Genomic DNA, 54,865 nt, shown 5'->3' on the forward strand with positions numbered 1-54,865 from the left:
AAGACGGCGGCGACACCGACTGCGACTGCCGCTCGCGCCAGTACCGGCACGAACTCGCGCTCGCCCCCCGAACTTGCGCCGCGTCCTCCGGGCTGCTGCACCGAATGCGTGGCGTCGAAGACGACCGGCGCGCCGGTGCGGGCCATGATCGGCAGCGCACGCATGTCCGAGACGAGGGTGTTGTAGCCGAAAGAGACGCCCCGCTCCGTCAGGAGGACCTGCCGGTTGCCGGCGCCCGTGAGTTTCGTGACGACATTGGTCATGTCCCAGGGCGCGAGAAACTGGCCCTTTTTCACATTGACGACCCGCCCGGTCTCGGCGGCCGCGACCAGCAGATCGGTCTGGCGGCAGAGAAAGGCAGGGATCTGCAGCACGTCGACGACCTCGGCCACCGGCGCGCATTGGCTGGCCTCGTGCACATCGGTGAGCACGGGCAGCCCGACGTGGCTGCGGATCTCGTCGAAGATCGCCAGAGCGTCCTTGAGGCCGATGCCGCGTGCCGCCGTGGCGCTCGTGCGGTTCGCCTTGTCGAAGGACGACTTATAGATGAGCCCGATGCCGAGCCGCGCGGCGATTTCCTTCAGCGCCTGCGCAGTCTCCAGCGCATGCGCCCGGCTCTCCATCTGGCAGGGGCCGGCGATGACGGCGAGCGGCAGGGCGTTACCGATTGCGACGGAGCCGACGGTAACGACGGAAAGAGGAGCTTCGGTCATGACGGGACGACTCGGAAAAGGGGTGGCTCGCACGGCAAGCCGACCGCGCACTTGTAGGCAAGCCGGGCGCCGTGATCAATCGTCGCCACTTCCGCCCAATTCTTTATCCCCGCGGAGCCGCCCTCAGCGCGCCTTTTCCGCGAGCTTCTTCTCCCAATTGAGCGCCTGGGACACGATGAGATCGAGCGATTGGAACTGCGGTGTCCAGTCGAGATTGGCCTTGATGCGCTCGACCTCGGCGACGATCGCCGCCGGATCCCCGGGCCTTCGTCCGCTGAGAGTGACCGGGATATCGCGGGCGCTGACGCGCTTCACGGCTTCGATCACCTCGAGCACCGAATAGCCGCGACCATAGCCGCAATTGAGCGTCAGGCTCTCGCCGCCGCTGCGCAGATGCGCAAGCGCCGCCGTATGGGCGGCGGCGAGGTCCGTGACCTGGATATAGTCGCGCAAGCAAGAGCCGTCGGGCGTGTCGTAATCCGTCCCGTAGACCTCGAGATTTGGCCGCAGGCCGAGGGCCGCCTGGCAGGCGACCTTGATGAGATGGGTGGCCTCGGGCGTGGACTGGCCCGAGCGCCCGCCCGGATCGGCGCCGGCGACGTTGAAGTAGCGCAGGATGACGTATTTGAGGCCGTGCGCGGCCGCCGCATCCTGCAGCATCCATTCGCTCATGAGCTTGGAGCGGCCATAGGGCGAGACCGGGTTGAGCGGCACATCCTCGGGGACCGGCATGACCGGCGGATCGCCGTAGACCGCCGCCGTCGAGGAGAAGATGAAATGCTGCACGCCGTTGCGCACGGCCGAACCGATCAGGCTGCGCGTCTTCACCGTATTGGCGAGGTAATAGCCGAGCGGATCGGCGACCGACTCCGGCACGACGATCCTGGCGGCGAAATGCGCGATGCCGGTGACGCCATGGGTCGTGAGGACCTCGTCCATCAAGGCCTCGTCGGCGACATCGCCCACGACGAGCGGCACGCCTTCCGGCACGGCCCAGCGGAAACCCTTGGAAAGATTGTCGAGCACGACGACGTCCTCGCCCTGATCGAGAAGGGCGAGCACCATATGGCTGCCGATATAGCCGGCTCCGCCGGTGACCAGAACGCTCATGCAACTCTCCTTATGCTCGCGTGAATTCAGCAGGGTGCGCTGCACAATGCAAGACCCTCCTGCCGCTGCCACGTCGCCTCCATATCTCATGCAGATACCGATGCTTCGCGCGATCAGGTCGGCTTAATGGATTGTCAAGGGCGCCCTGCGCTCTACAATCTCTTGCGAGCCGTCATCCGGAATGGGCCTTGCTCGGCTATTCCCTCAAGGAGTGAAGCGCCGGGGACCCGTCGCGGATGAAGAGTGTTCGTCAGTGGAGTTCGATAACGCCCCATGACCGATTTTACGAATGCCAAGAACCCGGACGTCGGATCGCGTCCGATCCGCAAGGCGGTCTTTCCGGTCGCCGGTCTCGGCACCCGTTTCTTGCCGGCCACCAAAGCCATGCCGAAGGAGATGCTCACCGTCGTCGACCGCCCGGTCATTCAGCACGTCGTGGACGAGGCACGGGCGGCCGGGATCGAGCATTTCGTCTTCGTCACCGGCCGTAACAAGGGCGTCATCGAAGATCACTTCGACAGTCAGTTCGAACTCGAGCACACGCTGAAGAACCGCGGCAAGATGAAGGAGCTCGACGCGCTCCTCGCCGATCTGCCGGGTCCCGGCCAGACGAGCTTCACGCGCCAGCAGGCACCGCTCGGCCTCGGCCACGCCGTCTGGTGCGCCCGCGAGATCGTCGGCGATGAGCCTTTCGCGCTCCTTCTGCCCGACATGCTCCACCACGGCCCGACGCCCTGCCTCGCCGACATGATCGAGGCCCACCGCGCCCACGGCGGCAACCATATCGCCGTGGCCCCCGTACCCGATGACCAGACACATCAATACGGCATCGTCGGCGTGGAGGACGTGAAGGCCAAGGTCTCGCGCATCACCAGCATGGTCGAGAAGCCGCCGAAGGGCACAGCTCCCTCCAATCTGCACATCACCGGCCGCTATATCCTGGAGCCCGGCATCTTCGCCCTGCTCGAAAAACAGGAGCGCGGCGCGGGCGGCGAGATCCAGCTCACCGACGCGATGCTGGAACTCGCCAAATCGCGACCGTTCTTCGCGACGCGCTTCGACGGCGCCATCTACGACTGCGGCTCCAAGACGGGCTTTCTGGCGGCGAATGTGGCCTATGCCATGGACCGGCCAGATATCGCGCCGATCCTGCGCGAGGACATTCAAAAGATCCTCGCAAGCTGATCCACCACCTGCGCATAGGCGCCACCAGCCGGGCCCGTCGTCACGCGACCGGTCCGGCCACCGCGCGAGCGCCCCTGTCGAAATCTGCTCCGACCGCCTCCACACAGCTGCTGCGCTGGCGAGCGCCCTTTCCCCTCGTCCCATCCGCATTTTTTCTGATCACCCGCGATCCCACCGAAAGATCCGGTCGATCTTTGCTAGACGCCGAGAATCTAAGCGTCTAAGCTTGAACGGGGCCGTTGGTCAGGAGATCTTGAAAGCTTATACTTAAAACATTTACGCCCACCTATTGAATAGACTCCAGCCCGCGGTTCCCGTGACAGATTGAGGTCGGGGGAAGACCGATGGATATTTTCGATCTTTTAAGCGATAATGATGGTATTACACCTGAGTTCTATTCTTCTAACGAATTGATCGCGAAACAAGAATCACCGATCAATGCAAAGCCGCCGCTGACCACAGCAGCTTTGATCGGTGGCGGCTTCGTCTGGACGAGCCGCTGGGTGAGAACCTCCCGGGGCAAGCTCGGCTTGCAAGAGCCTCTCCCGAAGGCGCCCGGTGTCTACGCTTTCGTGCGCGACGGCATTGCGCTCTACGTCGGCATTGCGGCCTCCGGCCTGGCGGCACGCTTTTCGGCCTATATCAGCCCGGCATCGCAATATCGGACCGCGCAACGCCTGCACGCACGGCTGCTGCTGGCGCTGGGAACAGCTCCCTATCTCGACATCCTGACCGCTGCTCCGCCGAATAGCTGCTGGAACGGCTGGCCGGTGAATGCGAGCGCGGGCCTCGAAGTGGGCCTCATCGAGAACTTCGACTTGCCCTGGAATTTTCGCGGAGCGGGCAAACGGCGCAGCCGCCGCCACCGCGGGAACGGCCATGAGACGGCACGGTTCATGCCGACGCGGGCCCCATGAGGTCTCCGCGCCGGCGAGAGCGCAGTGCCAAGTCGCTTTGAGCTAAGGGGCGACGCGGCGGCGACGCTGCTCGGCGCCAGCTCTAGCCCCGCTGGATTCTCGAAATTCCTGCGTCTGCGCGCGCTGAGCGAAGCTCACGTTTCAACACGAGGGAGCGGCTTCCTTTGCCTGGCCACGCTCGCGTTTTCTTGCTTTTTCAAGAACTTGGCATGACCTCCAGGTTTCTGAGGAGGTCATGGAACCGCGCGCGCCCGCATCCGTTCCCCAAGCAAGGAATCCACGTCGGGAGCGAACGAGATGAGCGCGACAGGCTTGGAGGTCTTCGACAAATCCATACAGACCACAAATATCTGGCTGAACGAGATCTCGGAGGAGATCGGGCCGGATCGGAAGCTCGCTTGGCGCGCGCTGGGTGTCGTTCTGCGGACCTTGCGCGACAGGCTGCCCGCCGATGAGGCAGCCCATCTTGCGGCGCAACTGCCGCTGGTGGTCCGCGGTGCCTATTACGACCAGTATCGCCCGGCTCTTCAGCCCGTTCCGCTCAGGTCGCGCGAGGAATTTGTGGAATGCGTCGCAGGCGGACTGGAGGGCGAGCGCCCCGTGGACCCCGACGCCGTCACACGCACCGTATTGACGGTTGTGGGGCGCCACATCGACGCCGGCGAAGTCGAGCAATTGCGCCAGAGCCTGCCCAAGGCCATCCGGACGCTGTGGCCGGACGGACAAGCACGCGAGCAGTAAGGAGAAAACAATGAAGGTGTCCGAAGTCATGACCCGCGACGTATGTCTCGCCCGCCCGGACGAGACATTGCAGGATATTGCCAAGCGCATGGCGACCGAAGACATCGGCTTCATGCCGGTTGGCGACGATGAGCGGCTCGTCGGCACGATCACCGATCGGGACATCGTAATGCGCGCCGTCGCCCAAGGCCTCGACGGCAGCACCTTGGTACGCGACGCCATGACCCGCGACGTGAAATATTGCTTCGACGACGAAGAGATGGATCACGTCATCCAGAATATGGGCAATATCCAGGTGCGGCGCCTGCCTGTCGTCGATCGCGACAAGCGGCTGGTCGGCGTCGTTTCCCTCGCCGACGGCGCGCTCAAGGACGATCCCGAAGCGGTCGGCATCGCCATGACCGGTATCACCGAGCCCGGCGGATCACATCGGTCGGCCAGCCACTGAGCCTCGAGAGCCTTCACATCAGGGCCTTCGCCTTCCGGGGCGAGGGCCCTGATGCATTTGGCGGGCCGGAGACGCGGACGACTGCGGCCATTGGCGGTGCCGGCAACGGCTGCAGAAGCTGCTGCGTCTTCCCAGCAAAGCGGACAGGCTCGCAAACGCCAGAAAACTCAGACGGTCTCTTTTCGCGGCTCGAAATTCAGCGCGACGCCGTTGATGCAATAGCGCAGATAGGTGGGCGGCGGCCCGTCGTCGAAGACGTGACCGAGATGGCTGCCGCAGCGCGCGCAATGCACTTCGGTGCGGATCATCCCGTGGCTGCGGTCGACAGTCGTGCCGATGCTGCCGGGAATGGGATCGTTGAAGGAAGGCCAACCCGTCCCGCTTTCGAACTTGAGGTCGGCTTCGAACAGCGGCTGGTCGCAACCGGCGCAGGAGAAGCGGCCCGCGCGCTTTTCGTGCAGCAGCGCACAGCTGCCGGGCGGCTCGGTGCCGTGCCCGCGCATCACCCGATACTGCTCCGGGGTCAAGAGCGCTCGCCACTCCGCGTCCGTCCGCGTGACAGGAAACTCGCCTACTTGCGCCATCACCGCCTCCTTGCTGCTGCGCCTCGATTTAGGATCGCCGGGCGCACATGACAATGGAGGATACGAGATCCGCACCGATGGGCCGGAGAAATCAACGCGCCGCCCCCCGCATCTCCAGGACGAAAAGGCAGACGCATCGGAAGTAAGACAACTGATGAGTCAATGCGCCCTAATGTAATGACGTTTGTCGGATAGCTATATTCCACCCCAACAGAAATTATCTTCCTATTCCCTCCGCGAGCCTTGTCTTTGTCTGTAACAGTTTGTGACCTTCTGCAACGCGATATCTGGAACAGGACCGGTTTACCGACGTTCATTGTTCATCAACAGCGCAAGGAGATGTGACGATGCGCAAGACAATTTTTGCGATTGCTACGGCCGCTACGCTGATCGGCGCCCCGGTCGCGGCCTATGCCCAGACCGCCGCCGAGAACAATGCAGCGGGTGGCGCAGTGACGGGCGGCCTGACGGGCGCCGGCGTGGGCTTCCTCGTGGGCGGGCCCATCGGTGCCGCCGTGGGCGCGGGCATCGGGACGACGGCTGGCGCGACCATGGGCGCAACTGCTACCCCGGAACGCAGGGTTTACGTCCAGCAACAGCCGACGACCTATGTGGAGCGCCGCGTCTACCAGCAGCCGCAGCAGCAGTGCTATCAGGACGAATATGGCCAGGTTTTCTGCGAGTAAGAACTAGCGCATAAATCAGTCCCCCGTCGGCTCGGCCGGCGGGGGACTTTGTCGAGACGAGCTGTTTAGTCAGAAGGGCATGCCGACCCCGGCGCCGCCGCGCCGGAGCATCGGCTTGATCTGGAAGGCGTCGTTCCGGCCGGATCCGTCCTGCATCAACTCGTCGTGACTGGGCGGCCGGAACTGCCCCTGCCCGGTCAGCATGTCATCCGATGGCGCCGCTTTCGGCTGCCGGCGAACTTGTGGCTTGGCCTTCTTCGGCGTCTCGACCCGGGTCGATGATGGGGGCTGGCCGTCGCTGCGGCCCTGAGCCAAAGCAGGGCTGAAGGCGAGCACAGAAGCGGTGAGGGCAACGGCGATCGAGCTCCGGACTTTTCTGCTCATGGTTCCTCTAACGCACTTAGGGACACCACCGCCCAGCCCGGAAGGGCTGAGCAGCGTCTGGACCGTTCGAAGCCGGCAATCCGCCTATTCCTCAAGCAGTCCGGCCTCCCGCGCGGCCTCGACGAAGGCCTCGCGGGCCGTCTCAATGTCGCCCTTTCCCTTCAAGGCCGCAAGGCAAGCCTTTTTCGCTTCCGTATGTTTATCGCTGGCTTGAAACTCGTCCGGCCATTCCTCGACGAGCATGCGCGCGGCTTCCCCGACGCTCGACACCTGCCGGCAGGTCGAGGCGGACATCCATATCGGAACGGGATCGAACCAAAGCCGTGTCATGGCTACGAACGCCCATCTCGCTATGGAATCAGGACCGCCGGCGCGAGAGCGTCAGATCGGTCGTCGTACGAACCGGGCCGCTGGCGCCGATCCTGTCCGTCACGACAATGCGCATCTGATCAGGCGTCGGGCTCACAATGCGCATGTCGGCGCGGGTGTCGCCGTAAAGCGGCTTCGGCCAGGTTATCGCAACGTCGATGGCATTCCCGCGCATGCGCCCGGACAGACGGGCCGTTCCGACCCGCGCACCCGTATAGCTGCCCGTGACCCTGTTGCCGTTGGGCGCGAGCACCAGGCTGGCGGTGATCGTGCGGGAGATGATGAGATAGGCGCGGCAGGTGCCGCGCAGCAGGATGGCGCGACTGCCTTGGCGCGTCGCCGAAAAATTGCAGGTCACGCGATGAGATGTCGCCTTCGGGCCCTCCACGACCATGCCCGTCGCCGAGAAGGAGCCCGTGAACCGGTCGAGCGGCGCGGCCTCGGCTCCCTCAGAACTACCCGCCATGCCCAAGACAAGGCCCGCCACTGCAATCCGACCTCGCGCAATCATCGCCAACCCCTTCACCCAACGAGCGTATCGGCAACCGAGGACAGGGGGAATAGTTCCTCCGCGCTCGAACGGTCACGGTGGCATGGCAGACATGCCGGTCACGCGGGAAGACGAGACGGGCGGGAGCATTCATCGGACCTGGAACTTCCACCCAAATTTGAGTGAGGAACTTCCAAAGGACCAAAGGCATGTCACGGTTGCTGTCGGATTGCTCCGTGCAAAGCGAGCCCCGAAACCACTCACGCGAAATGCCCTTACGAAGGCCGATGCTGCTGCCGAGCGCGGCAACGTGAACGCATCAGGCAGCATACCGCGCTCGACGCCCGCCAAAGTGATTGGCGCGGCAACGGGGAAGCCCAGCCGGGCGCGCGCCGAGTTAAGCGGGCAGGCGGTCGCGCCACCCTCAGAACCTGACGTTGAGCACGCCCTTGAGCTGCTGGTCCTGGGCGTCCTGGGCGAACTGGGCGGAATAGGCGACGCCGAGGGTCACCGCCGGGCCGATGGCGAGATCGGCGCCGGCCTTGACGACGAGCGCATCCGCGGCGATCGGCACGCCCGCCACCGTGAAGGGCAGGCTGCCGCCGGAAAAGAGGAAGGACGCGGTCGGGGTCGTATCGCCAAAGGCATGCTGCCAGCCGAGCGTGCCGCGCAGCGTCAGCGCCGTCGTGGCGCCGAGCGCGAAGCGCTGGGCGGCGCGCAGGCCCAGCGTCGTGAAGGTCACGGCCTCGCTGCCGCTGAAGCCGGTGAGCCCGGCCGCCCCGCCCGCTTCCGTGAAGGCATCCGTCTCGAGGTTGACATAAGCCAGGCCCGCGAAGGGCTCGAACGCCACGCCGCCGAGTGCCAGGCGATAGCCGATCTCGCCGAAGGCCTGGGTGGTATTGGCATCCTGGCTCCCTTTCAGCGTCTCGCCAAAGCCGGGGAAGATGACGGCGCGCGTCGCATCGAGATCGTGCCAGCTATAGGCCGCGCCGAGCCTGATCCCGAGCGGGCCCCACTGGCCGCCGCCATAGAGCGCCGCATAATAGGTGTCGAGATCGGCCGAGGAGCCCGCGTTGCCGAGCGTCCCCACAAGGATTTCTGATAGGGACAAAGAGAAAGCCGGACTGGCAACGCGTTACTGCGCGGCCCGGTGCAAATCAGAAGACCGCGAGATGCGGCATTTCGTGCCCTTCAGCTGTCCCCTGCCGAATCTTGCCGCGGGCCTGCTCGCCGGGGTCTTTGCGGTCGATCGAGGGTCCGCCCCCGTGCTTCAAGAGCCGGCCGATGCCGGGATCGAAATTGCGGCGGCCATCGGCGTTACCTCGCGCGATGGAGGAGGCGCATGCGCCGCCGCGCCGTTCCGCGCCGCCGGAGTGGTCACGGTCATGGCGATGATCCAACGAAAAGGGGTGCCTAACCCGGACGCCCCAGTTGCTGCGATTAAGCTCTGCTGTTAGGTTGCCGCCGTTTTGTGGGGGGCTTATTTACATGCGTATAATCAGCGTGCTCGCACTCGCGAGCATCCTTGGCGGCTGCGCGTCCGGCTCGTCGGACATTCGGGCGGCTTATGTTTCACCTATCCCGTATCAGTCCTACAGCTGCCGCCAGCTTGGAGAAGAAGCCGAGCGGGTGTCGGCGCGCGCGGCAGAAGTGGCCGGGATTCAGGACAGGAAGCGCACCGACGATGCCGTCGCCACGACCGTCGGCGTGATCGTATTCTGGCCGGTGCTGTTCGCCATCAAAGGCGATGGACAGACAGCCGCAGAACTCAGCCGGCTCAGGGGCGAGATGGAAGCGATCGAGAAGGTTTCGGTTCAGAAAAACTGCGGGATATCCTTCCAAAAGGCGCCCGCCAAAACTTCCTAGCGGCAGTAAGAAAGGCATCCCTAACCGGGCCTGCCCTTCACTACTTCTGATTGGACGATTGAGCAGCCCAGGCAGATACTCTTCGCCGGGGGGCGCTCTGCTATCCCGGATCTGCCGTCTCCGTATCCTGTGAGAACCGCCGATCCGGGATAGCAGAGCGCGCCCCGGCGAGGTCGCTATTACTACGCTGTCTTCATAAAATGCCGCCCCACGGGCGAATGAGCGGGCGTAACGCCCGTCGTTAGACGCTAGTATGAGAAGGTCGCGGCGAGACGGGTTGGCCGCCGCGCGCCTAGGGAGAGTGTCGATGCGGCCGTACTACTACATGGGCAACGGCTGGGGGCTGACGCAGCTGTCCACCGGTCAACCCTTTTTCGTGAACACCAACGACCGGGGAATCACCACATGGATCGTTTTGGGCGGCGTGTGGGAAACGTTTGTCGATGACGTAATATGTTCGTATGTTTCGACCGGCATGACGGTGTTGGATATCGGCGCGAACCTCGGTTATTACACCGTCAAATTGGGATCATTGATAGGTGAAACGGGCCGCCTGCATGCATTCGAGCCCAACCCCGAATTAAACAAGTTCACTGCCGAAAATATATCGATAAATGGGTTTTATCGACACTGTACCTTGCATACTGTTGCCCTCGGCGACAAGGAGGGCACTGCCGAGCTGGGGTTCGATTACGCGAACATGGGTGGGGGCTCGCTGGCAGCTGGTTCGGGAGTGCGCGGCCGAACGGTTGACGTGCAAGTGCGGCGGCTGGACGACGTTCTGCCGAACTTGCCGTCTGTTGATTTTATGAAGATTGATGCGGAGGGTTACGAACCCCTCATTCTGAAGGGCGGGAGGGCGCTCATCCAGCGCTCACCAAATTGCGCCTATCTGCTGGAAGTCTTTCTCGATGCTTGGAGTGGGCACGGTTCGGTCCCCGAGCAGCTGGCGCCGCTCACATCCGGAAAGCGGCTGTTCGCGGTAAATCACTCTACTCAGCTCATCGAAATGCGCCCAGACGACGTTCCGCGCTACCTCAGGGATGTAGCGGGAGGCATGTCGTATTTTTTCATATGCCCCTCCGACAGATCGGAGCGAGTTCAGCGGTTCATTGCGTGACCCGCCCAACGTTGATGCTGCATCGTCCGATCACCGGGGCGAAGCCACCGAGAGCTGTCGCACATCCTATGACTTTTCGATGATCAGCCCGATCGAGGTTGTGACATAGCGCGAGATTTGGAGACGCAGGTGGCGGTCCGACGAGTAGGGTGGCACGTCAACGTGTTTATCCAGTGGATCGCCAGCATCTGACAGGGTGACCGATACCTGGTAGCCTTTCGCGACGATACGGTCCAAGAACCCCAATATATCGGAGCGGCGGTAGAGCACCGTATCGCCAGACGTAATTGTCTCGTCGTCGGACGAACAGTTAAACTCCGTCGTGTGAACCGCGATGCCCCCCGGCTTCAGCGCCTCTAGCGAGGCCTCGATGAATTGAAAACCGGCTTCAATGGACCCGAGGTGCTCCAGACAGCAAGATGACCATGTGAAATCAAATCCTCGCAGGTCCTGCGGGATGGAATTCATATTGACGGGCTGGAACGTGACCAGCCGCGCGAAAGCTCCCCCGGGGCAAATCCCCCGATTATTCAGATCGGTCAACGAAGCAGAGTGCTGGCTTGTGGACACCCAACCGGCGTTGCGCGCCTCCTCGATTGGCAAATCGGTGGCGCATACCTCCGCCCCATAGAGCGCCATGACCGCGGGCAACGGCTCCTGACCAACCCCGAACCCAAGGCCAGAACGGCTCGGGTTCAACATGCCGCGCATGGACAGGGCATGCAGGATGTAGACGAATTCCCACTGTTTTCTGTGCCGCCTTGGCGGTTCTCGGATCCGGTCGCACCAAAAGTCATACACAGGCGATTCGAACTGGGCCTGCGTACAAAGCTGTGAGATCGGCCGCTCCATGGTCGGCAGATCGCCGCGCAAATGGGGCCGAACGCCGACGGTCGAATGAGCGGGCACCCCTCTCTTTAAAACCTTGCTAGCTAGATCGAACATGAAACCCTCGGTTGCTCAATCGGCCTTCTCTAGCACAATAGCGCGACACATTTGGAGCCAGATTGCGCAAAGTGACTGGCTATCCGCGCAAGCATCCGGCATTTAGCGCCGATCTTCCGTTAAGGGTTGGCCATCCCAAAAACATTCGCTAGTGGTTATCATCCGAGTATTTGGAGGAGAACATAGAATTGCACGGTATAATAAGAACCACTCCCCAAATTTGGTCTATATATTGAGCATTTCATTCTTATTACGGCTTCTGCCGTGATAAGACGAATCAATCACCGATAAGGAGGACAACCGCAGAGGCGTCTGTTGAGTTGTTGGACTCAATCGTCAGCGCTGCCGTTGCGTCAACCGGTCAGGTAAGCCGTCCCTAAATTCCGCTTTTTCGCGCGTGCCAGGGAGGGGCGACGCCTCATTAATGTGGAGACATTTGCTGCCATGAATTGCAGGGTGCTCATTGATCTGTCGCTGGCAGCCGGTGGATTCACCGGCATTGCTCAAGACACCAGACTTATTTTCTCGATGCTCGCCCACGATGCGGACATCAGCGTGGGTGGCTTGATGTATCCCACCGGCCGCTACCCTATGCCAAACCTGCACGCCAAGGTAGCGAATGACAGCCGGGTAGCCACCGTACTCAGGGCGGTCAGCGCAGGGTCTATCGGCGAACCATCTGGCTCCCTGCCCCGTCGAATCTACGGCAGGTTCCGCCAGCTTGCCGCCGCGGCGACGGCAAACCATAGCGCAGCCAACGTGCCGACTTGGCTCAAGACGGACATGATATGGCGTACAGCGTTCCAGAAGACGCTGCCTGCCCAGCAACGGGCAAGGATTCTTGAATCGGAGTTTTTAGTAGCCGACCTGACAATTCAGCAGCTGGTCGATAGAACGTTGTTCTTGCCCCTCCTGCGTGAAAAGCAGCTGCTCCCCGGAAACTGGGACGCCGTTTTGCTTCCGATGCCGCGCCCACTCAGGGTGCCTGCGCACATCCACAAGGTTGTCCGCTACCACGACGCAATTCCAATGACGCATTCTGATACTGTCGGGCATCCGCTCGATATTGCTTTCCATCATGGGTTTACCAACAGCTGCGCTAAAGATAGCTTGTTTGTATGCAATTCCCCAATGAGCGTAGACGATCTAGATAACGTCGCGCCCGGCGCCGGTGAAAATGCGATCGTCATACCATGCGCCATCCAGTCGGTAGCTCCGCCGAAATACCGAACGCCTGTTCACGACATCATCGCTCAAAGAATGTCGTTTCGTGCTTTGAATATAGAAAACAGTTCTTCGGCTGGCGTAAGTTTGCGTAGGTCAATTGACCGATCTTTACGCCAAGAAAGTAAGATCAGGTTTATCATCAGTGTCTCCTCTCTTGAGCCTCGAAAGAATTTCAATTCAGCGATAGCAGCTTGGGAACGCCTACGCATTGCGACTGGAAAGGACATCAAATTCGTCCTGGTGGGAAATGACGGATGGAATATGGATTCCATTCTAGAATTCATGCGACCGCACGTTCTCAACGGCAACCTGCTGCACATTCAGAAGGTGCCATTCCAGGAACTGCAAGTCCTCTATGAGGCGGCTGAGCTTTGCCTTTTTCCCTCCTACGCTGAAGGCTTCGGATACGCACCGCTAGAAGCACTCCAAATGCGAACGCCGGTCGTTGTGTCCGACTCGCCCGTGTTCCGATGGAGCCTCGAGGACGCCGCGCTGTTCGCGGACCCTTACAGCCCGAGTGAAATCACCGAATGCGCGATTCGCCTGTTGGACGAGCCGGAGAACCACGAGAGGAGGTTAGACCTAGTCGAGAATGGCGCAAGAGTTCTAAAGCGCTTTTCAACGCTCGCAGTCGCGGACAAGTGGCATGACTTCTTCACCGGCCAGATGCAAGCGATGGGTGGAAAGATGAAGAAATGATAGCTGGTTGAACCACTACCCGCGGAACTGCGGCGTGGCCTTAAAGCAGCGCCGTCCCCGGGGAAATCGTTCACCTGCTCTGATGTGTAGCCTGCTTGCTGCCTGGTTGACTGCTCCGTCAGAGGGCGTGAACGAGGTGTCGCCCGCTCGCGTGGCCGCGATCAGAAATTCATTCGACTCCTGCGTCTCGATACAAGCCGCTGCCTTGCGGCATGGCATCGCGCGTATTGGCCGCAAGGTTGAGAGGGCGCTCCCAAGCTGGTTAGCGCCTGTTATCACTCACCGATTCACGCACCGGCCTCATAGCTCAAGATGAGATCACCGACCGCGCCAACTCGACCATCGCCACGGAGGAAAGATGATATACCGATGACTGCGGAGCCATCCGGATAATTGAGCGTATCGATGCGATTTGCCGTCAACTCGATGCTGACGATACCGATCTCATCGAGGGCGCGCAGCTCCCCTGTGTCAGCGTGCCCATCCTGATTTTTATCCTGCCAGATCCTGAACTCGGTCCACCGACTGTCGCGGCTGTCAAAAGTACTGTCGCCGTTGCTATCGAAGGCTAGGCGTAGACCTTCAAGATCCGTCCCGGCGCTTTCGGCCCATTCTACGAAGGCCAGTTCACGCGGCAGGTTAATCACTCCGTCAGGCCCCGCACGGCCGTCGGCCCCGAGATCGATCGCGAGGATGCCGTCCTGCGGGCCGACCCAGGCCGTACGGCGCCGGGTGCCATCGCCCGCCCAGTTGAACTCGGCGTCAGACTGATCGAGCAGCTTGATGTCGAGCCCGTTGCCATCGAGGTCCAGCGCTACAGGCGTTCTCGAGGAGATGATCCGACCGCTGTCCAGCACCGTCAATCCTGTTGACCGCCCCATGGCGTTCTGCCGTTGGTCGATGTAAGACCACGGATGGCTATTGTCCGTGTCCCATTGCTCTATTCTATGATGACCGTTGTCGAAATTTGTTCTCTTCCATGTTTCTCGGCCGACGCCGTCGTAGTGAACCTCGTAATCCTGCCATGGGTTGGCGTTGCCGACGTCCCAGACATTCGTCTTACGCGTGCCGTCGTCATAATAGACGGTCTCGTCGGTCTTGCGCCCGGCTGCATCCGAGTTATGCCCGATTGAGGACCAGCTTTCCAGGCCGGCCGCATCGAACACATGTACAGTGCGCCTGCCGTCGTCGTGGTAGACGGTCTCATCTGTCTTGCGTCCTGCCACATCAAAATTCTGACCGATAACCGACCAGCTTTCCAGGCCGGCCGCATCGAACACATGTACAGTGCGCCTGCCATCATCGTGGTAGACGGTCTCATCTGTCTTGCGTCCGGCCGCATCAAAGGTCTGGCCGATCGTCGACCAAGCTTCGGCGCCGGCTACGTCGTACATATGCACGGTGCGCCTGCCATCATCGTGATAGACGGTCTCGTCGGTCTTACGCCCGGCAATATCGAAGTTCTGGCCGATCACCGACCAGCTTTCCACGCCGGCTGCATCATAGACATGGGTCGTTCGCCGACCGTCGTCATGAAATACGCTTTCAGCGGTTCGACGACCGGCAGCATCATATTCGACGAAGATGTGCGACCATCCATGCTCACCCGCAGCGTCCCACTGCCGCTCGGCCTTCGTGCCGTTGTCGTTCACGTTCACTTGCTTGACGAGGCGCGCGGCGCCGTCATAGTCCTGCGAATAACTTGCCCAGTTCGTCGTATTGTTGACGTCCCAAGCTTGGGCGACGCGTGACCCGTCCTTGTGAAAGCTCGTTTGGCTGATTTGCCTTCCCATTGCATCGAAATGCTTGACGTAGATTTCCCACGTCTTCTCGTCATCGACCTGCCAGCCCAGAACAGTCCGGGTGCCATCGCTACCGTCGATCGTCCAGGCGATGTTGCGATCCTCGGCAATGAAATAGTCCAGATCCGCCGCCGCGACTTCCCTGTCGGAGAACCGGAATATCTCGATGTCCGCCAGGTCGGTTCCATCCGGCGCTTTGGCTCGCTTATCGACAATCGTGTAGCGTCCGACCGCCTTTTGCAGGGTGATGTCATAGTCGACCCGACGTCCGGAGAGGACCGCAGTGTCTCGCCCGGCACCGCCGTCGAGAACGTCATTGCCTGCGCCGCCGACCAGCTCGTCGTCGCCGTCCCCGCCCATGAGCACATCGTGGCCAGCGCCACCGTCGAGGGTGTCATTCCCCTCGCCGCCCATCAGCTGGTCGTTACCCGCGCCCCCGTCGAGACGATCGTCGCCCGCCTCGCCATCGAGGACGTCGTCCCCGGCTCCTCCGCTGATCTGGTCGTTGCCAGCGCCTCCCCAGAGCCTGTCGAAACCCGCGGCTCCCTCAAGGCTATCATCGCCTTCATCACCGTATAACTCGTCGTCCCCATCGCCGCCGTCGAGACTGTCGTCACCGGCCCCGCCGCTCAGTCGGTCGTTGCCGTGGCCACCCATGAGAACGTCATCGCCCTCCTCGGCGCGGAGAGCGTCGTCGCCGGCGCCGCCGTCGAGCCTATCGCGGCCCCGGCCGCCCACGAGCGCGTCGTTATCCGCACCGCCATCGAGCTGATCGTCACCGTCGCCGCCGATCAGAGTGTCCTCGCCGGTTCCGCCCCACAAGCTATCGTTGCCGCCCTCCCCCTCGATCTGGTCATTGCCATCGTCACCGAGGAGTTCGTCGTCACCACCACCGCCATGGAGAATGTCGTTGCCGCCGCGTCCCTCGAAATGGTCGCATTCGTCGCCGCCGCGCAGCCTATCGGGCTGTTCATTGCCGATGAGCCTGACGGCGCTCAGCGCCCCGGCGCCGTCGAAATCATATCGCGCGAAACGGCCGTCCGACCGAGCCTCGAAACTGCGGATGCGGCCACTGCCGTCGTGGTGGTAGAGCGCGGTCAGCGCGCCGGTCGGCGCATAGAAGGCCGTGAGACGTGTGCCATCATCCTGAGCAATGGTTGCGGCGCGGTAGCCCTGCTGCCCCAGAGTCTCGGCCAGCGGCCGTCCCCCGCTGCCGTAATACCATTTGAGCTCCGTGCCGTCGCCGAGCCGCGCCGTTACGCCATTCTCCGCGACCAGCAGGCCGGCGTTGTCGCGGCCGATCGCAAAGACCGCGTCGGCAACGGTCACCCGCGACCCGTCGGCGCGCATGGCTTCCGTCGTGCCCCAGATCTTGGAGCCGTCGGCGAACTGGCGGCCCTGCCCGTTATGCGTGAGAGGAATCCGGGTGATGCCGAGCTCGGCGAGGGTCTTGAGCTCGCCCGGATCGGTGACGGCATCGCCGTCCTGATCGACCCAAACCCGGAACAGAGAGAAGGTGTGGTCTGCCGGCGACAGCACGCCATCGCGGTTGGTGTCGAACCGTGCCCGCAGCGCCGCCATGTCGCTCACCGGACCCTGCGCCCAGAGACTGAAGACGAATTCCCTGGCCTGGTCGATGACCCCGTCGCCGAAGCGCCCGCCGCTGTGGTCGAGATCGATGACCAGAATGCCGTCGCCTTCCCCCACCCAGGCGGTGCGGCCGATGATGCCGTCGCCGTTATAATCGAAGAAGGTCAGGGATTCATCGAGCGGGATGATCTCGATGCCGTCCCCGTCGAGATCGAAGAGGATGGGGCAGCAGGCGTAACCGCCGTCATCGCCGCCGAGGCCGCCCCAACCTCCACCGCCGAGGCTGTGACCGCCGCCGGCGTCACTGGCGGCCGAGCCCACCGAACCGGAGGTGCTCTCAGCCCCTCCTCGGGACGACGAAGCAGCGTTGGCAGAGGTATCGCCCGACGGCGGCGACCCGCTGGAGGCGCCACCACCACGCCCTGACGAACCCCCACCTCGGCCGGAGCCTCCTCCATGGCCAGAGCCTCCGCTGGAAGCTCCGCCATGGCCGGACCCCGTGCCCCGGCCGGCCCCCGTGCCGCCTCCGCTATCCGCACCGGTGCTCGCCCCATGACCAGGGCCCGTGCTCGCCGATTGGCCCGCGCCGGTGGTGTCGCCAACACCGGGGCCCGTCGTTCCCCCGCCTTCGCTGCCGGGAGCGGCGTGAGCATAATCATATGGCGTTGCCTTCTGAGGACTTATCGGCCCGGAAATCGTGCCCGGAGGCGCAATCGTCGGCACCACCTTCTCCGGCAGGTTCGAACCGGATTGTGCCGTGTCCTGCGCAATGTCACGGTCAACCATCGGGGATGCTCGCTTTTGCATCCAATTCTTGACAAGATTTTCGACCTGGTTGCTCGCAGCATATGCGGCCGCACCGGCGAGCACCGTGGCTCCCACAACTCCGAGCAGCGGAGTGAAGAACGCACCTGCTATCCCCATGGCGATTGTGCCACCGACAACGCCTGCCGCTGCGGCCACAGCGCCTTTTGGACCGTCCGCTGCGGCGCCGAGCCCAACGGATGCAACAGCGCCAAAAATGCCCGTCGCCTTGGCCATGCTCTTCAACACTGCGCCGAAATGGGCGTCGCCAGCCGCGTCCAGTGCAGCACCCAATGCCTTTTTGTGAGTCGAGATTATTGCCGAATGCGCATCCAAGGCGTCCTTGACACCTGAAGCAACGTTCTTCCCATCGGTGGGCTTTTCTGCGGTTGCTGGTATCACGCGGCTTCCCTCGAGCTCAGAAAAACTTTCGCCATCAATAATCCGTAAGCTACAGAAAGTATAAGCAGCTCAGAAAAAAAGCCAACATACCCTATAGAGGCGCTCCAGTAGCCCCATAAATTTATATAGATTTCGTCAAATATTGGCCTTATTCTATCACGATTATAAGTAAAATTTATAATTCCGTTTCCATATAAAACTGAATACAGCATAGCAATACTAAGCGTGAAGCATAATGGGGCCGCTAGCACCCCCCGCCGCAAAGCCTTTCCGCCCACCGCCCTTCTTTTTAAGGACTCTGCCGAGGCGAGCGGCAGCAACAACAGCACCAAGACAGCCGCTCCGAGTGATGCAACGAGAAAGGCCGCGGCCACGTCGGCATGTAGGCTGGCAATGCAGGGCGACGACAGCCGGCGCAGCGTTTCAACCTCCCGCCAGGCGGCGGGATAAAGGCTTTGCAGCAACTCGACCGTCGTCTCTGCGCTCCAGGGTAGGCGGATCCCGCATTGCGACGCCGCCAGTGCGCGCTGTACGGTAACGACCACCCAGGCCGTGACGGCAGCATTGGCCGCCAGAGGCAAAGCAAGTGGCGTAAGAAAACGCAGGCCTATCCAGTCTATTTTCATGCCACGCTCCGGAATTGAGCACGTCCCAAGCCGGCGACGGGTGGGGTAACGCGCAGTACTCAGCTATCGTGTTGGCCTTTTAATGCCGCGCTCACTTTCGCGTCGCCAACCGCATCCAGCGCTTCGCTCAACACCTCCTTCTGAGCCCAGATTATTGCCGTATGCGCCCCAATGATGTCTTCGGCTTCCGAGGCAACACCCTGCCCGTCCTTCGCATTCTCTGGCTGTCGTCGTCATGCATCTCCCCTTGACCGGATCAAGTAGCTCAACATTGTTATTCCCGAGGTAATGCAAATCAAAAATACGATGAATAAACTAAATCCAAGTAGTGATGCCAAATAATATCTCCACATATCTGTATATATTCCGTCGAAGTTCGGAATAGCTTCATTCTTGTCGGTTATGAAATTAATCAGTCTCATGGTACGAACGACATAAACTGCGGTAACTATACATATAGCCCCGGCAAACGGGGCAGCAATTACTCCTCTCCACAGAGATTTTCTGTCGAAGCGCCAGGCGGCGGGATAAAGTCTTTGCAGCAACTCGACGATCGTCTGCGTACTCCAGGGCAAAGGTATGCCGCATTGCGATGCTGCCAGTGCGCGCTGTGCGGCAACGACCACCCCGGCCGTGACGGCGGCATTGGCCGCAAGAGGCAAAGCGAAGACCGCAGAGTTGCGCAGCCCGAACCAGTCGATCTTCATGCGAATGCCCTAGAATGACCGCAGACTGCAGCATTGATCGCTGGCAAGCTTCCAACGACTTTAACGTGCTGATTTTCAAATCGCACAATACATCTTCGCGACTCCTCATGTTTCAGCATGATTGGCAGTGCATATCACGGAATGGATCTCTCAGAAAACATTCTCTGAAATATATCAACGAGATACACTTTATCCGACAACAACCATCTATACTATGGAGGGATTTTCGCGCGTCTATTTAACAATGAGGGATCAATGTCCGTATTTTTGCGCGAATTATCACGGTTTTAACCTAATGCTATTGCAGCAGAGATCTGGCGCGACTACCATCAGTCTAGCAACCCGCACTGCTAAAGATGACCTTGCGCGGCGCCTACACAAGAATAGCGATGGCGGGGACGCGCCTCCGGCATGGGCGCGCGGCGGCGGTTAACGCGGATCCGTCGGCGTGGTAAGCACGGGGTTTCAATAAGGGAAACGCCCAATGACCACGCCGCTATCGACTTCCCGCCTGAACCTCGCCCCGGCCTCGGCCGCGGTGCGGGATCTGCTCGCGCCCAGCGGCGTGCTGCGGGTTGGCGTCAACATGTCCAATTTCCTGCTGGTCACGGGCCGGACACCGGATGGTGATCCCGTCGGCGTCTCGCCCGATATGGCGGCTGCATTCGCTGAGCATCTCGGCGTCGGGGTGAAGCTCCTGCCCTACGCCTCGCCTGGCCCTGTCGCGGACGCGGCGCCGAAGGACGAATGGGACATCGCGTTGATCGGCGCCGAGCCGCAGCGCGCCGAGGTGATCGCCTTCACCCCCGCCTATTGCGAGATCGAGGCCACCTACCTCGTGCCGGCCAGTGTGTCGCTGAAGACGATTGCCGACGTTGATGCGCCCGGCGTGCGCATCGCAGTGGCGCCGCGCACGGCCTATGGGCTGTGGCTGGAGCGCAACATCAAGAACGCCACGCTCGTCCACTCTGAGTCGCCGGAAGAGGCGTTCGCCAACTTCGTCGAGAACAAGCTCGACGCGCTGGCCGGGCTGCGGCCGGGGCTCATCGGCGAGGTCGGTAAGGTGCCGGGCTCCCGCCTGGTGCCGGGCAGCTACACCGCCGTGCAGCAGGCCATCGGCACGCCGAAGGCGAAGGCGGCGGCGCTCGCGGAGATGGTCCGCTTCGTCGAGGCCGCCAAGGCGTCCGGCTTCGTCGCCGAGCTCATAGCAAAGTATGGTGTCGAGGGACGGCTGAGCGTAGCGCCGGTGGCTTGAGTGCCTGCTTAGCCCGCGCCCCACCGAAAGATCCGGGCGCAGCGAGCCTCGAAGGATGATGGGCGAAAGCGGCGTCATATCCTGCTTAACATTGGCCAGGGGGAGTTCTCCCTTCCTGAGGTAGTAGACAGCAGGACATGTCCTTGTCAGCTCTTCTCGGCCGTCACCAATACGCGCGGTAGCGGGCCCAGAACGACAGCGGAGCTGGTACGTGCAGAAGCACTTCGTCGCCGACTGCGAGGAACGACCAGGCGCGGCTTGGCTCGACCGCTTTAATGCCGGCCGTCAGGCGACGGAGAGCTGGTACCGTGGCGAGGGGCTCGCGGATCCGCCAAGTGCGGTCGAGTGCCGGGTCGCGCTGAAGCGCCACATGCCGGAGTTGGTGCCCCACTATGATCATGTCTGTGCTCTGGTCGGGGAGGACGACATGGCGCATCGCATTCTGAGCCATTACCGGCCTCCCCCGATCCCCCATGGCTGCAGTCAAGCGGTCTGGCTCGGCGAAGGAGGTCCGGCATTGGTTCGCAATTACGATTACCCGCTGGAAATCGTATCCGACCGCTTCGAAATGACATGCTGGTTTGGACGCCGTGTGATCGCGAAAGCCCAAAGGCCTTGGGGCGGCTGTCTCGACGGTATGAATGAGAGTGGCTTGGTTGCCAGTCTGACTTTCGGCGGCAGTCGCAGGCAGGGGCGTGGGTTTTCCATCATCTTGATGCTGCGCTATGTGCTGGAAACCTGTCGTAACGTGACCGAAGCCATTGCAACCCTATCCCGACTTCCGGTCGCCCTCTCGCAGAACGTCACTTTGCTTGATCGGACTGGTGCCTACGCCACGCTGTTTCTCGGACCTGGCCGTACGCCAGCGGTGACGCTGCTTCGAGCGTGCACGAACCATCAGGAAACTCCCTCGGGGCCGGATTCAGCCCTGCGGCAAGAGGTGTTGCTTGATCTCTTGAGCGTACCGACGATGACCCTGCAAACGTTGATCGCGCGTTTTCTTGATGCACCGCTGTATTCTCGCCGAGCAAATTTCACGACGGCCTACACCGCCGTTTACCGGCCTGCCGAGGGGCGTGTGGAGTACCTCTGGCCTGGAAAGGTTTGGCATCACAGCTTCGATCACTTCAACACTGGGGGCTACACACATGACTACGGAGACCTCATGCCGTAGTTGGCCTTTCCAATCCCCGAGAAGGTCGACCGCAGCTACCGCGCCATCAGAACACAAATGCCAGCTTCGGCTTACCGCTTCTACAACCCTGACGGTCCGCTTTCGGTCAACCGATGCCCGATCGTGCCATTGCCGGATCGCAGTCGATGCGATCGCGTCATTGCCGCAAGATCTTCTCCATCGACTTGCCCTTGGCGAGTTCGTCGATCAGCTTATCGAGGTAACGGATTTCCTTCATCAGCGGGTCTTCGATGTCTTCCACCCGGACACCGCAGATCACCCCCGTGATCAAACTCCGCGAAGGATTCAGTTGAGGCGCCTGACCAAAAAAATCCTCCAGGCTGGTTTTCGTCCCCAGCTGGGCGTCAAGCCGCTTCTGGGTGTAGCCCGTTAGCCAGCGGATGATCTCATCAACCTCGGCTTTGGTGCGTCCTTTCTTTTCCGCCTTGGCGATATAGTGCGGATAGACGCTGGCAAAGCTCACGGAATAGATTCGATGCTTGGTCATGCCACCCCCTCATGCGTCGGGATCGGGGCCAAGAAGCGGCATCACGTCTACGGCGTCACAGGGGAAGATCGTGAAGTGCGGATGGCCTTCGAACATCTTCGCCGCGGCTTCGTGCGATGACGCGCGCACGACGACGAAAACGGTCAGCTCGTTCACAACGTCCGCCACGCCATCCGGAGAGGTGCGCTTGGTTGGGCCGAGCGGCCCGCCCTCGTAGACGATGGCATCCTTGTGCTCCTCGTCCCAGGCTTTCAGGGCGGCGAGCCCTTCCTCGTCCTTCCCGCGCCGTTCCTCGTCGGACATCGCATACCAGGCCTGCCAGCGTGGGCTGGTCTTGTTGCTGGTGAAGACCGCGACATAGGTGTCGTTCGTGCTCATGTGTGCGCCCTCTAAGCGCTCTTGCGGGCTGGACCAGAGGTTTGAAACAGCGCCGCAGATATTCGAGGCTGTGCGCGTCAATTCTACCCGGGTTCGTCGCCTCGGCAATGCTGTCTGTCTGGATGGCATTGGCCGACACCGTGCCGTCGGCGACGAGATCGCTGTGCAGCGACACCCGTTGCGCGCCGTTGCGGAAGGCGATCGAGAAGAAATATTCGGGCTGGGCACCAACGGCGCCGGTGACCCATCGCGGGTAGCTGTTGCTTCAGAGTACCGTCAGGGCGGGCTATGGATCTTGGCGTCATACGTCTGGACGGGCACTGCCGCATCTTGCGACCTCGCCGACATAAGCTGTTTGAGAGCAGGAAACGGATAGCCGCGCCTTCAGCACAACCTATGATCACCCATGGCAGAGCGCTCAGGAGGACATGTCATGGAACTGAAAAACAGGTCGATCATCGTGACGGGGGCAAGCAGCGGGATCGGCGCCGCTGCGGCTTTGCTCTTTGCTGCCGAGGGGGCCCATGTCGTCCTTGGGGCACGCCGACCGGCTGAGTTGGAAAGCATTGCTGGGCAAATCAATCGGAGTAACGGCCGAGCCGTATATCTTTCCGGCGATGTAAAGGATGAGGGTTATGCCGATGCTCTCGTCGATCTGGCTATGAGAGAGTTCGATGGACTGGACGGCGCTTTCAATAACGCCGGCATGGTTGGGGAGATGGCGCCGGTCGCCGATATGGGGATCAGCAATTGGAACGATGTCATTGCGGTCAACCTGACAAGCGCTTTCCTGGCCGCAAAGGCCCAGATACCGGCCTTGAAAAAACAAGGGAAGGGCTCAATCGTCTTCACGTCGTCCTTCGTTGGCTTCAGCAATGGCGGAATGCCAGGAATGGGAGCCTATGCGGCGTCCAAGGCTGGATTGATCGGACTGGCGCAGTCGCTGGCCTCCGACCACGCGGCCGACGGCATCCGCGTTAATGCCTTATTGCCGGGCGGCACGATCACGCCAAGCGGAGGAGAAGGGGATCCTGCCGCTTTAGATTTCGTCGCAAAGTTGCATCCTATGAAACGGATGGCCAATGCGAAGGAAATTGCGCAAGCAGCCCTTTTTCTCCTTTCCGACCGGTCGAGCTTCATGACGGGAAGCCCGATGATCGTGGATGGCGGGATGTCCGTCCGGCTTACATGAGAGCCGTCAGGGTGAGTCTATCAGAACGCGACTGCGGTCCTCGCAGGTGTAGCGTCCCGGGAGGATCGCCCCATTCTTCGCTCTCAAGAACGCGCCCGCGGTCGAACGGGAGTACCGCTCATCCATGCCGGAGATCGCTGCAATCACCAGTCATAGTCTGAAGGATATGGAGGCCATTCTGGACGCCCATGACCTGGGCGGACGGGTCGAGCTCGCCGAGGCGGCGGTCATGGAACTGAATGCTGTGTCGGCGTGGTGGACGGAACGGCGAGGAAAGAAAAATTCCCAACCATCTCCCGACCGCGTCTTCGGTAGTCCACCAGAAACCAGCTAAGGCACTGATTTGAATGGTGGGTGCACAAGGGCTCGAACCTTGGACCCGCTGATTAGGAGTCATGTGTCAGGTCGGATTTCGCCGCAAAATCAACGGCTTCGTTTTCCAAAGCAGCGTCGAAACACCCCATGAAAACACCGGAACATATGGTGAATTGGAAAACTCCCTGAAGCCCGAACGCGTGGGCTTGCTGCGCATGATAAAGGGCAGCCAAGGCACGTCCTGAAAGTCGATGGCGAACCCTCACCGCGCGACTCGACTCCCGCCCGATCTTGTGTTTCGTTCTCCGTCCGTTCTCACAGAATAGGAGACCGCACGAGGCGCCCCATGGCAGTCGAGACATTGGGAGAGGCATGGTCGCTCGGGTGGCGGATCCATGTGAATGCGCCAGCGGCAAGGGCGAAGGAATGAAAAAGCGCCGTGAATGTGTTTTCTCGCAGAACTCGACCTCGACACTCTTCTCATGGCCAAGGGGCCGTCCTTCCCGCTTGTACGCCTAGGGACGCGGTTGTTCTGCCCTCACTGTCACCAGACGCATATGCGGGTCTTCTTCACGCCCAGCGCCGATACGGACCGGCGCAATGTGATTGCATCAGTGTGAGCATGTCACGACGCAAGGGCGAGCTCTCACCAGCGAGGTTGACCGGCGCTGGCCGCATCAGGTGGCCCTGTCAGGCGAGGTCACCTGCGACTTCTACGGCTTCCTCACGACCGAGCCGAACGCGGACGTTGAGCCCATCCATGACAAGGCGATGCCCGTCATCCTGACGACCGAGGAAGAGCGCGAGGTCTGGATGCGGGCGCCGTGGGACGAGGCGCAGGCCTTGCAGCGGCCATTGCCAGATGGTGCCCTTCAAACGTCGTCAGGGGCGTGAAGCAGGACGGCGGCGAGCCGGCGCAGCGCCAACAGTCGTTGAGCTTACTTTAGGCCTGCGATCGATCACCGTAGGCCAGCATGTTCATCTCCATGGCGCCCCTTACGCCATCAGTGAACAAAATGACCAACAAAAGAGTCCGGCCCTACCGCACAGAGGTGGCTCTCCCTCCGTCGCGGGAACCATCGAAGATTACAGAGTCATAGAGCGAATAAACGCGCTCGTAAGCGCCTACCGTTGGAAGCTCGTCTAAAACCTCACGTTGAGCACGCCCTTGAGCTGCTGGTCCTGGGCGTCTTGGGCGAACTGGGCGGAATAGGCGACGCCGAGGGTCACCGCCGGGCCGATGGCGAGATCGGCGCCGGCCTTGACGACCAACGCATCTTCGGCGATCGGCACGCCCGCCACCGTGAAGGGCAGGCTCGCGCCGGTGAAGGCGAGCGCCGCGGTCGGGGTCGTATCGCCGAAGGCGTGCTGCCAGCCGAGCGTGCCACGCAGCGTCAGTGCCGTCGTGGCGCCGAGCGCAAAGCGCTGCGCCGCGCGGACGCCGAGGCTCGTGAAGGTCACGGCCTCGCTGCCGCTGAAGCCGGTGAGCCCGGCCGCCCCGCCCGCTTCCGTGAAGGCATCCGTCTCGAGGTTCACGTAAGCCAGGCCCGCGAAGGGCTCGAGCGCCACGCCGCCGAGTGCCAGGCGATAGCCGATCTCGCCGAAGGCCTGCGTCGTATTGGCATCCTGGCTCCCTTTCAGCGTCTCGCCGAAGCCGGGGAAGACGACGGCGCGCGTCGCATCGAGATCATGCCAGCTGTAGGCCGCCCCGAGCCTGATCCCGAGCGGGCCCCACTGGCCGCCGCCATAGAGCGCCGCATAATAGGTGTCGAGATCGGCCGAGGAGCCGGCGTTGCCGTCGATGGAGGTGCGGCTGTAGCCGCCGGCGACGCCCACCCGGAATTGGTCGCCGACCGGCGCATCGGCGCCGAGCACGAAGCCGCCGACGGAGGTGTCGAGGCCGGCTGCATTGCCGTCGCTGCCGCGCCGCCCCCAGGCGCCAAAGCCCTCGCCCCAGAGCGCATAGGCCGGGGCGAGCACCGCCGGCACCTGCGCCTCGTCCTTGCCGAGCGGGCCCTTGATGACTGGCGCGGGCGCATAGGCGAGCGCCGGCCCGGTCGGGGCGAGCGCAGCGAGTGCGCCCGCCTCCGGCGTCAATCCCTGACGCAGGCGGTCGCCGACCGCCTCGCGGATATAGCGGCTGTCGTCGAGCATCACGCCCTGGGCGCTCGCATAGATCTCGCCGGACAAGGCGTTGAAGGCCTGGCGGGCGCCGGCCACTGTGGGCTGGCCGACCACCGCGTCATAGACGGGATTGCCCGTCCCGAGCGCCTCGACGGCCGCCGCCGTGGCGATCTCGTTGCGGGTGACGCCGACCGCCGGGAAGGGCACGGTGTTGCGGACGATGTCGAGATAGACGTCACTCGGGTCGTAGCCGAGCGCCAGATCGACGAAGGGCATATCCTGCGTCAGGCCGGCGAAGGCGCCGCTCACCCCGCCATTGGCAGTGAGGATGGTGTAGCGCGTGCCCGGCGCATAAAGGCCGGGCGCCTTCGTCAGCCCGACCGTGCCGCCATTGAGCGTCGCCGTGCCGGTGACGGCCAAAAGATCGCTCTGGCCGGCCGGATTGATCTCGACCCGATAGGTCGAGCCCGGGGCGAAGCTGGCATTGCCATTGACGGTGAGCGTGCCAATAGAATTGCCGGGCGCCACGATGCCGCCGGAACCCACACTGAGCCCGCCGACCGTGCCGATGCCGCCGAGCGTGCCGCCGCTGTTCACCGTGACGGCGCTGACGAGCGAGGCGCCGGCATGGGCATCATCGCCAACCACCAGCATGCCGCCCGCTACCGTCGTCGGGCCGGTGTAGCTGTTGGTGCCCTGCACGGTTGTGATGCCGGCCTGCGTCGTCAGGCTGGCGCTGCCGCCGAGGCCCGCCACCGTGCCGCCGGTCGAGGTGACCGCCCCGGCGAGCGCGCCGTTCTGGAGGGTGCCGCCGGCGAGCGACACACTGTCGATCGCCTGCGCGAAGCCGCCGAGATCGAGCGTCGCGCCGCTCTCGATGGTGGTGGCGCTCGCTTGGCTGAAACTATTGGCCGCGCCGCCCTTCAGCGTGCCCGCATCGATCGTCGTGGCGCCGGTATAGCTGTTGATGCCACTCAGCACCGTCGTACCCGACCCGATCTGGTTCACCGCACCGGAGCCGGAGATCGCGCCATCGAAGGTGAACAGGTCCGACCGATCGAAGGCGAGCGTGCCGTTGTTCACGACATCACCGGTGATCGTGCCCGACGTGCCGCCGTCGCCGAGCTGCAAGACACCGCCGTTGATCGTCGTGCCGCCCGTGTAGGTGTTGGTGCCCAGCACCGTCGTGAGGCCCGACAGCGTGGTCAGGCTCGCGCTGCCGCCGAGGTCCGCCACCGTGCCGCCAGTCGAGGTGACCGCTCCGGCCAGGGCCCCGTTCTGGAGGGTGCCGCCGGCCAGCGACACCGTGTCGATCGCCTGGACGAAGCCGCCGAGATCGAGCGTGCCGCCGCCCTCCACCGTGGTGCCGCTCGCCTGGCTGAAGGCATTCGCAGCACCTGCCTGCAAGGTCCCGGCTGCAACAGTCGTGGGTCCGGTATAGGTATTGGCGCCGCTCAGCACCGTCGTGCCGGAACCGGTTTTGACGAGCGAACCGCCCACGCCGGCAATCACGCCGGAAAAGGTCGTGTTGGCATCGTTGCCGCCGATAGTCAGGACTTGAGCGCCGAGATCCACATGTCCTGCCCCGGCCAGCGAGCCGATCGTTTCGTCATCACTTTCCTCGCCTGCAAAAGGAGGAAATGGCTGGACGAGCGACAGCGTGGCACCCGCGGCAACCGTCACGGCCGAGGTGTCCGGAATGGAATTGATGCCTGCGCCGACCGCATAGAGCGTGCCGCCCAGGATCTGGGTTGCACCTTGATAGCTGTTGTTGCCGGACAGAACTTGCTCGAAGGCGCCTTGCTTCACCAACCCGCCAGTGCCGGTGATGCTGCCCGGATAGGATGACGTGACATTGGCGAAAGTCGATGCAAGCGTCAGGTCTGCCCCGTCGAGGTCCACCGTGCCGCCGCCTCCGGCCAACGTGGCGACAGTCTCGTCGTCAGCCACGCGGAAGGTGCCACCATCGAACACGAACACCGAAGACAAATCGCCGATCGCATTGCCGGCTTGAGCGACCAGCGTGCCACCGCGAACCTGCGTTCCGCCCGAATAGCTGTTGTTGCCGATGAGGATGGTCGTACCGGCGCCGATCTGTTTCACGGTTCCCGAGCCGGAAATCACGTCGCCGAAGGTGTAGCTGTTCGACCGATCGAACGCGAGCGTGTCGTTGTTCGTCACATTGCCGATGATGGCCCCGGAGGTGCCGCCGTTGCCGAGCTGCAAGGTGCCGGCAGCGATCGTCGTCCCGCCGGTGTAGGTGTTGTTGCCCGTCAGGATGCTCGTGCCGGGGCCGCCCTGTGTGAAGGCTCCGGCGCCAACAATGCCGCCGGAATAGGTCACTGTCCCGCTCTGCGTCAGAACCGAAAGCACGGATCCGGCGGTGTCGATGATCAGTGGCTTCGTGCTGGCACCGAGTGATGCCGCCGGGTCGGTCAACGTGACGGGTGCGATCAGCGTAATCGTCGAGGACGGATCGCCATCGTTGTTCGCCTGAGCGACCCTGGCCTGGAACTCGGCCTCGTTTGCGGCTGTGTAGTTTGCCGCAAAGGCGCCGCGCGCCGCCACGGAGGCCATCAGCGCAACGGAAAAAGTACTGACAATCAGCGTTCTCTTGAACTGCCTCCGAAGCGTATTGGCTGTATCACTCATCGTGAACCGTTCCCCCGAACCACAAAGCAGTGCACATTGAACCTCTGTCCGCGCAATCCAGCAGACTCGGATTCTTATCAGTCCCACGAAGCTTTGGCAGGGCAATAGAATACTGTGTGTGGAGTTGCAGATATGATCCAGCGTGACAAATTGAGCACTGCGGGCCCAATCCAGCGCTTGCCGCCGTTCGCCGGATCCGCTGTGATATCGCGCGGAGGCGAGTTGTTCAAAGGCGTTGCGGGACATTCCCGATCGTAAACGCATCGGGCCGCATGCCGCGCTCGACATCCCGCCATGTGACCGGCGCAGCGACGGGAAAGCCCGGCCGGGCGCGGGGTGAAAAGGCGCCGACGGCGGTCGCGCCGCGGCCGTTCCGGAGCCAGTCGATGAACAGACGGCCGCGTCTGGCGCTGAGATTGGCGGAGGTCGTGTAGCGATCAGGTGCGGTGCGCGCCATGCGTTCAGCGAGCCGGCGGCAATAGGCATGCGCCCCGTCCCAATCCATCCGGCGATCGAACGGCACCATCAGGTGCACGCCTTTGCCACCGGAGAGCTTCGCCAGCTCGGCAGGCCTTCCTCATGCTCCAGCATGTCGCGCAGCTCGAGCGCCGTCTCGACGAGAAAATCCCAATCGATCCCTCGCCCGGATCGAGGTCGAAGACGAGCATATCGGGCCGCTCGATGTCGTCCACCCTGGCGCCCCATGGGTGGATCTCGACGATCCGGCGTTTGGAGACAATGCCCTTCAGACCGAGGCCGCAGGCGTGGTGATAGACATCCGGGCCCTCACCCTCGATCGCCTCCGAGAAGAGCATGGCGCCGGGCTTAGCGAGGTCGATCATCTCGCCCAGCGCCTCGCGCCGTTCCTCGAGCGGCAGCTCGCGTAGATCGCGGCCATTGAGATAGGCCAAATCGATGGCGCAGAGCACGGCGGTCGGCGCGGCACCGCGCGCCAGCTCCGCCTGGAGTGCCCCGAAGCTGGCGATGCCCTTCTCGTCGAGCACGCAGGCTTCGCCGTCGACGATGGCCGTCTCGATGCCGAGCTCGCGAGCAGCAGCGACGATCCGCGGAAAGCGGCCGGTCCAGTCAAAGCCGCCGCGTGTCATCACGGCGACGGTCTGGCCTTGGACATGGACGGCAATGCGATAACCGTCCCATTTCACCTCGTGCAGCCACTCATCGCCGCGCGGCGCCTTCGGCACGAGCGTCGGCAGACAGGGCGCCACCCGCTCCGGCATCCGCGCCGGGGCCGCGAACAGCTCTTCCTGCCCCGGCGGCGGCCTCTTTCGGACGACCGCGCGACTTCGGACCTGCTCGTCGACCACATCGGTCGAGCGCTGGGACACAGGCGGGCGGCGGCCGCGCGGCATTGTCGGGACTCCAAGTGACGCGACTCAAGTATCTATGGCGTCATTGGTTCCAAGGTTCGGATCGAGCTATGCCCGCGACCTTCGCCTTCCTCGTCGACCTCAACAGGTGCGTCAGCGACCTCGAGTCAACCGGCATGCGGTGAAGACAGATATGAAGCGCGTCCGAAGGACATTATCAATATTTGCAATCATCTATTTCGCTTTGGCGGCGGGATTTTTGATTAGCGACCCACCATGTGAGCCAGTCTTCACCACAGAATGCGCGAGATCAGCTACAACCGCTATACGGAACCTGGTGTTATTCCAATGGGTGAAGGACTGGGGGGCATTTCTTTCTGGGCCGTTAACGATTATCGCTGCGCTAATTGGCGGCTTTTATATATCGCGGCAAATTCGCCAAGCATACGTTATAGAAGCGAGAAGACGCCGTCGGCAACTTCGTGCCACTCGGGCAGCGCTCCCATTGACCCTCAGCGAAGTAGCGCGCTACGCAGATCTCTGCGCACATCACCTTAGGGGGACGCTGGACGTACTCCTCAATGGCGGACAACCTGCGGCCTACCCGGCAATAGAATTGCCCGGGATTGCGCCTGACGCAGTTCAACTTCTGAAGGACCTCATCGAGCTAGACGACGGCGTTTCAGGTCGATATGCCGCCGATCTCCTTGCTGAGATACAGGTTCAACGGTCTAGGCTGGCGGCCACCGCTAATGAAACGCCAATAACCTCCAACGTCCAGACTTACATCATAGACGCCGCGGTCGTATACGCGCTTTCGGTAGCCTTGCTACAGTACGCTCGCCGGGATCTGTCTTCGCCTTCAGAAGTAAACGGAGAGGCTGTTCACTCAGCCCTGCGAAATATGGGGTTTTGGTCCAGCGAGTATCAGAATTTGCGTGATGCCGCCTTACGCCGTCGAGTGAGAGGGATGCCCCATCCTCCTCACTCGGAGGATTCGTGACCAATCGACATATCGACGGCAGCCGGAAATCGCGAATCGCGCGATTGTTCTCCAAGATGAACTCCGCCCTGGCGCTTGCCCTGAACCCCCGGGACCGCAGCCGCAGCCCGGTCCGCTGGATTTTCGGCAATGATCCCGTCGGGGCATTCCAACGCCTCGACCACAGCCGAGCCGACCATCGGATCGGAACCGAACGGCTGCGTTCCGGCTTCTCAATGTGCAAGCCAGGAGGAGCGAGCCATGGATGATTCACGAGACAAGTGCGGCGCCGACAATCGCAGCAAGGTCGCAGGCGACCAGGATTACAAGGTCAGCTACTTCGCCAAACAGCACGGCATCATGACGCAGGAGGCGAAGAGCCTGATCGAGAAATTCGGGAATGATCGAGCGAAGCTGGACGCGACGGCCGCCGAGATGAAACGAGGTCGGAGCTGAGGCGTTGAGAACGCTGGTCGCGGCCGCATTTACCTGCACGCATACGCTGACGTCAGCCCCCCAAACGCGTGCCACACACTCGGGAATAGACGTCCCTAAGGTCCAATGGAAACCCCACCGTGGACTCAGCCCTGTGAAGGCAGTAGTGCCTGAGAGGAGAGCATGGGGGCACCAATGACGACGGAATACGATCGGCGTAAAGGGTTGAGTTTCAGGCAAGCTGAAGGCATCGATGAACTGCCGCAACAGATGCGGTCTGACGAGCTTCCACTCTCGACCCGCAATGCCTTGTGGGCGGTCATTTACGCGTCCGCAAAAGACAAAAGCGGCTATGAAGTTGTAAATCGAGAATGGCAAACGCTTCTCACAGTTATGTATGTCAGCTTTTTCAATTTGCCGCTCGATGAGTTCTCTGTATCGGACGCGCTTGATAAGGTTAAGTCGGCGCTACTTGATGGAGCGTACTACGACTGTTATGAGCTGATTCAGTGGATTGCCCGTTACGAACCGGCTCCCCACCAAACTGTTGATTCATTTCAGACCGTATTGGAAAAAAGTCGTGCCGGTTTCAGATTTATCAATCGCGATACCCTCGTACCGATGACATCGGAGCAAGAGCGCCGCACCCTAGAGGCTGCTTTCGAAGACCTCTCTGGCGCTAAAATGACTGGCGCTCTTTCCCACCTTCGGACATCTGCCTCTCATCTGACGCACGGTCGCTACGCCGATTCCGTTAGAGAGAGCATTCATGTCGTGGAATCGGTCGCCCGGGCCATTGTCGGTAATGAGACCTCCCTTGATCGAGCACTTATGAACCTGGAAAAGAGGAAGTCCATCCATCCAGCAATGAAGAGAGGCTTTAGTGCGCTCTACGGTTACACGAATGATCATCAGGGAATAAGACACCCCCTAGTTGATGATCCGGTTGCAAACGTTGATGAAGCAGATGCAGTTTTTATGATTGGGGCTTGCGCCGCCTTCGCGAGCTACCTGATTCAAAAATCCATCACCTAGGACGCCCTGCTAAAGGGTCTGAGGCGGCGAGACTAGCGCGGCGGTCATCTTGACCGGCTCCGCGCGCCTCGAATGCGATGAGGAAAGCATCGTTGCAGATCCGGTGCCAGAGTTGAGACATGCCCGTCTCGGGGTCGGCCGCCTCACCCTCCCACCAGGCGAGTCCATGGCGCTCGGCCGCATCGAAAGGCCGGCTCCAGGCATTCCCTTCTCCCAGTTGCGCTCGCCATATTTCTCGGCCCCATAGGCCAGCACGGAGGCCAAGGCGATGATTGCCTCAGGAGGGATCAGATCCAAGCGCAGCGCCGCCCGCTCGGCAGGATCCGCAGGGAGCGCGCGGGCGAGTTGTTCGAGGAAGGCGCGCGGCAGCCGGTGAAGCGGCGCCTTGTCCTGATCATCCTTGCGTCCCTCCATCACGCCCTCCCCATCTCGGCCGGGATGCGCACGCGCGGGAGCGGCGGGATGGCCGGCTCCTCGAGTTGGATCTCGACGCGCTCGCGCAGCTTCCATCGCTCGTGCAAGAGAAAGAGCCACTGCATCGGCGGCTCGAGGCTGGCGCGCAGGCCATTGCCATATTCGGTATAGCCGGGCACCGAGCCGTTGCTCAGCACGTTCCCCGGATTGGCCGAGGTGTGATAGTGCCCATGCAGGATGAGGTCCGGCCGGCGCCCTGCCCTCGCCTGTTGCGCTTCCACCTTCTTCGTGCCGCGCACGATCGGCGCTAGCGGGCCGATGAAGCCCTGCCCGCCGCCCGTCCCCATGCCGTCGCCGTGGTTGACGAAGACGGTATGGCCGAGCACCGGCACGACGGCGTCGCGCGAAGCGCCGATCTGGAATGTGACGCGCTTGTCGCCCTCGAATCGGTCGGCGATCATGGAAGCCGCCAGCGTGTCATATGAGGCGCGCGCATAGAGCTTCGCCGTCGGCTTCAGCGTCACCCGGCCATGGTTGCCCGGCACCGAGACGACATGCACCCGGCCGAAGGTTTCGCGCAGATGCCGGATGCCGGCCGTGACCTCCTCGACCACGAAGCGCACCTGTTCATGGGCCGTGAGGCCATTGGTGATGCGCAGCTCCTCGTGGATGTCGCCGGAGACGAGATCCCCGCCGAGGGTGAGCAACACGCCCTGATTGTCGCAATCGACGGTCCATCGCGGGCCAATCTCGCAGGCCGCGGCAAAAAGGAGCCGCAGCCGCCTGCGGCAGATCTCGACGTCGAAGGCATTGAGGCCCAGGATTTCATCGGAGCTCACCACCTCCCCTGCATGCACGTCGGACAGGAGAAGCCCGATCACCGAACGGCTGCGCTTGCCCGACGATGCCGCGAGCAACCACGCAGGCGGCTGCACCGACTGGCCGCGCATGCCCGCCAACTGTTCGGCGAGCAGCTCCACCTTGGCGAGCTCGCGCGCCAGGCTGAGCGAGCGCCGCCGATAGAAAGCCGCATCGTGCTGCTCGCGGCGCTGCGCCTCCGGCGGCTTCTCGGCCGCCTGCGCCAGCATGGCATTTCTGATGCGCCGAGCGGAGCGCTCGCCGATGCCCATCGCGCGGGCCGCCGGCGGCGGCGTCGAAGACATATTCGCCCTTATGGACGACGCCGGCCGGCTGATACTTGCCGCCTGGCCCGGTATAGCCGCCGGTCGCGTAAAGGCCGCCCGAGCCTCCGGCAATCGTGGCGCCGCCGCCGCTCGACCCGCCGAAGAGGCCGCCCAGCGCCCCGATGAGGCCGCCCGTCTTGCCGGCGCCGGCCGAGGTGCCGAACAGCCCGGCGAGCGGCCCCTGGCCGAGCAGCGCCGCTTGTAGGGCCGCATCCCCGAGCGCCGAGACGACACGCTTCAACGCATCCTCGACCGTCGCCGAGCCCGTAACGATATCGGAGAAAAAGCCTGAGAGGTTGTCGCCGATGAATTGCTGCAGTTCTTGAAACTGCTGCTGCTTGTCCCGCGCATCATCGAGCGCCTGCGCCGCACGCCCATAGGCGGAGGTCAGCTCATCGATCCTCTGGCGCGCCTGCGCATCGACGGGCACGCCTTCCTTGTCGACGGCGAGCCCCGCCCGCTTGGCATCGGCATAGAGCCGCACCGTCTCGGCCGCCTTCTCGCGGGCCTCGGTCGTCTGGTCCAGACCGAGGCGCTCGGCATTGAGCGCGGCGATCTGCTCACGCGTGCTGTCCAATGAGCGCTGAAACTGATCGTCCGGCGAACGCCGCGATGATCCGCCCCCTCCGCCGGCACCGGATTTCGGCGCGGCCGGAAAGTCCTTGATGGACACCTTTTTCGGCGGCGGCGCCGCCGGCAATACCGGCCCGTAGACCTCCCCGGGGGCGAGCTTGCGGGTGTCGCCGTTGATCAGGGCGCCGAGCTCGGCCCCGAGCGCCCCCTGTGTCCTGTTATCGTTCGCGATCTTCTGAAGATCAGAGATGACGGGAAGCTGCGATCCAAGCAGACGAAGCCGCTCGGCAAAGTCCGCCACCGATCCCGATGCATCGGCGATCGCCTGGGGAATCTTGCTGATCGCGGTGGCGATGCCGTCGATCGCATGGGCCGTGACGCCCGAGGCCTTCGTCACATCGTCGAATTGGCCGACGACCTTCACCACCTCGGTCTGGAGGTTCTGCCATGCCTGGCCGACGCTGCCGGTCGTTCGGCTTGCCTGATCGGCGAGCGTCTGGACGCCTCGCGGCAAGCGCGGCATGTGATTTCGATGAGGTACTGCCATGCCAAGGCAAAAAAGCGCTGGCGCGAGCACTTCGGGTGAGTGGATCGATCCCGATGACGCGCCGGAGTTGACGGAGGAGCACTTCGCACGCGCCGACCTGTATGAGGGCGAGACGCTCGTGCGCCGCGGCCGGCCGAAGAGCGAGGCGCCCAAGCAGCAGGTCACGCTGCGCTTGTCCCAGGACGTGCCTGGCGCATTTCCGCGCCACGGGCGCCGGCTGGCATCGCCGCATCGATGCGGAGCTGCTCAAGGCCGTGCGGCGGGCGCGCAAGGGCGATGATCGGAAGAAGGCGGGCTGAGGCATCAAGCTGGCTGCACCGAAAGCCAGGTTGGCGCGATCGTCAATATGAGCGAGCAGATGGTACGGCACTATTGCCGCGACGTGCGCTGGCGCGTGACGGCATGAAGCTACTCGAAAACCGCTGGGCCGAGCTGCGGCCGAAGTCGCTGCCGAGAACGGGAACAGAACGGGAATTGGAAAACGGCAGCTGAATTTGGAAAACCGCCCTCGCTGAGGCGGCCACCACCAAACCAGAAAAGCTATCGTTTTCAAGTGGTTCGATGGTGGGTGCACAAGGGCTCGAACCTTGGACCCGCTGATTAAGAGTCAGCTGCTCTACCAACTGAGCTATGCACCCGCCGCGGCGCTGCGAGCGCCGGCATGGGCGGGTGTTAGCAAAGACGCCGGGCGCTGTCCAGCGTCGCAGCACATTTTGCCGGCATTTGGCTGCCGCAAACGCATTTCAAGGACGAGGCCGCCTCGCCCGGAGCGAAGCGGCCGTCTCGTGCGGCTGGGAACGTGTTCGGGCGCGTGGCTGCCCGGCGCTCAGAAAACGCGATAATGCGAGGATCTGGGACTTTTTCGCGATTCAGAAGACCGCGAAAAAGCCAGTCAGACAAGGGCGCCGTCAGGCGGCGGCGTGGGCGTGCAGCCGTTCGCCACGCGCCATGAGCTTGTTGAGCGCCGAGAGATAGGCGCGCGCCGAGGCGACGAGCGTGTCGGGATCCGAGCCCCTGCCCGTCACGGAGCTGCCGCCGCCCCCCAGCCTGACGGAAACCTCGGCCTGCGCGTCCGTGCCTTCAGTGACCGCGTGCACCTGGTAGAGCTCGAGCACGGCCTCGTGCGGCACGAGCGCCTTGATGGCGTTGAAGGTGGCATCCACTGGCCCGTTGCCCTCCGCCTCCTCCGTGCGCACGTCGCCGCCGACATCTAGCTTCATGGTGGCGCGCTGCGGGCCGCGCGTGCCGGCGATGATCGAGAGCGAAATCAGCTTCACCCGATCATGCGCGGTCAGGATGCCCTGATCGACGATCGCCTCGATATCCTCGTCGAAGACGTCCTTCTTGCGGTCCGCCAGATCCTTGAAGCGCCGGAAGGCATCTTCCAGCGCATTGTCGCCGAGGTCGTAGCCGAGCGCCTTCAGCTTTTCGCGGAAGGCATGGCGGCCGGAATGCTTGCCCATGACGAGCGAGGTCTTGGACACGCCGACCGACTCCGGCGTCATGATCTCGTAGGTGGAGGCCTCCTTCAGCATTCCGTCCTGGTGGATGCCGCTCTCGTGCGCGAAGGCGTTCCGCCCGACGATGGCCTTGTTGTACTGCACCGGGAAGGAGGTCACCGCCGAGACGAGCTTGGAGGCGCGCGTCAGCATGGTGGCGTCGACGCCCGTAGCGTAAGGCAGGATGTCGCTGCGCGTCCGGATGGCCATCACCACCTCTTCGAGCGCCGCATTGCCGGCGCGCTCACCGAGACCATTGATGGTGCATTCCACCTGCCGGGCACCGCCCTCGACGCCCGCCAGCGAATTGGCGACCGCGAGCCCCAGGTCGTCGTGGCAGTGCACGGAGAACACCACCTTGTCGGCATCCGGCACGCGCTCGCGCACGCTGCGGAACATGGCGCGGTATTCGTCCGGCGTCGCATAGCCCACCGTGTCCGGCAGGTTAATGGTGGTGGCGCCGGCCTTGATGGCGGCATCAACGCAGCGCACGAGATAGTCGACGGGCGTGCGCGTCGCATCCATGCCCGACCACTCGACATCCTCGACCAGGTTGCGCGCCTGGGTCACCGTCGCGGTGATGATCTCCAGTACGTCCTCCTGGCTCTTGCGCATCTGATGCGCGAGATGGATGGGCGAAGTGGAGACGAAGGTGTGGATGCGCGGCCGCTTGGCGTGGCGAACCGCCTCCCCGGCCCGCGCGATATCGGCGGGAATGGCGCGCGCCAGCCCGGCGATGACGGCACGCTTGGCGCGCTTGGCGATTTCGGAGACCGCCTCGAAGTCACCGATCGAGGCGATCGGGAAACCGGCTTCGATAATGTCGACGCCCATGGTGTCGAGGAGCTCGGCAACCTCGAGCTTCTCCTCGAAGGTCATGGAAGCGCCGGGGCATTGCTCGCCGTCGCGCAGGGTCGTGTCGAAAATGACGACGCGGTCCTTTTCGGCCGCGGATACGGGGCTGGTCATGAATATCGTCCTTGAGCATGGGAGAGCGCCTCACGGGAGCGCTCGGATCTCGGTGCCGCACAATCCCCTGAAGGCCCAGGCGCCAAGCCCGGCCGGCCCTCAGGGGCGGCTAAGGAGAAGAAGGCCCGCGAGGCCGATATCCAGGGAGAGCTCGAGACGCGCATACGCGACGCCGGCGGCGGAAGCCGCGGTCGTCCGTGCGATCTCTCGAGCCGTCATGTCCACTGGACTACGATCCTCTCCCGATGCCGACGCGAGCCTGAGCCGCAGCGACGATGATAGTCTTGTACCCGAGACGAAGGGTCGCTGACAAGCGCGACAATCACCCGGTTGACCGGGAGGCAGCAAAGACGAAAGCTGAAGCGTGAGGGAATCACGCCCGGGGACACCGATGCTGCGTCGTTTGAGCTTTGTCTTGCCGATCCTCGCCGGCCTTGCGGCCTGCAATACCACAGCCTCGGCGCCGCCCACGCCTGCGGCGAGCAACGGGGTGGAACTCGCGGCGCCGCTCGATACGGCGAGCCTTGCCGGCAAGAGCTGCGGCGAGCCCTTGCTGAAGTTCCGCAGCCTGGTGGACAACGACATCCAGGTCGGGCTCCTGAGCCCCTCCGTCTATAAGGTGATCACGCCCGATCTCGCCCGCGTGGCGGCAACCTGCGCGCGCGGCAACGAAGGCCAGGCGCTGGCGGAGCTGCATGCGATCAAGTCGCGCCACGGCTATCCGTGAAACTTGGCGGTCATCCCAGGGCCGGACGCAGTGCGGCGCCTGGGGTCCAGAACCGATGCCGTCGGTCGTGAGCGGTAGCCTCGACCGCCCGAGCGCGCTCGATCTCACGCGCGTTTTCGGGCGCGTCCCACCGTGCATCTGACTCCGTTTCCAGGTCCCAGGCAGCGGCCCGCCGCTTCCGGGATGACGGCGTCCTAGGCCAGCACGTGCCGTAGATAATGCTGCAGAAAGAGCGGCATGGTGGCGGTATCGATATCCGCTGCACGGCGCACCAGCTTGAGGCCGGCGAGTTCCGGCTGCTCTTCGCTCGCCAGGAAGCGCTCGATCCGGCCGACGAGCTCTGCCGCCGATAAAGGCGAGCGCACGATACGCATCAGTGCGACGCGCGCGCCCTCGAACACCGCGGTCCAGCCCTCCTCGATCGTGACGTCGTCAGGCGTGATGCCGGTCTCCTCGGCAAGTTCACGCGTCACGCTGCCGAGGAGATCGAGGCGCCCATCGGGCAGCACATCGCTCATGTCGGGGGTGCCGGCTGGGAAATACACGCGACCGGCATTGGCCGTGTGGCTCCCCATCACGCCGAGCACATAGGCGCCATCGGCGGAGCGCAGGGCGGCCATGGCGAAGCAATTGCCGGTGCCGGGATCGGGCGCGCCGAAGTCGCGCATGGCGAGGAAGCTCGCGTAATCGACGGCGATCACCTGCCCGGTCATCACTTCGCCGTCGATCTCTCGCTGGCGCATCACGAGCACGCGGCCGTTGAACAGCGCGGGGTTGGCGGCTGTCAGCGCCGCCCAATGTGCCTCGATGGCAGCGCGATTGGCCTCGGCCCAGGGCCAGACGCCGTCCACGAGGCGCAGATCGACCTCCCGCAGGGTGAGAAGTCTCGGCTCGGTCGTGGAATGCATGAGCGGCCTCGGAAGAGGGGTTCGGCGTGCGACGGGGACCTAGAGCAGCAGCCTTCCCTCGCTGACGAGAACGACTTCCCCGCCGATCGTCGCGCGCTCCAGCGCGCCGCCGGACGCCGTGATCGTCAGCGTGATATCGGACGGCCGCCCCATGGCATAGCCTTGTTCGATGACGACGCTGTGCTCGCCATCCGCGAAGCGGTCGCAGTCCATGATGAGCCCGGCGAAAGCCGCGACCGCGCTGCCGGTCGCCGGATCCTCGCCGATGCCGAGCCCCGGCGCGAACATGCGCGCGTAGTAATGGTGGCCGGAATCGAGCGGCTCGCGACAATAAATGAAGGCATTGGCCCTGAGCCCCTCGCCGAAGGCTGCCGACCAGCTCTGCGAATTGGCCCGCACCCGGTCCACCGCCGTGCGACTCGCCAGCGGCACGAAGGAAAAAGGCGTGCCCGCGGAATAACGCGCCGGCTTATGCCCGGACAAGCCGATATCCCCGGCTGCAAGCCCAAGGGCGGCGGCGATTGTTTCCGCCTCGGGCAGATCACCGAGGCGCTCGGGCAGCCGCGGCAGCGCGAAGGTCGCGCGGCCCGTCCGCTTACCCGTCACCATGACGCTACAGGGCACGATCCCGACCTGTTCCTCGAGCCCGAAATCGGCCGAAGCGCCTCCCGCGAGCGCGAGCAGCACGGCCGTGCCGACCGTCGGATGGCCGGCGAAGGGCAGTTCCTGCTTGGGCGTGAAGATCCTGAGGCGCGCCCGATGGGCGGGGTCGTCCGGCGGCAGCACGAAGACCGTTTCCGACAGGTTGAACTCGCCCGCGATCGCCTGCATGGCGTCGTCCGTCAGCCCTTCGGCGTCCAGAACGACGGCGAGCGGATTGCCGGCATGCACGCGCCCGGTAAAGACGTCGAGCGTCAGGAACCGCCGACCGGTTTTGGTGGCACTCTCGGACATCACAGCTTCTCCACGGCAAAGCGCTGGCTGGGGCTGACGAATTCCTCCTGCGCGGCAACCAGCAGGATCTCGCGCGAGCCTGCCTCGGCCGTGCGCCGGAGAAGCCCGTGGATGGAGGCAGCCGCCTCGGCGAGTGCTTCGGCCGCGCGGCGGGTCTTGAGGTAATGCACGAAGAACAGGGCGGCGATGGCATCGCCCGCGCCATTGACGCTGATGCCGAGCTTCGGCGTGCGCACCCGCCACGTGCCATCGCCGTCGGACGCCAGGAGGTCGACGGCATCGGCCGGCGTCTCCGCCGTGTCGAGCGACGTGACGAGCACGACCTTCGGTCCGAGCTCATGGACCGCGGCGACCGCCGCCTTGGCGTCGGCAAGCGTCGCAATCTCGCGGCCGGCGAGAAAACCGAGCTCGAACTGGTTGGGCGTGACGACGTCGGCGGCGGGCACAGCCTGGTCGCGCATGAATTCCGGGATGCCCGGCCGCACGAAGACGCCGCGTCCGACATCGCCGATCACCGGATCGCAGCAATAGAGCGCTTGCGCATTGGCCTGCTTGACGCGGACGACCGCCCCGAGGATCGCCGTGCCGATATCGGCCGAGCCCATATAGCCGGAAAGCACGCCATCGCAGGTGCGGAGCACGCCGCGATCGGCGATGCCCTCGAGCACCTCCTCGATCGCCGGGCCGTCGAAGACACGGCCCTTCCAGGCGCCGTAGCCGGTGTGGTTGGAGAATTGCACGGTGTGGATGGGCCACACCTCCACGCCGAGCCGTTGCAAGGGGAAAACCGCCGCGGCATTGCCGACATGGCCAAAGGCGACATGCGACTGGATGGAGAGGATATTCATGGCGCATCAACTCTCGATGATGCGCATGTCTAGCCCGAGCCTGCGGCCGCGAACAAATGAAAAGGCGAAAAGCGATTCGTCAGCCGGCGTGATGAGTGGCGGGCGCGCCGCGATCCTTGCGGATCACCAGCCGTCGTCGAACCAGTAGCGGCACCCGTAAGGCGCGACGTGGACGTGATGTTCGGCGATGATCGGCCTCTGGTCGATCGCATTGCTCTGGATCCACGCCCTTCGCTCAGCCGCCTCGTCTGCCTCGCGCCGCAGGGAAAGCCTCATCATGCAATCGGCGAAATCCTTCGACCTGGGCTTGAAGCCGAAGGATGCGCATTTGTCCCTGTCGATCGCGCGAAGCTCTTCCGGACTGAGCGGCGGCTGCCCGGTGCCGACGCAACCGGACAGACCCAGGGCTCCCATGAGGACCACCAAACGAACAGCGAGCATCGGCCAATCCTACGCGGCACGAGCCGGTGTCGTCCGACTCGGGACGGCAAGCTAATGCAGGCCTCACGCAGGTTCTTGGCGTCTAGAGCTTTCGCTCGTGCAGTGGCAGGCGTGGCGGGCGAATGGCCGGCGAGGCCGGCCGTCGCCCGTCGCCGATCACTGCGTCGCCGCCGCCTTCACGAATTTGTCGGTGAAGGTCTTGGCCAGATCGATATTGGCGCTGGCGAGTTCGGGATCGAACTGCTTCAGCATGTCATTGGCGCTCTTCATGCCCTCCGGCGGAATGATGCCGGTCACCGAATAGGTGTCCTTCGACGCCTTGACGGCGCGCATATAGAGGTCCTTGTTGCCCAGCCAATATTCCTGCGGGACGGTCGCGGCGATATCATCCGGCGAGGCCGTCGCGAGCCACTTCAGGGCCTTGTAGAAGGCATTGACCACGTGTTGGACGGTGGCCGGGTTTTTCTCGATGAAGTCGCCCTTGATATAGACCACCGCCGCCGGGTTTGAGCCGCCGAAGATCTCGCGCGTTCCCTGCTCCGTCCGGGAATCCGCCAGAATGGTGATCTCGCCGTCCGTCTCCAGCTTGGAGATGACCGGATCGAGATTGGAGATCGCGTCGATTTCGCCCTTCTCCATGGCGGCAACGGCGCTCATGCCGCCGCCGACGCCGATATAGGCGGCATCCTTCGGATTTCCGCCGGCCTTGGCGATGAGATAATTGACGAAGAAATTCGTCGACGAGCCGGGCGCCGTCACGCCGATCTTCTTGCCTTTCAGGTCTGCGATCGTCTTGATCTCGCCGGCCTTGTCCTTCTTCACGCCGAGCACGATGCCGGGAAAGCGGCCGAGCTCGATGACGGCGCGGATGTCCTGGTTCTTCGCCTGCATGCGGATGGTGTGCTCATAGGCGCCGGCGACCACGTCGACCGATCCGCCGATGAGCGCCTGCAGCGACTTCGCGCCACCGCCGAAGTCGTTGATGGTGACGTTGAGCCCCTCTTCCTTGAAATAGCCCTTCCGCTCGGCGATCGTCAGCGGCAGGTAATAGAGCAGCGGCTTGCCGCCGACGCCGAGCACGAGATCGGGCTTTTCCGGCGCCTGCGCCTGCGCGCCGGTCGCGGCGAGCACCGCCAAAGCTGCAGCCGCAATGGTTTTCATGAACATCGACTTTCCCTCCCTGAGCAATTTGGTTGAGGCTTTTCGAGACGAAGGTCAGGTCGTCGCGACGACGGGCGGCCGCCACACGAGCAGCCGCCGTTCGATGGCGGTGACCAGGAGATCGATCAGAATGACGAAGATCGACAAGACCAGCATTCCGGAGAATACGCCGGTGGTGTCGAACACGCTCTCCGCCTCGTGAATTTTGTAGCCGAGCCCCGCCGCCGAGCCGAGATATTCCCCGACGACCGAGCCGACGAGGGCAAAACCGACCGAGGTGTGGAGCGAGGAGAACATCCACGTCAGCGCCGACGGCCAATAGACATGGCGCAGGAGCTGGCGCTCGTTCATGCCGAGCATGCGCGCGTTGGACAGCACCACCGGGCTCACCTCGCGCACGCCCTGGTAGACGTTGAAGAAGACGATGAAGAAGACGAGCGTGAAGCCCAGTGCGACCTTCGACCAGATGCCCAAGCCGAACCAGAGCGCGAAAATCGGCGCGAGCACCACGCGCGGCAGGGAATTGGCGGCCTTGATATAGGGCTCGAAGACCGAGGCCAGGATCTCCCGGCGCGCGAAGGTAAAGCCGGTGAGGATGCCGCCGATGGCGCCGAACAGGAAGGCGAGCACCGTCTCCAGAAGCGTGATGCCGATATGCCGCCAGATTTCGGTTCCGGTGAGATCCCGCCAGGTGCGCAAGAGGACATCGCCGGGGGTCGAGAAGAAGAAGGGATCGAACAGGGGCTTGCCCGTGCCGATCTTCATGGTCAGCAGGTGCCAGATGAGCAGGAAGCCCACGCCGACCCCGATCTGGGTGGCAAGGAGACTTGCTCGCTTCATGCCGACCTCCCCTCGCCCTGCGCATAGGCCTTCTGCACCTCGAGCTTGAGCGTCGCCCAGATCGCCCGGTGCAGATCCATGAAGGCCGGCTCCGCGCGGATCTCGCCGATGTCGCGCGGCCGCGAGAGCGGCACGGAATAGTCGCCGACGATGGTCGCGGCCGGCCCCGCCGACATGATGACGACACGGTCGGCGAGCGCGATCGCCTCGTCGAGATCATGCGTCACGAACATCACCGCCTTGCGGTTCGCCGCCCACAGGTCAAGCAGGAGATTGCCCATGATCTGCCGCGTCTGCGCATCAAGCGGCCCGAAGGGCTCGTCCATCAGGAGAATTTCCGGATCGCGGATCAGCATCTGGGCGAGCGCCACGCGCTTGCGCTGGCCACCGGAGAGCATATGCGGATAACGGTCGGCGAAAGCGCCGAGCCCGACGCGGCCGAGCCATTGCCGGGAGCGCTGCAGCGCCTCGGCGCGCGGCACGCCCTGCGGTTCGAGCGCGACGGCGACATTGTCGATGGCCGTCTTCCACGGCATCAGGGCATCCTGCTGAAACAAATAGCCGGCGCGGCGATTGAGCCCGGTGATCGGACGGCCGAAGATGCGCACGGAACCGGCCGAAACCTTCAGGAGGCCGGCCGCCGCATTGAGCAGGGTGGACTTGCCGCAGCCGGTCGGGCCGACGATCGCCACGAATTCGCCCGGCTGAACGGCCAGATCGATCTCGTCCACAGCGCGATAGCCTGCACCGCCCTGGAGGTTAAAAGAGATTGCGACCTGCGCCAGCTCGACGGCCGATTCGTGTGGCGCAGCTTCCGGTTGATGCGAAACGGCCTCGCGGGCGGCAAATGGCTTTGGCATGTTCAAACTATGGGCATTGGGCGCACCACACTACTCGAAGCGCCCCACCGTGCAACCCGGTCGATATGACAATGACCGTTTCACAGCGACCGGGGGAAAGTGGCCGCCTGCCCGACCCGACATTCTGCCTCGACCAGGCCGACTTCCATGACGCTTGATCAGTTCGTCGATACCGTCGTGACATGGACGCGCGATCATCAGGCCTGGGCGCCGGCGCTCGCCTTTGGCTTCGCCTTCGGCGAATCCCTCGTCGTCCTGTCGCTCGTCGTGCCCGGCTCGCTCGTGCTCGCCGCCGTCGGCGCCTTGATCGGCGCCGGCGGGGTGGAGCTATGGCCGGTCTGGCTCGGGGCCGCCTCTGGAAGCGTGATCGGCGGCTGGATCTCCTACCGGATCGGCGACCATTACGAGGAGCGCGTTGTCAACGTCTGGCCCTTCAACCGGTACCCCGAGAAAATGGCGGCCGCGCATCGCTTCTTCGAGCGATGGGGCAGTTGGAGCGTCTTTTTCACGCGGTTTCTGGGACCCCTGCACGGTGTGGGTCCACTCGTCGCCGGCGCCTTCGGCACGCCGCGGCTGTTGTTTCACGTCTCGAACATCGCCTCGGCGATGCTCTGGGCCTTCCTTGTGCTCGCGCCCGCGGCGACGGCCGTGCGCAACCTCATGCCGGTGTAGGCTCGGTCTCCCCCTGCCGCGAATGGCCGTTGCGCTGCATGGCGATGGCCGCCGCCGCATAGCCGCCGCCGGCCCCGTCGATGAAATGCACGTGGTCGCTGCGCAGGGCCGAAGGCACGAAGCAGGTCATGAGCGCCGCATCCTGGCGGTGCGCGCCGGAGAGGGAGATGCCTGCGGCATCGGCCTCGGCAAGCCGCGCCTCGATGCGGTCGGCCTCCTCCGCCGTGCAATCGACGGTCATTCTGAGCCCGTCGTCATATTTGCGGAAATCGGAATTTTCAATGGTCTGCTTGATATAAGCGGCCGTGTCGAACTGGCCGATCCGCGGGATCGTCTTGAGAAAAGCGAAGCTGAAGAAGCCCTTGGCCCGCGCAAGAAGCCGCCTGAGCGCAAGCGGCCCGCTGCTGCGGCGCATGACATGCGCCTCGATCTCGGCGCCGGCCGGCGACCAGCCGGCGGCGACGGAGGGAACCGGCCTCTCGGCATGGGTGGCAAGTTCCAGAATGTCGTGGACAAGCCGGCGGTAATCCTCGCTCACAACAGCGCCGGCGGGCACGACGATAAGCGAGAGGATGACGCCGCGGCGCGCGGGAATCGGCTGCCAACGGCACGAAAGGCCGTTCAGATCCGGGCTGGCGCCGGCCGTGGGCGGAACGGCGAAGCGCCCCGCCTTCATCGCGGCGCTCGCCCAGGCGAGCCCGCCGCCGGCGAACATCGCATAACAGACATTCGGCGAGGGGGCGAAGCGTGCGACCCGGACATCGGAGCCCGCTTCGCGAATGGTCGCCACCGGCATCAAAGCGGCCCTGAGCGTGAGCCCCAGTTCCTCCCGCGCCCAGCCGGCGCTGGCGGCAAGCACGCCACGCGCCGCCTCGGCCGCTTCCGGCGGGATGGCGAAGCTCGCCCCGTCACCGCCGAAGACGAAAGGAAATTCCTCTTGGCCCAAGGCGTTGGACAATCCCGCGATGACGGCGACGCCCGCCACGTTCACCGCCTTGTAGCGCCCTTCGGCAATGGCCTGTCGCGACGACACGACATCCGTCATGCCGACCACCCAATCCTCCGGCAGGGGCCGATAGTAGCTCCCATCGAGCAGGTCGGGGAAGCGCGTGAAGATGGGCACTTCGGAATAGAAGCCAGATCCGGCCACTGACGTTCTCCGGACGGTTGCAGTCCATAAACTTATAGAATCAAGCCGCCCGGCGGAAGCGCGTCTTGACGCCCCAGCCCGGACGTGCAAGCTCCCGCCCCTTTTTGGAGGGAGCGCAGCCATGTCGGACGGGTGGGAGGAATCGGCTGCGGCCTGGATCGCCGATATGTGCGACGGAGGCGACTTCACGCGGCAGTGGGTGACGGACGCGCCGGTGCTCGCCCGCATCGAAGGCCGGGGCTATAAGACAGCGCTCGACGTCGGCTGCGGCGAGGGCCGGTTCTGCCGCATGCTGCGCGCCCGCGGCATCGCAACGACCGGCATCGACCCGACCGCCGCCTTGCTCAATGCCGCGCACCGGCGCGATCCCGATGGCGACTACCGGCTCGGCCGCGCCGAGGCCCTTCCTTTTGCGGATGCGAGCTTCGATCTCGTCGTGAGCTATCTCACGCTGATCGACATCGACGGTGTTGAGGCGGCGATCGCCGAGATGGCGCGCGTGCTCAGACCGGGCGGCGATCTCCTGATCGTCAATCTGAACAGCTTCGCCACGGCCGGGGCCTGGGATAAGAGCGACCCGACAAAGCTGCGCTTCGTCATGGACCGCTATCTCGACGAGCGGGCCGAATGGCTGAGCTGGCGCGGCATCCGCATCCGCAACTGGCACCGGCCGCTCAGCACCTATATGGCGCTGCTGCTCGCCCAGGGACTGACGCTCACCTTTTTCGCCGAGCCGGCACCGATGGGCGGCGATCCCGCCCGCCAAGAGCACTACCGCCGCCTACCCTATTGCCACATCATGGAATGGCGGAAGCTCGGCTGATTTTCACGCCCATGGCATTGGGCTTGTCCCGGCTACCTGGAACGGTTCGGTCATTCCGGGGCGCCGCGCAGCGGCGAGCCCGGAATCCAGAATCGATGGAGATAACGAAGAAGCGGAACCGATCAGCATCGCATTGCATGACATCGGTTCTAGATCCCGGACACCTCGCTGCGTTCGGTTCCGGGATGACCCGCGACGTTCAGCCAAGAAGGCGGCCGAAGCCGCCCATCTGAAACGCCTCAGTTCTTGGACTTGTCGACGAGCGCCTTCGCTTTGATCCCAAAGGGCCCGCGCCAGCGGGCCAGTCCGGCAGATGCCGTGGATCGGCTCAATTCTTGGACTTGTCGACGAGCGCCTTCGCTTTGATCCCAAAGGGCCCGCGTCAGCGGGCCCGTCACTGGGAGGCCGTGGATCGGCTCAATTCTTGGACTTGTCGACGAGCGCTTTCGCCTTGATCCCAAAGGGCCCGCGCCAGCGGGCCCGTCCGGCAGATGCCGTGGATCGGCTCAATTCTTGGACTTGTCGACGAGCGCCTTCGCCTTGATCCACGGCATCATGGCGCGCAGCTTCTCGCCGACATCTTCGATCTGGTGGGCGTTGACGCGGGCGCGGGTCGCCTTGAACGAGGTCTGGTTGACCTTGTTCTCGAGCATCCAGTCGCGCGTGAATTTGCCGGACTGGATGTCGGTGAGGACACGCTTCATCTCGGCCTTCGTGTCCGAGGTGATGATCCGCGGGCCGGTGACATATTCGCCGAACTCGGCCGTGTTCGAGATGGAGTAGTTCATATTGGCGATGCCGCCCTCATAAATGAGGTCGACGATCAGCTTCACCTCGTGGAGGCACTCGAAATAGGCCATCTCGGGCGCATAGCCCGCCTCGACCAGCGTCTCGAAGCCGGCCCGGATGAGCTCGACGAGACCGCCGCAGAGCACGACCTGCTCGCCGAAGAGATCGGTCTCGCATTCTTCCTTGAAGGTCGTCTCGATGACGCCGGCGCGTCCGCCGCCGATCGCCGAGGCGTAGGAGAGGCCGAGGTCATGGGCATTGCCCGAGGCATCCTGATGGATGGCAATGAGGGTCGGCACGCCGCCGCCGCGCTGATATTCGGAGCGCACGGTATGGCCGGGACCCTTCGGCGCAACCATCAGCACATCGAGGTCCTTGCGCGGCTCGATGAGGTTGAAATGCACGTTGAGGCCGTGGGCGAAGAGGAGCGCCGCGCCCTGCTTCATGTTCTCGGCGAGGCTCTCACGGTAGATGTCGGCCTGCAATTCGTCGGGCGTCAACATCATCACGACGTCGGCCCATTTGGCCGCGTCGGCGACTTCCATGACCTTGAGCCCTTCGGCTTCCGCCTTCTTGACGCTGCCGGAATCCTTGCGCAAGCCGACCGCGATCTCCTTCAAGCCGGAATCGCGCAGGTTCAGCGTATGGGCATGGCCCTGGCTGCCGTAGCCGATGATGGCGACTTTCTTGCCCTTGATGAGGTTGATATCGGCGTCGCGGTCGTAATAAACGCGCATCAGATGCCCTTTCCTTGGCAGACTTGGTTACGCTGTAGGCTTGTTCCGGCTCTTGTCACGGGCCGACCGCAGCGGCTGGCGGCGGTAAAGCCCGAGCGGCGCTTGCGGTCAAGTGTCAACTTGAGGTCAAGTGGCAAAACGCAAGGCAGCCGCGCTTGCCGGAAATGCCGAGAACGCTCGACACAGGCTGCGTTACCGGCTCGGTGCGACATCGATGCAGAACGTAGGAGGTTTTCACCATGACGCCGACGCCCGATGACGTGATCGCCTTCTGGCAGGAAGCGGGGCCGGACCGGTGGTTCGCGCGGGATGATGCCTTCGACGCGGAGATCGCCCACCGCTTCAGCGCCCTGCAAGCCGAGGCCGCGGCTGGCCGGCTCGCCGCCTGGGAAGACACGGCCGAGGGCGCGCTCGCCCACGTCATTCTGCTCGATCAGTTTTCGCGCAACATCTTTCGCGGCGATCCGCGCACCTGGGCGGCCGATCCCCTCGCCCGCGCCGTCGCCGACCGGGCGATCGCCCGCGGTTTCGATCACGCGGTCGCGCTCGAGCTGCGCCGCTTCTTCTATCTGCCCTACATGCATTCGGAAGATCCGGCCGACCAGGAGCGCTCGGTCGCGCTGAACCGCTCCCTCGGCGACCCCGACTCGGTGAAATGGGCGGAGCACCACCGCGACGTCATCGCGCGCTTCGGGCGTTTTCCCCATCGCAATGCCGTCCTCGGCCGGGAGAGTACGCCCGAGGAGCAGCGCTTTCTGGACGAAGGCGGCTTCGGCGGCTGATGCGGCCACGCCTTCACATCGCCTCCGCGCCGCGGCTCATCGCCGCGACGCCGGTGCGTGACACTTCGACCAAGCCGCATTCGGCCATGAGCGCAACGAAGCGCTCGACCTCCTCCGAGGTGCCGGTGAATTCGAAGACGAAGGAAGCGAGCGTCGCATCGACCGTGCGTGCCCCGAAGGCCTGGGCGAGGCGCAGAGCCTCCACGCGGTGATCTCCCTGCCCCACCACCTTGAGGAGCACCAGCTCGCGCTCGAGCGTCGGCCCCTCCTCCGAAAGGTCCCGCACCCGGTGAACGGGCACGAGCCGGGCGAGCTGCGCCTTGATCTGCTCGATCTCCGCGTCCGTGCCGGTCGTCACGATAGTGATGCGCGAGATGTGCTTCTCGTGCTCCGTCTCGGAAACCGTCAGGCTCTCGATATTATAGCCGCGCCCCGAGAACAGCCCGGAAATGCGCGCGAGAACGCCGGGCTCGTTGTCGACGATCACGGCGAGCGTGTGGCGCGCGACCGAGGCCGCCGGCAGGGGATCCGAATAGACGGACGACATGGACTTTCCTCGCAGCAAAGGGGGGCGAACGTGGCGCATGATCAGGTCTTCTTGCGATAATCGGCAATGGCGGGCTCGTCGACCTCGTCATGGGCGACAACCCAAGTCTCGGCGAGCGCTGCCTCTTTCCAGGCCTTGAAGGCCTCCGTGCCGAGGACGGCGTCCATATAGGCGCGGCTCACCGGATCGACGTCGATGGAATAGGTCTCGAGACGCGTGACGACCGGCGCGTACATGGCATCGGCCGCCGAGAAGCGCCCGAAGAGGAACGGCCCGCCCGCGCCGAAGCGCTCGCGCGTGCCACGCCAGATTGCGGTAATGCGCGCGACGTCCCGGGCGACATCCGGCCCGCGGTCGCGCGCCGCGAATTTCTTGGCGATATTCATCGGGCAGGCGGAGCGCAGCGCCCGGAAACCGGCATGCATCTCGGCCGATACCGCGCGTGCCATTGCCCGCGCCGCGCGATCCGCCGGCCATACGCCTGCCTCCGGCCAGCGCTCGTGGGCATAATCCATGATCGCGGTTGATTCCCATACCGTCACGTCGTTGTCGACGAGGATCGGCACGGTGCCCCCGGCCCCGTAAGCGAGGATCCGCGCCTTGGTGTCCGGCTCATCGAGCGGGATCGTCACCTCGTCGAAGGCGATGCCGAGCTGACGCATGAGGATCCACGGCCGGAGCGACCAGGACGAATAGACCTTATTGGCGATGACGAGCGTGGGCATGGGACCTCGCGTGATCACAACGGGTTCGATATCCTCCCCTTGAGGGGGAGGGTCGCCGCGGCGTCAGCCGCGGCGGGGTGGGGTGGGGTGGCGACCGGCTTCATCTCCGCGGCGAGGCCACCGTGCAATGCCGCGTAGATCGTGTCCAATACACCTTCCAGATTGTCCGACAGCTCAGCATTCCAGAAGCGCAGGACGCGATACCCCTCCTGTTCCAGCCACGCCGTTCGGCGGGTATCACGTGCCACTGTCGCCTCCTCGGAATGATGTCCGCCGTCTAGCTCAATCACCAATTTCACCCTGAGACAGGCGAAATCGGCCACATAAGGTCCGATCGGCACCTGCCGGCGGAAATGCGTGCCGAGCGTGGGTACGCGCTTCAGGGCACGCCAGAGAACCTGCTCCGGCTCGGTCGTCCTAGCCCGGAGCGCCTTGGCGCGAGCGACCCGGAACTTACGCAGTCCGTCGTGCTGCGACATGCCCGTCTCCGCGCCTCGTCGGCATCACCCCACCCCGCACCTTCGGCGCGACCCTCCCCCTCGAGGGGAGGGTACACCAGCGCCCGGCCCCACCCTCCCCTTGAGGGGGAGGGTCGTCGCGGCGTCAGCCGCGGCGGGGTGGGTGAACCCGTATAGCTCACACCAGCATCTTGCCCTTCTCGTCGATCACCGTGCCGATATCGGACGCGGCGGCTGCATCGCCGAGCAGGATCTCGTTATGCGCCTTGCCCGAGGGGATCATCGGGAAGCAGTTCTCGGTCTGGTCGACGACGCAGTCGAAGATCACCGGCCGCGGCGTATCGATCATCTCCATGATCGCTCCGTCGAGATCGCCCGGCTTCTCGCAGCGAATGCCGACCCCGCCATAGGCCTCGGCGAGCTTCACGAAGTCCGGCAGGGAGTGCGAATAGCTCTCCGAATAGCGCCCGCCGTGCAGAAGCTCCTGCCACTGGCGCACCATGCCCATGTATTGGTTGTTGAGGATGAAGACCTTGATCGGCAGCCGGTGCTGGATCGCGGTCGACATCTCCTGCATGTTCATGAGGATCGAGGCCTCGCCGGCGACGTCGATGACGAGCGCCTTGGGATGGGCGATCTGCGCGCCGATTGCCGCCGGCAGGCCATAGCCCATGGTGCCCAAGCCGCCCGAGGTCATCCAGCGGTTCGGCTCCTCGAACTTCAGGAACTGCGCCGCCCACATCTGGTGCTGGCCGACTTCGGTCGTGATGTAGGTATCGCGGTCCTTCGTCAGCGCGTAGAGGCGCTCCAGCGCATATTGCGGTTTGATGATCTCGTCGGAACGGCGATAGGCGAGGCAATCCCGCGCCCGCCATTTGCCGATCTCGCCCCACCAGCTCTTGAGCGCCGGCTTGTCGACCTGCGGCGCAGTCGTGCGCCATAGCCGCACCATGTCTTCGAGCACATGCCCGCAATCGCCGATGATGCCGATATCCGCCTTGACGTTCTTGTTGATCGACGACGGGTCGATATCGATGTGGATCTTGCGCGAATGCGGCGAGAAGGCATCGATCCGTCCGGTGATGCGGTCGTCGAAGCGGGCCCCGATGGCGATCATCACATCGCAATCATGCATCGCATGATTGGCCTCATAGGTGCCGTGCATGCCGAGCATTCCGAGGAACTGGCCATCGGAGCCCGGATAGGCGCCGAGGCCCATCAGCGTCGAGGTGATGGGAAAGCCCGTGAGCTTGACGAGTTCGCGCAGCAGCGCCGACGCCTCCGGCCCGGAATTGATGACGCCGCCGCCCGTATAGAAGATCGGCCGCTTGGCCGAGGCCATGAGCGCGACGGCGGCTTTGATCTTGTCGAGATCGCCACTGACCTGCGGCCGATAGGTCTTGTGCTGATTGTCGGTCGGCCGGAGATAGCTGCCCTTGGCGAACTGGATGTCCTTCGGGATATCGACGACCACCGGACCCGGCCGGCCGTTCGACGCGACATAGAAGGCCTCGTGCAAGATGCGCGGCAGGTCCTCGATGCGCTTCACGAGATAATTATGCTTCGTGCAGTGCCGGGTGATGCCGACCGTGTCGCATTCCTGGAAGGCGTCCGAGCCGATGAGCTGCGTCGGCACCTGGCCGGTGATGCAGACGAGCGGGATGGAATCCATCAGCGCGTCCGTTAGGCCGGTGACAGCGTTGGTCGCGCCGGGCCCTGAGGTCACGAGAATGCAGCCGACCTTGCCGGAGGAGCGGGCGTAGCCCTCGGCCGCATGGACCGCGCCCTGCTCGTGGCGCACGAGCACGTGGCGGATCTTCTCCTGGTGGAACAACGCGTCATAGATCGGCAGCACGGCGCCGCCCGGATAGCCGAACAGAAATTCGACGCCTTGGTCCTGCAGGGCGCGGACCACCATTTCGGCGCCGCTCATTGTCTCGCTCATGGATATGCTCCGTTCCGTATTCGGCAAACCGGACAGCGGATCCGATCGGGGCAATAAAAAAGGCCCCCGAAGGAGCCTGCATGCGCCACCAACCGGACCTGCGGGTCAAACCCGCTCCGTCGATGGCGCCCCCGATACAATAAGCTTCGCGCGCATGCGCTGGTCATCCCGATTGAAGTTGCGGGACGTTAGTGGAGAGCGGAAAGCCGGTCAAGATGCTTTCACCACATTTGTCGCCAGGGCGGGATGCCGGCGCCGCTTTGCCGCCTCCCCCGGTCGACCTGCACATGCGCCAGATGCACTCCGATGTGCAAAGCCCGCATGACAGCAGCCGCGCCCGCAGCCTGGCCATGGTAGGAATTGCGCGAATCGTGGACGCTCACTTCGGACGTTCACTTCGAACGTTCACTTCGGACGCTCGGTTGAAAAGCGACGCGGAAAGCTGGAGCATGACGCCGCGCAGCTCCGCAGAGGAAAAGGCGGGTACTGGCTTGACCATCTTCGCAGTCCGCCACGTCACGACCTACCGCTACAAGCAGCCGGTCGGCTTCGGCGAACATCGCATGATGTTCCGGCCGCGCGACAGCTACGATCAGCGGTTGCTCGCGAGCGATCTCGTCATCACCCCGCAGCCCGCCTCGCTGCGCTGGATCCACGACGTCTTCGGCAATTGCGTCGCACTTGCGCGCTTCTCCGGGCGGGCGGCGGAACTGCGCTTCGAGAGCCACATCCGGCTGGAGCATTCGCCATCCAATGCGCCCGATTTCCAGATGGACGAGCATGCCAAAACCTATCCGGTTTCCTATGACGCGGAGGAATTGCCAGACCTCGCCCGTTCGATGGAGGCGCATTATCCCGATCCCGACCGGACGCTCCATGCATGGGCACGGCAATTCCTGAAGATCGGGCGGCAGACCGATACCGGCTCGTTGCTGATGACGATGACCTGCGCCATCCGCGAGAGCTTCACTTACGTGCGGCGGATGGAGGCGGGCACGCAGTCGCCCTCAACCACGCTCGCGCTGCGCCAGGGCACCTGCCGCGACTTCGCGCTCTTGATGATGGAGGCCGTCCGCTCCCTCGGCTTCGCGGCCCGCTTCGTCTCGGGCTATCTTTATGTACCGGATCGCGACGGCGCCTCTCACAACGGCGGCGGCGCCACCCATGCCTGGTGCGAGATTTATCTGCCCGGAGCCGGTTGGGTGGAATTCGACCCGACCAATGGCATCATCGGCAACCGCGACCTGATCCGGGTCGCCGTGGCGCGGGACCCGCGCCAGGCCGTGCCGCTGTCCGGAACCTGGATCGGCTTTCCATCCGATTATATCGGCATGGAGGTCGAGGTGGAGGTGACCGCCGAGCCTCCGGCCACCCTCGTCGAGGAGGCGCTCCCAGATGCACGCCGGGCCGTGGAGCAGGGCCGATAGCGGCCCGCGCGACGCCGAGCTAGAGCGATGCCGCGACCGCATTCTCCGCGTCTTCCGGCGTCACCCAGGTGAAGCCCGTGAGCTGGTGCCGG

54 protein-coding genes, 1 tRNA gene and 3 pseudogenes (2 of these 58 running past the window's edge) are annotated in these 54,865 nt (G+C 63.6%); 23 read left to right on the forward strand and 35 right to left on the reverse strand.

Annotation, left to right across the window (positions count from 1 at the left end):
* Together kdsA and galE are read right to left on the reverse strand one after the other, a co-directional pair.
* Positions 1-713: the 5' portion of a 3-deoxy-8-phosphooctulonate synthase gene (gene kdsA / locus ACFQU1_RS05710; protein ID WP_378130211.1), read on the reverse strand. 130 nt of this gene lie to the left of the window's left edge; only the first 713 of its 843 coding nucleotides appear in the window; the start codon lies at positions 711-713; its stop codon lies off the left edge, out of view.
* Positions 714-836: 123 nt separating this feature from the next.
* The gene (gene galE, locus ACFQU1_RS05715; protein ID WP_378130213.1) at positions 837-1,823 is read right to left on the reverse strand and encodes a UDP-glucose 4-epimerase GalE; all 987 of its coding nucleotides are present in this window, start codon (positions 1,821-1,823) and stop codon (positions 837-839) included.
* A 273-nt stretch (positions 1,824-2,096) separates the two neighbouring features.
* Between galE and galU the strand changes: the two genes are divergently transcribed.
* From galU to ACFQU1_RS05735, 4 genes are all read left to right on the forward strand, one after another.
* Positions 2,097-3,008, forward strand: a complete 912-nt coding sequence (galU, locus tag ACFQU1_RS05720) for a UTP--glucose-1-phosphate uridylyltransferase GalU (protein WP_378130215.1) — start codon at positions 2,097-2,099, stop codon at positions 3,006-3,008.
* 344 nt (positions 3,009-3,352) lie between these two features.
* The gene (locus tag ACFQU1_RS05725; RefSeq protein WP_378130217.1) at positions 3,353-3,925 is read left to right on the forward strand and encodes a GIY-YIG nuclease family protein; all 573 of its coding nucleotides are present in this window, start codon (positions 3,353-3,355) and stop codon (positions 3,923-3,925) included.
* 297 nt (positions 3,926-4,222) lie between these two features.
* Positions 4,223-4,666, forward strand: coding sequence for a DUF2267 domain-containing protein (locus ACFQU1_RS05730; RefSeq protein WP_378130219.1), 444 nt, complete (start codon positions 4,223-4,225; stop codon positions 4,664-4,666).
* 10 nt (positions 4,667-4,676) lie between these two features.
* Positions 4,677-5,114, forward strand: coding sequence for a CBS domain-containing protein (locus ACFQU1_RS05735; protein ID WP_378130221.1), 438 nt, complete (start codon positions 4,677-4,679; stop codon positions 5,112-5,114).
* Between the two features lie 167 nt (positions 5,115-5,281).
* On the opposite strand, the gene msrB is transcribed toward ACFQU1_RS05735, so the two are convergent.
* Entirely contained in the window at positions 5,282-5,698 is a 417-nt protein-coding gene (gene msrB / locus ACFQU1_RS05740; protein WP_378130223.1) for a peptide-methionine (R)-S-oxide reductase MsrB, read from the reverse strand.
* A 347-nt stretch (positions 5,699-6,045) separates the two neighbouring features.
* Here msrB and ACFQU1_RS05745 point away from each other — a divergent pair, with 347 nt between their 5' ends.
* Positions 6,046-6,384 (forward strand): glycine zipper domain-containing protein, encoded by a 339-nt coding sequence (locus ACFQU1_RS05745; protein WP_378130225.1) that lies wholly within the window; start codon positions 6,046-6,048, stop codon positions 6,382-6,384.
* 69 nt (positions 6,385-6,453) lie between these two features.
* Here the strand turns inward: ACFQU1_RS05745 and ACFQU1_RS05750 are convergent, their stop codons facing one another.
* From ACFQU1_RS05750 to ACFQU1_RS05765, 4 genes are all read right to left on the reverse strand, one after another.
* On the reverse strand, positions 6,454-6,768 hold the full coding sequence (locus ACFQU1_RS05750) for a hypothetical protein (RefSeq protein ID WP_378130227.1): 315 nt from the start codon (positions 6,766-6,768) through the stop codon (positions 6,454-6,456).
* A gap of 84 nt (positions 6,769-6,852) precedes the next feature.
* Positions 6,853-7,098 (reverse strand): DUF982 domain-containing protein, encoded by a 246-nt coding sequence (locus ACFQU1_RS05755; RefSeq protein ID WP_378130229.1) that lies wholly within the window; start codon positions 7,096-7,098, stop codon positions 6,853-6,855.
* Positions 7,099-7,126: 28 nt separating this feature from the next.
* A complete protein-coding gene (locus ACFQU1_RS05760) occupies positions 7,127-7,648 on the reverse strand; it encodes a hypothetical protein (protein WP_378130231.1) in 522 nt (173 codons plus the stop codon).
* 403 nt (positions 7,649-8,051) lie between these two features.
* Positions 8,052-8,738: an autotransporter outer membrane beta-barrel domain-containing protein gene (locus ACFQU1_RS05765; RefSeq protein WP_378130233.1), complete on the reverse strand. Its 687-nt coding sequence runs from the start codon at positions 8,736-8,738 to the stop codon at positions 8,052-8,054.
* A gap of 61 nt (positions 8,739-8,799) precedes the next feature.
* On the opposite strand from ACFQU1_RS05765, the gene ACFQU1_RS05770 reads away from it, so the two are divergent.
* From ACFQU1_RS05770 to ACFQU1_RS05780, 3 genes are all read left to right on the forward strand, one after another.
* Positions 8,800-9,084 carry a hypothetical protein gene (locus ACFQU1_RS05770; protein WP_378130235.1) on the forward strand — a complete coding sequence of 95 codons (285 nt, stop codon included), beginning with the start codon at positions 8,800-8,802 and terminating at the stop codon, positions 9,082-9,084.
* A gap of 31 nt (positions 9,085-9,115) precedes the next feature.
* Positions 9,116-9,493, forward strand: a complete 378-nt coding sequence (locus ACFQU1_RS05775) for a hypothetical protein (RefSeq protein WP_378130237.1) — start codon at positions 9,116-9,118, stop codon at positions 9,491-9,493.
* 307 nt (positions 9,494-9,800) lie between these two features.
* Positions 9,801-10,613 carry an FkbM family methyltransferase gene (locus ACFQU1_RS05780; RefSeq protein ID WP_378130239.1) on the forward strand — a complete coding sequence of 271 codons (813 nt, stop codon included), beginning with the start codon at positions 9,801-9,803 and terminating at the stop codon, positions 10,611-10,613.
* Positions 10,614-10,679: 66 nt separating this feature from the next.
* On the opposite strand, the gene ACFQU1_RS05785 is transcribed toward ACFQU1_RS05780, so the two are convergent.
* Positions 10,680-11,558 carry a methyltransferase type 11 gene (locus ACFQU1_RS05785; protein WP_378130241.1) on the reverse strand — a complete coding sequence of 293 codons (879 nt, stop codon included), beginning with the start codon at positions 11,556-11,558 and terminating at the stop codon, positions 10,680-10,682.
* A gap of 456 nt (positions 11,559-12,014) precedes the next feature.
* On the opposite strand from ACFQU1_RS05785, the gene ACFQU1_RS05790 reads away from it, so the two are divergent.
* Complete coding sequence (locus tag ACFQU1_RS05790; RefSeq protein ID WP_378130243.1) at positions 12,015-13,484, forward strand: glycosyltransferase family 4 protein; 1,470 nt, start codon at positions 12,015-12,017, stop codon at positions 13,482-13,484.
* Between the two features lie 287 nt (positions 13,485-13,771).
* Here ACFQU1_RS05790 and ACFQU1_RS05795 read toward each other — a convergent pair whose 3' ends face one another.
* From ACFQU1_RS05795 to ACFQU1_RS05805, 3 genes are all read right to left on the reverse strand, one after another.
* Complete coding sequence (locus ACFQU1_RS05795; protein WP_378130245.1) at positions 13,772-18,082, reverse strand: calcium-binding protein; 4,311 nt, start codon at positions 18,080-18,082, stop codon at positions 13,772-13,774.
* Positions 18,079-18,708 (reverse strand): hypothetical protein, encoded by a 630-nt coding sequence (locus ACFQU1_RS05800; protein ID WP_378130247.1) that lies wholly within the window; start codon positions 18,706-18,708, stop codon positions 18,079-18,081. Before ACFQU1_RS05800 ends, ACFQU1_RS05795 begins: the two co-directional genes overlap by 4 nt.
* A gap of 233 nt (positions 18,709-18,941) precedes the next feature.
* Entirely contained in the window at positions 18,942-19,415 is a 474-nt protein-coding gene (locus tag ACFQU1_RS05805; protein ID WP_378130249.1) for a hypothetical protein, read from the reverse strand.
* 484 nt (positions 19,416-19,899) lie between these two features.
* On the opposite strand from ACFQU1_RS05805, the gene ACFQU1_RS05810 reads away from it, so the two are divergent.
* On the forward strand, positions 19,900-20,670 hold the full coding sequence (locus ACFQU1_RS05810; RefSeq protein ID WP_378130251.1) for a transporter substrate-binding domain-containing protein: 771 nt from the start codon (positions 19,900-19,902) through the stop codon (positions 20,668-20,670).
* A 211-nt stretch (positions 20,671-20,881) separates the two neighbouring features.
* The gene (locus ACFQU1_RS05815) at positions 20,882-21,844 is read left to right on the forward strand and encodes a C45 family autoproteolytic acyltransferase/hydolase (RefSeq protein WP_378130253.1); all 963 of its coding nucleotides are present in this window, start codon (positions 20,882-20,884) and stop codon (positions 21,842-21,844) included.
* Positions 21,845-22,001: 157 nt separating this feature from the next.
* Here the strand turns inward: ACFQU1_RS05815 and ACFQU1_RS05820 are convergent, their stop codons facing one another.
* Complete coding sequence (locus ACFQU1_RS05820) at positions 22,002-22,352, reverse strand: DUF2200 domain-containing protein (RefSeq protein WP_378130255.1); 351 nt, start codon at positions 22,350-22,352, stop codon at positions 22,002-22,004.
* 9 nt (positions 22,353-22,361) lie between these two features.
* Entirely contained in the window at positions 22,362-22,730 is a 369-nt protein-coding gene (locus ACFQU1_RS05825; RefSeq protein ID WP_378130257.1) for a hypothetical protein, read from the reverse strand.
* Positions 22,731-23,163: 433 nt separating this feature from the next.
* Here ACFQU1_RS05825 and ACFQU1_RS05830 point away from each other — a divergent pair, with 433 nt between their 5' ends.
* The 3 genes and pseudogenes from ACFQU1_RS05830 to ACFQU1_RS05840 all read left to right on the forward strand — a co-directional run.
* Complete coding sequence (locus tag ACFQU1_RS05830; RefSeq protein ID WP_378130259.1) at positions 23,164-23,922, forward strand: SDR family oxidoreductase; 759 nt, start codon at positions 23,164-23,166, stop codon at positions 23,920-23,922.
* Positions 23,923-24,046: 124 nt separating this feature from the next.
* Complete coding sequence (locus tag ACFQU1_RS05835) at positions 24,047-24,256, forward strand: hypothetical protein (protein ID WP_378130261.1); 210 nt, start codon at positions 24,047-24,049, stop codon at positions 24,254-24,256.
* A 674-nt stretch (positions 24,257-24,930) separates the two neighbouring features.
* A pseudogene (locus tag ACFQU1_RS05840) lies at positions 24,931-25,184 on the forward strand (SOS response-associated peptidase); the annotation flags it as partial.
* Between the two features lie 196 nt (positions 25,185-25,380).
* On the opposite strand, the gene ACFQU1_RS05845 reads toward ACFQU1_RS05840, so the two are convergent.
* The 3 genes from ACFQU1_RS05845 to ACFQU1_RS05855 form a co-directional block, all read right to left on the reverse strand.
* Positions 25,381-29,013, reverse strand: coding sequence for an autotransporter domain-containing protein (locus ACFQU1_RS05845; protein ID WP_378130263.1), 3,633 nt, complete (start codon positions 29,011-29,013; stop codon positions 25,381-25,383).
* Positions 29,014-29,239: 226 nt separating this feature from the next.
* Positions 29,240-29,539 carry a hypothetical protein gene (locus ACFQU1_RS05850; protein WP_378130266.1) on the reverse strand — a complete coding sequence of 100 codons (300 nt, stop codon included), beginning with the start codon at positions 29,537-29,539 and terminating at the stop codon, positions 29,240-29,242.
* The gene (locus ACFQU1_RS05855) at positions 29,475-30,383 is read right to left on the reverse strand and encodes an ATP-dependent DNA ligase (RefSeq protein WP_378130268.1); all 909 of its coding nucleotides are present in this window, start codon (positions 30,381-30,383) and stop codon (positions 29,475-29,477) included. The genes ACFQU1_RS05850 and ACFQU1_RS05855 overlap by 65 nt, the downstream gene beginning before the upstream one ends.
* Before the next feature lie 1,201 nt (positions 30,384-31,584).
* Between ACFQU1_RS05855 and ACFQU1_RS05860 the strand changes: the two genes are divergently transcribed.
* Together ACFQU1_RS05860 and ACFQU1_RS05865 are read left to right on the forward strand one after the other, a co-directional pair.
* On the forward strand, positions 31,585-31,779 hold the full coding sequence (locus ACFQU1_RS05860) for a DUF3606 domain-containing protein (protein ID WP_378130270.1): 195 nt from the start codon (positions 31,585-31,587) through the stop codon (positions 31,777-31,779).
* Positions 31,780-31,953: 174 nt separating this feature from the next.
* The gene (locus ACFQU1_RS05865; RefSeq protein ID WP_378130272.1) at positions 31,954-32,793 is read left to right on the forward strand and encodes an AbiJ-NTD4 domain-containing protein; all 840 of its coding nucleotides are present in this window, start codon (positions 31,954-31,956) and stop codon (positions 32,791-32,793) included.
* On the opposite strand, the pseudogene ACFQU1_RS05870 reads toward ACFQU1_RS05865, so the two are convergent.
* The 3 genes and pseudogenes from ACFQU1_RS05870 to ACFQU1_RS05880 all read right to left on the reverse strand — a co-directional run bounded on the left by ACFQU1_RS05870 (position 32,786) and on the right by ACFQU1_RS05880 (position 35,487).
* Positions 32,786-33,303, reverse strand: a pseudogene (locus ACFQU1_RS05870) (dATP/dGTP diphosphohydrolase domain-containing protein). The gene ACFQU1_RS05865 and the pseudogene ACFQU1_RS05870 overlap by 8 nt on opposite strands.
* On the reverse strand, positions 33,207-34,046 hold the full coding sequence (locus tag ACFQU1_RS05875; RefSeq protein ID WP_378130274.1) for a hypothetical protein: 840 nt from the start codon (positions 34,044-34,046) through the stop codon (positions 33,207-33,209). The pseudogene ACFQU1_RS05870 and the gene ACFQU1_RS05875 overlap by 97 nt, the downstream one beginning before the upstream one ends.
* On the reverse strand, positions 34,033-35,487 hold the full coding sequence (locus ACFQU1_RS05880; RefSeq protein WP_378130276.1) for a hypothetical protein: 1,455 nt from the start codon (positions 35,485-35,487) through the stop codon (positions 34,033-34,035). Before ACFQU1_RS05880 ends, ACFQU1_RS05875 begins: the two co-directional genes overlap by 14 nt.
* 22 nt (positions 35,488-35,509) lie before the next feature.
* Between ACFQU1_RS05880 and ACFQU1_RS05885 the strand changes: the two genes are divergently transcribed.
* Together ACFQU1_RS05885 and ACFQU1_RS05890 are read left to right on the forward strand one after the other, a co-directional pair.
* Positions 35,510-35,791 carry a BrnA antitoxin family protein gene (locus ACFQU1_RS05885; RefSeq protein WP_378130278.1) on the forward strand — a complete coding sequence of 94 codons (282 nt, stop codon included), beginning with the start codon at positions 35,510-35,512 and terminating at the stop codon, positions 35,789-35,791.
* Positions 35,792-35,815: 24 nt separating this feature from the next.
* Positions 35,816-36,003: pseudogene (locus ACFQU1_RS05890) on the forward strand (hypothetical protein); the annotation flags it as partial.
* A gap of 70 nt (positions 36,004-36,073) precedes the next feature.
* On the opposite strand, the gene ACFQU1_RS05895 reads toward ACFQU1_RS05890, so the two are convergent.
* Both ACFQU1_RS05895 and ACFQU1_RS05900 read right to left on the reverse strand, forming a co-directional pair.
* Positions 36,074-36,149 (reverse strand) — tRNA-Lys (locus tag ACFQU1_RS05895).
* 270 nt (positions 36,150-36,419) lie between these two features.
* Positions 36,420-37,979, reverse strand: coding sequence for a 2-isopropylmalate synthase (locus ACFQU1_RS05900; protein ID WP_378130280.1), 1,560 nt, complete (start codon positions 37,977-37,979; stop codon positions 36,420-36,422).
* Positions 37,980-38,370: 391 nt separating this feature from the next.
* On the opposite strand from ACFQU1_RS05900, the gene ACFQU1_RS05905 reads away from it, so the two are divergent.
* The gene (locus ACFQU1_RS05905) at positions 38,371-38,706 is read left to right on the forward strand and encodes a hypothetical protein (RefSeq protein ID WP_378130282.1); all 336 of its coding nucleotides are present in this window, start codon (positions 38,371-38,373) and stop codon (positions 38,704-38,706) included.
* Between the two features lie 194 nt (positions 38,707-38,900).
* Here ACFQU1_RS05905 and ACFQU1_RS05910 read toward each other — a convergent pair whose 3' ends face one another.
* The 7 genes from ACFQU1_RS05910 to ACFQU1_RS05940 all read right to left on the reverse strand — a co-directional run bounded on the left by ACFQU1_RS05910 (position 38,901) and on the right by ACFQU1_RS05940 (position 44,718).
* Positions 38,901-39,614 carry an NUDIX hydrolase gene (locus ACFQU1_RS05910; protein WP_378130284.1) on the reverse strand — a complete coding sequence of 238 codons (714 nt, stop codon included), beginning with the start codon at positions 39,612-39,614 and terminating at the stop codon, positions 38,901-38,903.
* A 39-nt stretch (positions 39,615-39,653) separates the two neighbouring features.
* Positions 39,654-40,568: a PhzF family phenazine biosynthesis protein gene (locus ACFQU1_RS05915; protein ID WP_378130286.1), complete on the reverse strand. Its 915-nt coding sequence runs from the start codon at positions 40,566-40,568 to the stop codon at positions 39,654-39,656.
* Positions 40,568-41,416 (reverse strand): pyridoxal kinase PdxY, encoded by an 849-nt coding sequence (gene pdxY, locus ACFQU1_RS05920; protein WP_378130288.1) that lies wholly within the window; start codon positions 41,414-41,416, stop codon positions 40,568-40,570. The genes ACFQU1_RS05915 and pdxY overlap by 1 nt, the downstream gene beginning before the upstream one ends.
* Before the next feature lie 123 nt (positions 41,417-41,539).
* Entirely contained in the window at positions 41,540-41,857 is a 318-nt protein-coding gene (locus ACFQU1_RS05925) for a hypothetical protein (protein WP_378130290.1), read from the reverse strand.
* A 156-nt stretch (positions 41,858-42,013) separates the two neighbouring features.
* A complete protein-coding gene (locus tag ACFQU1_RS05930) occupies positions 42,014-43,024 on the reverse strand; it encodes an ABC transporter substrate-binding protein (RefSeq protein ID WP_378130292.1) in 1,011 nt (336 codons plus the stop codon).
* A gap of 48 nt (positions 43,025-43,072) precedes the next feature.
* Entirely contained in the window at positions 43,073-43,858 is a 786-nt protein-coding gene (locus ACFQU1_RS05935) for an ABC transporter permease (RefSeq protein ID WP_378130294.1), read from the reverse strand.
* A complete protein-coding gene (locus ACFQU1_RS05940) occupies positions 43,855-44,718 on the reverse strand; it encodes an ABC transporter ATP-binding protein (RefSeq protein WP_378130296.1) in 864 nt (287 codons plus the stop codon). Before ACFQU1_RS05940 ends, ACFQU1_RS05935 begins: the two co-directional genes overlap by 4 nt.
* A gap of 147 nt (positions 44,719-44,865) precedes the next feature.
* On the opposite strand from ACFQU1_RS05940, the gene ACFQU1_RS05945 reads away from it, so the two are divergent.
* Positions 44,866-45,390 (forward strand): DedA family protein, encoded by a 525-nt coding sequence (locus tag ACFQU1_RS05945; RefSeq protein WP_378130298.1) that lies wholly within the window; start codon positions 44,866-44,868, stop codon positions 45,388-45,390.
* Here the strand turns inward: ACFQU1_RS05945 and ACFQU1_RS05950 are convergent.
* Complete coding sequence (locus ACFQU1_RS05950; RefSeq protein ID WP_378130300.1) at positions 45,377-46,540, reverse strand: DUF3095 domain-containing protein; 1,164 nt, start codon at positions 46,538-46,540, stop codon at positions 45,377-45,379. The genes ACFQU1_RS05945 and ACFQU1_RS05950 overlap by 14 nt on opposite strands.
* A gap of 121 nt (positions 46,541-46,661) precedes the next feature.
* Between ACFQU1_RS05950 and ACFQU1_RS05955 the strand changes: the two genes are divergently transcribed.
* Positions 46,662-47,363 carry a class I SAM-dependent methyltransferase gene (locus ACFQU1_RS05955; protein ID WP_378130302.1) on the forward strand — a complete coding sequence of 234 codons (702 nt, stop codon included), beginning with the start codon at positions 46,662-46,664 and terminating at the stop codon, positions 47,361-47,363.
* Positions 47,364-47,869: 506 nt separating this feature from the next.
* Here the strand turns inward: ACFQU1_RS05955 and ilvC are convergent.
* Positions 47,870-48,889, reverse strand: coding sequence for a ketol-acid reductoisomerase (ilvC, locus tag ACFQU1_RS05960; RefSeq protein ID WP_378130304.1), 1,020 nt, complete (start codon positions 48,887-48,889; stop codon positions 47,870-47,872).
* 239 nt (positions 48,890-49,128) lie between these two features.
* Between ilvC and ACFQU1_RS05965 the strand changes: the two genes are divergently transcribed.
* Positions 49,129-49,671 carry a DUF924 family protein gene (locus tag ACFQU1_RS05965; RefSeq protein ID WP_378130306.1) on the forward strand — a complete coding sequence of 181 codons (543 nt, stop codon included), beginning with the start codon at positions 49,129-49,131 and terminating at the stop codon, positions 49,669-49,671.
* Positions 49,672-49,684: 13 nt separating this feature from the next.
* On the opposite strand, the gene ilvN is transcribed toward ACFQU1_RS05965, so the two are convergent.
* The 4 genes from ilvN to ACFQU1_RS05985 form a co-directional block, all read right to left on the reverse strand.
* Positions 49,685-50,218 carry an acetolactate synthase small subunit gene (gene ilvN, locus ACFQU1_RS05970; protein ID WP_378130308.1) on the reverse strand — a complete coding sequence of 178 codons (534 nt, stop codon included), beginning with the start codon at positions 50,216-50,218 and terminating at the stop codon, positions 49,685-49,687.
* A 41-nt stretch (positions 50,219-50,259) separates the two neighbouring features.
* On the reverse strand, positions 50,260-50,943 hold the full coding sequence (locus tag ACFQU1_RS05975) for a glutathione S-transferase family protein (protein ID WP_378130311.1): 684 nt from the start codon (positions 50,941-50,943) through the stop codon (positions 50,260-50,262).
* A gap of 14 nt (positions 50,944-50,957) precedes the next feature.
* Complete coding sequence (locus tag ACFQU1_RS05980; RefSeq protein ID WP_378130313.1) at positions 50,958-51,422, reverse strand: endonuclease domain-containing protein; 465 nt, start codon at positions 51,420-51,422, stop codon at positions 50,958-50,960.
* Positions 51,423-51,579: 157 nt separating this feature from the next.
* The gene (locus tag ACFQU1_RS05985; protein WP_378130315.1) at positions 51,580-53,346 is read right to left on the reverse strand and encodes an acetolactate synthase 3 large subunit; all 1,767 of its coding nucleotides are present in this window, start codon (positions 53,344-53,346) and stop codon (positions 51,580-51,582) included.
* A 491-nt stretch (positions 53,347-53,837) separates the two neighbouring features.
* On the opposite strand from ACFQU1_RS05985, the gene ACFQU1_RS05990 reads away from it, so the two are divergent.
* Positions 53,838-54,773 carry a transglutaminase N-terminal domain-containing protein gene (locus ACFQU1_RS05990; RefSeq protein WP_378131581.1) on the forward strand — a complete coding sequence of 312 codons (936 nt, stop codon included), beginning with the start codon at positions 53,838-53,840 and terminating at the stop codon, positions 54,771-54,773.
* Between the two features lie 19 nt (positions 54,774-54,792).
* Here the strand turns inward: ACFQU1_RS05990 and miaA are convergent, their stop codons facing one another.
* A protein-coding gene (gene miaA, locus ACFQU1_RS05995; RefSeq protein WP_378130317.1) for a tRNA (adenosine(37)-N6)-dimethylallyltransferase MiaA crosses the window boundary here: on the reverse strand, positions 54,793-54,865 show its final stretch. 842 nt of this gene lie beyond the right edge of the window; the window shows 73 of its 915 coding nt (coding positions 843-915); its start codon lies off the right edge, out of view — the gene reads right to left on this strand; the stop codon is at positions 54,793-54,795.

Origin of the sequence: Chelatococcus sp. GCM10030263, from assembly GCF_042666455.1 — a bacterium.
Lineage (GTDB): Bacteria > Pseudomonadota > Alphaproteobacteria > Rhizobiales > Beijerinckiaceae > Chelatococcus.

What these genes read in the sequence shown, in the direction of transcription:
- galE (WP_378130213.1), bottom strand. Translation starts at nt 1,823, where the DNA reads ATGAGCGTTCTGGTCACCGGCGGAGCCGGCTATATCGGCAGCCATATG.
- galU (WP_378130215.1), top strand. Translation starts at nt 2,097, where the DNA reads ATGACCGATTTTACGAATGCCAAGAACCCGGACGTCGGATCGCGTCCG.
- ACFQU1_RS05725 (WP_378130217.1), top strand. Translation starts at nt 3,353, where the DNA reads ATGGATATTTTCGATCTTTTAAGCGATAATGATGGTATTACACCTGAG.
- ACFQU1_RS05730 (WP_378130219.1), top strand. Translation starts at nt 4,223, where the DNA reads ATGAGCGCGACAGGCTTGGAGGTCTTCGACAAATCCATACAGACCACA.
- ACFQU1_RS05735 (WP_378130221.1), top strand. Translation starts at nt 4,677, where the DNA reads ATGAAGGTGTCCGAAGTCATGACCCGCGACGTATGTCTCGCCCGCCCG.
- msrB (WP_378130223.1), bottom strand. Translation starts at nt 5,698, where the DNA reads ATGGCGCAAGTAGGCGAGTTTCCTGTCACGCGGACGGACGCGGAGTGG.
- ACFQU1_RS05745 (WP_378130225.1), top strand. Translation starts at nt 6,046, where the DNA reads ATGCGCAAGACAATTTTTGCGATTGCTACGGCCGCTACGCTGATCGGC.
- ACFQU1_RS05750 (WP_378130227.1), bottom strand. Translation starts at nt 6,768, where the DNA reads ATGAGCAGAAAAGTCCGGAGCTCGATCGCCGTTGCCCTCACCGCTTCT.
- ACFQU1_RS05755 (WP_378130229.1), bottom strand. Translation starts at nt 7,098, where the DNA reads ATGACACGGCTTTGGTTCGATCCCGTTCCGATATGGATGTCCGCCTCG.
- ACFQU1_RS05760 (WP_378130231.1), bottom strand. Translation starts at nt 7,648, where the DNA reads ATGATTGCGCGAGGTCGGATTGCAGTGGCGGGCCTTGTCTTGGGCATG.
- ACFQU1_RS05770 (WP_378130235.1), top strand. Translation starts at nt 8,800, where the DNA reads ATGCGGCATTTCGTGCCCTTCAGCTGTCCCCTGCCGAATCTTGCCGCG.
- ACFQU1_RS05775 (WP_378130237.1), top strand. Translation starts at nt 9,116, where the DNA reads ATGCGTATAATCAGCGTGCTCGCACTCGCGAGCATCCTTGGCGGCTGC.
- ACFQU1_RS05780 (WP_378130239.1), top strand. Translation starts at nt 9,801, where the DNA reads ATGCGGCCGTACTACTACATGGGCAACGGCTGGGGGCTGACGCAGCTG.
- ACFQU1_RS05785 (WP_378130241.1), bottom strand. Translation starts at nt 11,558, where the DNA reads ATGTTCGATCTAGCTAGCAAGGTTTTAAAGAGAGGGGTGCCCGCTCAT.
- ACFQU1_RS05800 (WP_378130247.1), bottom strand. Translation starts at nt 18,708, where the DNA reads ATGAAAATAGACTGGATAGGCCTGCGTTTTCTTACGCCACTTGCTTTG.
- ACFQU1_RS05805 (WP_378130249.1), bottom strand. Translation starts at nt 19,415, where the DNA reads ATGAAGATCGACTGGTTCGGGCTGCGCAACTCTGCGGTCTTCGCTTTG.
- ACFQU1_RS05810 (WP_378130251.1), top strand. Translation starts at nt 19,900, where the DNA reads ATGACCACGCCGCTATCGACTTCCCGCCTGAACCTCGCCCCGGCCTCG.
- ACFQU1_RS05820 (WP_378130255.1), bottom strand. Translation starts at nt 22,352, where the DNA reads ATGACCAAGCATCGAATCTATTCCGTGAGCTTTGCCAGCGTCTATCCG.
- ACFQU1_RS05825 (WP_378130257.1), bottom strand. Translation starts at nt 22,730, where the DNA reads ATGAGCACGAACGACACCTATGTCGCGGTCTTCACCAGCAACAAGACC.
- ACFQU1_RS05830 (WP_378130259.1), top strand. Translation starts at nt 23,164, where the DNA reads ATGGAACTGAAAAACAGGTCGATCATCGTGACGGGGGCAAGCAGCGGG.
- ACFQU1_RS05835 (WP_378130261.1), top strand. Translation starts at nt 24,047, where the DNA reads ATGCCGGAGATCGCTGCAATCACCAGTCATAGTCTGAAGGATATGGAG.
- ACFQU1_RS05845 (WP_378130263.1), bottom strand. Translation starts at nt 29,013, where the DNA reads ATGAGTGATACAGCCAATACGCTTCGGAGGCAGTTCAAGAGAACGCTG.
- ACFQU1_RS05850 (WP_378130266.1), bottom strand. Translation starts at nt 29,539, where the DNA reads ATGGTGCCGTTCGATCGCCGGATGGATTGGGACGGGGCGCATGCCTAT.
- ACFQU1_RS05855 (WP_378130268.1), bottom strand. Translation starts at nt 30,383, where the DNA reads ATGCCGCGCGGCCGCCGCCCGCCTGTGTCCCAGCGCTCGACCGATGTG.
- ACFQU1_RS05860 (WP_378130270.1), top strand. Translation starts at nt 31,585, where the DNA reads ATGGATGATTCACGAGACAAGTGCGGCGCCGACAATCGCAGCAAGGTC.
- ACFQU1_RS05865 (WP_378130272.1), top strand. Translation starts at nt 31,954, where the DNA reads ATGACGACGGAATACGATCGGCGTAAAGGGTTGAGTTTCAGGCAAGCT.
- ACFQU1_RS05880 (WP_378130276.1), bottom strand. Translation starts at nt 35,487, where the DNA reads ATGCCGCGCTTGCCGCGAGGCGTCCAGACGCTCGCCGATCAGGCAAGC.
- ACFQU1_RS05885 (WP_378130278.1), top strand. Translation starts at nt 35,510, where the DNA reads ATGCCAAGGCAAAAAAGCGCTGGCGCGAGCACTTCGGGTGAGTGGATC.
- ACFQU1_RS05900 (WP_378130280.1), bottom strand. Translation starts at nt 37,979, where the DNA reads ATGACCAGCCCCGTATCCGCGGCCGAAAAGGACCGCGTCGTCATTTTC.
- ACFQU1_RS05905 (WP_378130282.1), top strand. Translation starts at nt 38,371, where the DNA reads ATGCTGCGTCGTTTGAGCTTTGTCTTGCCGATCCTCGCCGGCCTTGCG.
- ACFQU1_RS05910 (WP_378130284.1), bottom strand. Translation starts at nt 39,614, where the DNA reads ATGCATTCCACGACCGAGCCGAGACTTCTCACCCTGCGGGAGGTCGAT.
- ACFQU1_RS05915 (WP_378130286.1), bottom strand. Translation starts at nt 40,568, where the DNA reads ATGTCCGAGAGTGCCACCAAAACCGGTCGGCGGTTCCTGACGCTCGAC.
- pdxY (WP_378130288.1), bottom strand. Translation starts at nt 41,416, where the DNA reads ATGAATATCCTCTCCATCCAGTCGCATGTCGCCTTTGGCCATGTCGGC.
- ACFQU1_RS05925 (WP_378130290.1), bottom strand. Translation starts at nt 41,857, where the DNA reads ATGCTCGCTGTTCGTTTGGTGGTCCTCATGGGAGCCCTGGGTCTGTCC.
- ACFQU1_RS05930 (WP_378130292.1), bottom strand. Translation starts at nt 43,024, where the DNA reads ATGTTCATGAAAACCATTGCGGCTGCAGCTTTGGCGGTGCTCGCCGCG.
- ACFQU1_RS05935 (WP_378130294.1), bottom strand. Translation starts at nt 43,858, where the DNA reads ATGAAGCGAGCAAGTCTCCTTGCCACCCAGATCGGGGTCGGCGTGGGC.
- ACFQU1_RS05940 (WP_378130296.1), bottom strand. Translation starts at nt 44,718, where the DNA reads ATGCCAAAGCCATTTGCCGCCCGCGAGGCCGTTTCGCATCAACCGGAA.
- ACFQU1_RS05945 (WP_378130298.1), top strand. Translation starts at nt 44,866, where the DNA reads ATGACGCTTGATCAGTTCGTCGATACCGTCGTGACATGGACGCGCGAT.
- ACFQU1_RS05955 (WP_378130302.1), top strand. Translation starts at nt 46,662, where the DNA reads ATGTCGGACGGGTGGGAGGAATCGGCTGCGGCCTGGATCGCCGATATG.
- ilvC (WP_378130304.1), bottom strand. Translation starts at nt 48,889, where the DNA reads ATGCGCGTTTATTACGACCGCGACGCCGATATCAACCTCATCAAGGGC.
- ACFQU1_RS05965 (WP_378130306.1), top strand. Translation starts at nt 49,129, where the DNA reads ATGACGCCGACGCCCGATGACGTGATCGCCTTCTGGCAGGAAGCGGGG.
- ilvN (WP_378130308.1), bottom strand. Translation starts at nt 50,218, where the DNA reads ATGTCGTCCGTCTATTCGGATCCCCTGCCGGCGGCCTCGGTCGCGCGC.
- ACFQU1_RS05975 (WP_378130311.1), bottom strand. Translation starts at nt 50,943, where the DNA reads ATGCCCACGCTCGTCATCGCCAATAAGGTCTATTCGTCCTGGTCGCTC.
- ACFQU1_RS05980 (WP_378130313.1), bottom strand. Translation starts at nt 51,422, where the DNA reads ATGTCGCAGCACGACGGACTGCGTAAGTTCCGGGTCGCTCGCGCCAAG.
- ACFQU1_RS05985 (WP_378130315.1), bottom strand. Translation starts at nt 53,346, where the DNA reads ATGAGCGAGACAATGAGCGGCGCCGAAATGGTGGTCCGCGCCCTGCAG.